This window comes from Geodermatophilus sp. SYSU D00697, assembly GCF_054050175.1.
Genome location: NZ_JBJGYV010000008.1, coordinates 1 through 57,045 on the forward strand (window position 1 = coordinate 1; position 57,045 = coordinate 57,045).

Here is a 57,045-nt window from a genome sequence, read left to right on the forward strand (position 1 = left end):
CCCCCCCCCCCCCCCCCCCCCCCCCCCCCCCCCCCCCCCCCCCCCCCGCCGCCCCGCCGCCCCCCGCCCCCCCCCCCCCCCACGGCGGCGGGTTGGCGCCGGCCGCCGGCCGGGGAGCTCAGCGCGCGGGGGCGTGCTCGGCGAAGGCGGCGTCGAGGACGTCGAGCGCCTCGGTCAGCAGCTCCTGCCCGATCACGAGCGGGGGCAGGAAGCGCAGCACGTTGCCGAAGGTGCCGGCGGTCAGCACGATGACGCCCTGCGCGTGGCAGGCCTTGGCGATCCGGCCGGTCAGCTCCGCGTCGGGCTCGGTGGTGCCGGGACGGACGATCTCGACGGCGAGCATGGCGCCGCGGCCGCGCACGTCGCCGATCGCGCCGGTGCGCTCCTGCAGGGCCCGCAGCCGCGGCAGCATGGTCGCCTCGATGGCGCGGGCGGCGCCGGCGAGGTCCTGCTCCCGCATGGTGGCGATGGTGGCCAGCGCGGCGGCGCAGGCGATCGGGTTGCCGCCGTAGGTGCCGCCCAGGCCCCCGGTGTGGACGGCGTCCATGAGCTCGGCGCGGCCGGTGACCGCCGACAGCGGCAGCCCGTCGGCGATGCCCTTGGCCGTGGTGACCAGGTCCGGGACGACGCCCTCGGCCTCGGAGGCGAACCAGTCGCCGGTGCGGCAGAACCCGGTCTGGATCTCGTCGGCGACGAACAGGGCGCCCGTCCGGCCGCACCAGTCGGCGATGGCGGGCAGGAAGCCCTCGGCCGGGACGACGAAGCCGCCCTCGCCCTGGATCGGCTCGATGAGCACCGCCGCGACGTTGGCCGCGCCGACCTGGGACTCGATGATCGAGATGGCCCGCGCCGCGGCCTGCGCCCCGGTGAGGCCCGGCTCGTCGCGGAACGGGTAGGACATCGGCACCCGGTGGATGTCGGCCGCGAACGGCCCGAACCCGTGCTTGTAGGGCATGTTCTTGGCCGTCAGCGCCATCGTGAGGTTGGTCCGGCCGTGGTAGGCGTGGTCGAAGACGACGACGGCGGAACGGCCGGTGGCGTGCCGGGCGACCTTGATCGCGTTCTCCACCGCCTCGGCGCCGGAGTTGAACAGCGCCGACTTCTTGGCGTGGTCCCCGGGGGTGATCCGGGCCAGCTCCTCGCAGACCGCGACGTAGCCCTCGTAGGGCGCCACCATGAAGCAGGTGTGGGTGAAGGCGGCGACCTGGGCCTGCACCGCCGCCACCACCGCGGGCGCGGAGTTGCCGACGTTGGTGACCGCGATGCCCGAGCTGAGGTCGATCAGCGCGTTGCCGTCGACGTCGACCACCACGCCGCCGCCCGCGCGCTCGACGTAGACCGGCAGGGTGCTGCCCACGGCGGACGAGACGGCGGCCGCCCGGCGGGCGCCCAGCTCGCGCGACCGCGGGCCGGGGATCTCGGTGACCAGGCGGCGCTCCTGGGTCACGGGCCCGGTCGCGGTGAGCTTGTCGGTCGTCGCGTGCAGGGTCATCGCGCCTCCTCCAGGCCGGCCGCCCCCGACGGGCGAGCCCCCGGCGTCCAGCGTGGGCCCCGCGACGCCCCGTCGGTACTGTCCAGTGTGGCGTCCCGGGGACGCCGTGGTGTCCAATCCGTCGGAGGTCCCCCGTGCCGGTCACCGTCGCGACGCTGCTGGGCACCCGGACCCTGGAGCTGACGCTGCACACGCGCGACGCCGCCGTCGACCGCCCCGTCTCCTGGGTGCACGTCAGCGAGCTGGTCGACCCCACCCCGTTCCTCGAGGGCGGCGAGCTGGTGCTCAGCACGGGGCTGGCCCTCCCACCCGGTGGGTCGGAGATCGCCGACTACGTGCGCCGGCTGGCCGAGGCCGGGGTGGTCGCCCTCGGCCTGGGCACCGGCCTGTCCCTCCCCCGCGTGCCCGACGAGCTCGTGACCGCGGCCGACGCGCACGGACTGGCCGTCGTGGAGGTGCCCCGGCAGACACCGTTCATCGCGCTGTCGCGGGCGGTCTCCCGCGCGCTCGCGGCGGAGGAGTACGCGGCGGTCGCGCGGGCCTCAGCGGTCCAGCAGGAGCTCACCCGCGCCGCGGTCGCCCCCGGCGCGCCGGCCACCGTGGTCGACCGGCTCGCCCGGCACCTGGGCGGGTGGGCGCTGCTCCTCGACGCCGTCGGGACGCCGCTGGAGGCGGCTCCGCCGGGAGCGCGGACCCGCGCCGGGGACCTCGCCGCACCGATCGACCGACTGCGCGGCGCCCGTCCCCCGGCCGGCGCGGCGCTCACCCGCCCCGACGAGACGGTGCTGCTCCAGTCGCTGGGCACCGGCAGCCGCACCCGCGGGTTCCTCGCGGTCGGGCGCCCGGGACCGTTCCCGGCCGCCGACCGGCACGTGGTGAACGCCGCGGCGCTGCTGCTCACCCTGCGGCTGGAGCAGTCGCGGGCACTGGACAGCGCCACCGCGGCGCTGCGGGCCGCGCTGCTCCGGCTGCTGCTCGCCGGGGAGGAGGCCGCCGCGGCCCCGGTGGTGACCGCGCTCGGCGACCGGCTGCCGACCGGGCCGGTGCGTCCCCTCACCGTCCTCGGCAGTGCCGAGCAGCGGGCCGCCGCCGTCGACGTGGCCGCCGACGCCGCGGCGCAGGCCCGGGAGCCGGTGTTCTCGGCGGAGCTGGACGACGCGCTGGTCGTCCTGGCCGCCGCCGAGGGGCCGCTGGACCGCCGGCTGCCCGTCCTCCCCGAGCGGGTGCCTGGCGCCGTCGTCGGCACGGCACCGCCGGTCCCGTGGAGCCGTCTGGCCGAGGGCGTGCGGCAGGCCCGGCAGGCCGCCGAGCACGGCCGGGTGACCGGCCGGCCGGTCACCGCCTTCGCCGACCTCGCCGGCGCCGGCCTGGCCGCCCTGCTCGACGCCGAGGCCACCGCCGCGTTCGCCGAGGCGGCGCTCGCCCCGCTGGTCGCCGCCGATCGCGCCGGCGCCGGGGACCTCGTCGAGTCGCTGCGGGTGTGGCTGGCCGCGCACGGTCAGTGGGAGCCCGCGGCCGCGCGCCTGGGCGTCCACCGGCACACGCTGCGCAAGCGCATCCACCGGGTCGCCGAGCTGCTCGGCCGCGACCTGGACTCCCCCGGCGTCCGGGCCGAGCTGTGGCTCGCGCTGCACCCGCCCACCGCGGTGGAGTGAGAGGGGCGCCCTTCTCGCGCCCTCCCACCCCACCCGGGTGGGGCTCAGCGGAAGGCGGGCATGACCTCGTCGTGGATCAGCTGCAGCTGCTCCTCGACCGTCGCCACGCCGGGCAGCTCGCGCCCGGTGAAGGTCTTGACGATCGAGGCGTCGGTGATCGCGGCGATGAGGTGGTTGACCCCGGTCGGCTCGATCTCCTTGATCTTCGCCGTCACCTCCTCGGGGGTGCCGGCGAACGACAGCTTGTCGGCGATCTCCGGGGTGGTCAGCTCGATGCCCCGGGCCAGGTCGCCCGCACCGATGGCGTCGATGATCGGCTTGAGCTGGGCCGCCTCGATGCCGTGCCGCTCCAGCTGCTCGGCGGGCATGGAGGAGGCGTAGATCCCGACCATGCTGCGCGCGGCGTCCTTCGCGGCCGCGGAGTCCCGGCCGACCGCGACGACCACCCAGGCGCCGAAGTCCAGCGTCGTCCAGTCCTTGCCGGCCCGCTCGGCGCCGATCCGCAGGTTCTCGGCGGCGTACTCGTAGGCCTCGCGGCTGTAGCTGAGCGCGTGGTGGCAGCCGTCGGAGTGCTCGGCGGCGGCCTGGAAGGACTTGGGCCCGCGCATCGCGCCCATCTTGACCGGCAGGTGGGCCTGCACCGGCCGGGCGAAGGTGAACAGCCCGTCGTAGCGGAAGAACTCGCCGTCGAAGGTGATCGCCCCGTCGTCGAGCAGGGTGCGGACGACGTGCACCGCCTCGACCACCCGCGACAGCGGCCTGGTCTTCGTCCAGTCCATCTTGTACTGCGCCAGCAGGCCGAAGTTGCCGCTGGAGAGCACCACCTCGGCCCGGCCCCCGGTCAGCTCGTCGAGCGTGGCCGCCGCCTGGGCGATCAGCGTGGGCTCGCGCAGGGTCACCGGCGAGACGCTGGGCCCCATCCGGATCCGCGTGGTCCGGGCGGCCGCGGCGGCGAAGAGCAGCCACAGGTCCTTGTGCCAGGTCTCGTCGGCCGAGTACACCGCGTGGAAGCCGAGCTCGTCGGCGAGCGTGATCGCCCGCAGCGACTCCTCCAGGGAGTAGTCGGGCAGCATCGCGTAGCTGAACCTCATCGGATCTCCTCACTCACCGGGACACCGGCGTCCCGCCGGATCTGCTGCAGCTGCCGGGCGACCTCGCGGGCGTCCCCCTCGGGGATGTGCGCAGAGTGCCGGTCCGGCCTTGCCAGGAACAGGTAGAGCAGCCCGGTGCCCGCGACGATGACCAGGCCGATCGCCACGATCCAGCGGTCGAGGAAGGTCTCGGTGCCCGGTGCCGGCTTGATCAGCAGGACGATCGCGAAGACGCCGTAGGCCAGCGCCAGCACGTTGACCACCATCCCGGCGCCGCCCAGGTTCCACAGGCCGGCCGGGCGCCAGCCCATCAGCCGCTGGCGCAGCGCGGCGAGCACGACCGCCTGGAAGGCGATGTAGATGCCGAGGACGGCGAAGGCGGTGACGCGGGCCAGGGAGTCCGGCTGCCAGAAGACGAACAGGCAGATCAGCGCCGGCACCACGCAGACGACGAGCAGCGCGTTGGTCGGCACGGCGTGCCGCTCCGAGACGTGCGAGAGCCAGCCGCTGGCCGGGAGCATCCGGTCGCGGGCGAAGGCGTAGAGCAGCCGGCTGCCGGCGGCCTGCAGCGAGAGCACGCAGGAGATGAACGCGACCACCGTGACGACGAGGAAGACCTTGGACCCGGCCGTGCCGAGCGTGCTCTCGAGGATGGTCGGGATGGGGTCGGCGTCCTCGCCGGCCATGATCGCCTGCAGCTGCGCGTCCGGGGCGGCCAGCACGTAGCCGGCGTAGGACAGGAAGCCCGAGACCCCGCCGACGAGGATGGTCAGGATCATCGCCCTGGGGATCCGCCGGGTCGGGTCGGCGACCTCCTCGGCCACGTCGCCGCACGCCTCGAAGCCGTAGAAGAGGAACAGGCCGGACAGGGCCGCGGCGAGGAAGGTGCCCACGTACCCGCTGCCCCCGCCGGCGCCGAGGGTGTCGAAGAAGATCGAGAACGGCTGCTCGCGGCGGAACAGCAGCAGGAACAGGCCCAGCGCGATGACGCCGACGAGTTCGGCGGCCAGCCCGATCTTGGCGATGCGGGCCAGCGTGCGGGTCCCGCTGTAGTTGATGACGAAGGCGAGGACCAGCAGCCCGACGGCGGTGGCCAGCGCCACGCCGGGGGTGGCGTCGATGCTGAACAGGGCCGCGACGAACCCGCCGCCGAACTCGGCCACCGAGGTGACGGTGACGATGATCGCCCAGATGTAGACCCACGAGACGATCCAGGCGTAGCGCCGGTTCCACAGCCGCCGCGTCCACGGGTAGATGCCGCCGGCCAGCGGGTACTGCGAGACCACCTCGCCGAAGACCAGTGACACCAGGAGCTGGCCGGCACCCACGATGACGATCCACCAGATCGCCGGCGGGCCGCCGATGGAGAGGCTGTAGGCGAACAGCGAGTACACGCCCACCAGCGGCGAGAGGTACGTGAACCCGAGGGCCATGTTGGCCCACAGGCCCATGCTGCGGTGGAACTCGCCGGTGTAGCCCAGCGCGGCGAGCTGGGCGTCGTCGGCGGTCTGGCCACCGGGTGGTGCGGGTGGTGTCACCGGGTCTCCTCGGCTCGGTGGCGCGGCATCCCCCGACGGCGTCGGTGTGCCGCAGGCCACAAGGTCGGCCGGAAACCTATAGAGCCAGAGTTCAGAGGACAAGACACGTACGGTTGCGTTCGCGTTCCGCGCGCGTTGCCCGGCTCAGGCGGTCAGCAGGCTCCGGCCGTCCACCGGCACCAGCCGCCACGGGACGCCGGGCAGGTCCGCCGCCGGCCCGGCGGTGAGCGCGGCCGACGGCACGAGCCCGCCGACCAGCCAGCGCGGCGACGTGGAGAGGACCACCCGGTCCTCCTCGGTGACCAGGACGAACGGTGCCGCCACCGGGCCGAGCGCGCGCAGCAGGTGGGTCTCGAACCGGCGCACCGAGACGTCGGCCCCGGCCACGCCGACGAACTCGCCGTCGACCACGACCGGCTCGGTCAGCGTGAGCACGTACCGGCCGGTGCCGTGGACGTCGACGTAGGGCCCGACCACGTGCCGCCGCCCGGTGCGCCGGGGGACGTCGAACCACTCGGTCGCCGTGTAGTCGTAGTAGCCGACGCTGGTCGGCCGCAGGTCCGGCTCGAGCGTGCGCAGCCGGCCGTCCTCGGGTTCGGACTGCCACCACTCCAGGCGCAGCGGCAGTCCGCGGTCCGGCCGCGGCGCGACGACCAGGCCCAGCCCCACGGCGAGCTGCCCGGGCCGGAGCAGCAGCTCGCGGACGTCGTCGCCGAGCACCGGCCGGCCGGCGCGCAGGCCGCTGCGCGCCGCTGGGCGCGAGGCCGCCGCGCGCACCCGCCCGACCGTGGCGAAGACCTGCTCGACGACCTCGGCCACGGCCGCCCTCACGCGGGCGACCTCGCCGGCGGGGGTCACGACACCTCCCGCCGGGGAGCCACGCCACCGCCCTGGACCGCGCGCAGGCGCAGCTCGATCGACCAGAGGGTGCGGGTCTCGATGTGCCCCTCGGTGAGGGCCCGGGCGGTGGCGGCGTCGCGGGCGGCGATGGCGTCGACGACGGCCCGGTGGCTGGCGACGATGACCCCGAGCAGCTCGGGCGCGTGCGCCGGCGGCCAGGGCAGCTGGCCGAGCTCGAGGTGCAGGTCCATCTCCTGCATCGTCAGCCGCACCGACTGGGCGCAGGCCGCCAGCTCGATGTAGAAGCGCCCCTCGGTGCGCCGCTGGCCGGTGACCGAGTCGGCGTGCGCGAGCCGGTCGACGATGTCGCGCAGCCGCGCGGTCTCGGTGCGCGACGCCCGGGTCGCCGCGAGGCGGGCGGCCGCCGCCGCGACCGCGCCGTGCACGTCCCCGAGTTCCCGCAGGTCGGTGGTGCCGAGCTCGGCCAGCCGCGCGTCGGCCAGCTCCCCGAGCACGTCGTCGCGCGCCCGCACGAAGCTGCCACCCCCGCGACCCCGCCGCGTCTCCACCAGGCCGAGCTTGCGCAGCTCGGCCAGCGCCTCCCGCAGGGTCATCGTCGAGACCTTGAGCATGGTGGCGAGGTCGGTCTCGGTCGGCAGCTGCTCGCCGTCCCCCAGCAGGCCCAGGGCGATGGCGCTGCCCACCCGCCGGACGACGGCCTCGCTGCGCAGCGCGCCGTCGTCGAGCGGGGCGAAGACGGCGCGCCGCGCGTCACCGCTGAGCAGTTGCACGCTCGCCTCCAGGGACCGGGATGCGAAGGAGTGTTACACCCCGGAAGCCGAGGCTTAACCGTTGAATCCATAGGTTTTCCTCGTTAGCGTGGCGTCCGCCCACCCCGCCCTGTGACGAGGAGCACGCAGTGACCCAGGTCCACCCCGAACGGGCGCCCGAGGAGACCCCTCGCGTCGACGCCCTCTCCGAACCGTTCACGCCGGGCGCCCCGTCCAACCCGCCGGAGCTGGCGGACTTCCCCGAGACCCTGGCCGGCCCCATCCCGCCGCCGCGGCAGGACCCCAAGACGGCCGCCTTCGTCGAGCAGTGGCGCAACACCTCGTACAACTGCTTCTCCTCGGGCCACAAGTTCTGCCGCGAGGTCTGCCCGGTCACCCAGGTCGAGCGCAACGAGTCGTGGACCCCGACGGCCTTCCACGCCAACGTCGTGGCCATGGAGCGCGGCGAGCTCGACATCGCCGACATCGCCGCCGACTACGTCAACTGCACCCAGTGCGGGGCGTGCGAGCTGCGCTGCCCGAACACCTTGTTCACCGGCGACTTCTACCGCTTCCGCACGCGCACGGTCGACGTCGTCAAGGCGGTCCGGTCGCTGGCCGTGGAGAGCGGCGTGCACCAGCCGAGCTGGCAGATCTGGAACGAGCGCACCGACCTGCGCACCCACGAGCCGGTGCTGGGCGAGACGCCCGTCAGCCAGGAGAAGGTGCGCGACTGGGCCGAGGGGCTCGACATCCCGATCGGCGGCGAGACGGTCCTGTTCGTCGACTGCGAGGCGGCCTTCTACCGGACGTCGGTGCCCCGCGCGGTCGCCCAGATGCTGCAGATGGCCGGGTACGAGTTCGGCCTCATGGGCGAGCAGTGGTGCTGCGGCGGCCCGGCCGCGGAGATGGGCTACGCCGAGCAGGCGCAGCGCTTCGCCCGCCACAACCTGGACAACTGGCGGGCGACGGGCACCAAGCGGGTGCTGGTGCTCGACCCGCACGACTACATCAGCTTCACCGAGGACTACCCGAAGTACTTCGGCGAGGAGTTCGACATCGAGGTCGTCCTGGTGATCGAGGTGCTCGCGCAGCTGCTGCGCGAGGGCCGGCTGACCCCGACCGTGCCGGTGGACCGCGCGATCACTTACCACGACCCGTGCCGGCTCAACAAGCGCAAGGGCATCTGGGCCGAGCCGCGCGAGCTGCTGCGCGCCATCCCCGGGCTCCGGTTCGAGGACGTCGACCGGGTCACCCAGTGGTCCTACTGCTCCGGCGGCGGTGGCGGCCTGCCGATCGAGAAGCCCGAGCTCACCGCCAAGATCAGCGCCGCCCGCCTGGAGCGCGCCGCGGAGCTCGACGTCGACACCCTGGTCAGCGCCTGCCCCTGGTCGGAGCGCCCGCTCTCGGAGGCAGGCGACGCCGAGGACATCGACGTCGTCGACCTGCACGAGCTGTTCGCGCAGTCGCTCGGCATCACGGTGGGCGGCTCCCGCGGGGACGTCGGCGACCGCCGGCTGGCCCAGGAGCGCACCGGCGTCCCCGGCCGGGCGCGCCGGGCCCACGGCAGCAGCCGCGGCGGCTGCGGCGGCGGCGGCTGCGGCGGCGGCGGCTGCGGCGGCGGCTGCGGCGGTGCCGCCGGTGGATCGGGCAACGGCGGCTGCGGGTGCGGAGGGCACTGACCATGACGACCACCGACCCCACCCTGGGCACCGCGCCGTTCACCACCGAGCCGCTGAGCGAGGACCGGCTCAACCAGCTGGTCGCGGCCCTGCGGCCGGTCCTGGCCGACGACCAGGTCCTGCTGGCCAAGACCGACCGCTACAACCGCGCCCGCGTCCCCGCGCCGTTCCCGGTGCACCGCTGGTCCGAGCGGGTGCCCGACGTGGTGGTCCTGCCCACCTCCACCGAGCAGGTGGCGGCCGTGGTGCGGATCGCCAACGAGCTGCGGATCCCCGTCGTGCCCCGCGACGGCGGCACCGGCCTGACCGACGGCGCGGTGCCGCACCGCCGGGGCATCGTCGTCGACGTCAAGCGGATGAACCAGATCCACGAGCTGGACCTGGTCAACCGCACCGTCACGGTGGGCACCGGCATCAACATGCTCAAGCTCAACGAGCGGCTGGCCCAGCACGGGCTGTTCTACCCGGACGACCCGGCGTCCTACCCGTGCTCGCTGGTCGGCGGGCGGATCGGCACCAGCGGGTGGTCACTGATCGGCTCCCGGTACGGGCACACGCGCGACCTGGTGCTCAGCTTCGACCACGTGCTGCCGACCGGCGAGGTGCTGCACGTCGGCGACGGCATCGGGCAGAAGATCAGCAAGAGCTCGAGCGGTTACCAGCTCAAGCACCTGTTCATGGGGCACCAGGGCACCCTGGGCATCGCCACCAAGGCCACGCTCAAGCTGTTCCCCAAGCCGGAGGCCGAGCTCTCCCCGTTCTGGGCGTTCGACAACTACGACGACGCGCACGCCTGCACCGGGGCGCTGGCCCGGGCCGGGGTGGCCACCTTCGCCGGCGCGGTGCTCTTCGACGAGCACAAGGTCGCCTACCTGCGCCGCGACGACGAGGCCTACATCCCCCAGCCCTCCGACGTCCGCGCCCTGGTCTGCGCGGTGATGTACGGCTACGAGGACGAGGTGCGGGCCGGCGGCAGGCGGCTGTTCCGGATCGCCAAGGAGCACGGTGCCCGCTACCTGGGCGACGAGATCTCCGAGGGCGACTGGGCGGCCCGGCACGACCGGTACGCCACCCCCCTGCACGGGCGAACCAAGGACGGCCAGGTCATCCCGATGTCCTGGCACTGCGAGGACGCGGCGGTGAACTTCTCCGCCGTCCCCGCGGTGAGCCGGGCGTGGCACGAGATCCTGGCCGACCTGCGCCGGAAGACCGACGTCTTCGACGACTGGGGGATGTTCGCCTACACCTCGGCCGCCACCGGGGTCGACTACCTGACCGAGATCGACGTCGGCATCTGGGAGCAGCGCCTCGACGACGCCGCCTGGGCCGCCTGGGTGCAGGCGAAGCGGGACATCGCCGCGGTCGCTCTCGCCCACGGCGGGTCGATGAGCGCCTGCCACGGCTCCTGCCGCGAGGGCGAGGTGGACCTGCTGCCCCGCGAGCTGGGCCGGGGCTTCGACGTGATGCTCGAGGTCAAGCGGGCGCTGGACCCGAACAACGTCATGAACCCGGGCAAGTACCTGCTCGACCGGGCCTACGGGAGGGACACCACCGATGAGAACCGATGACCAGCCCGCAGGCCCCGCGGCGACCGCGCCCTACCGGTTCGCCGAGCAGCACACCCCGCCGGCGCCGCAGCCGGTGAGCGAGGTGGCGCAGACGACCTTCGAGCACGTCTACGAGGTCGACCCGCGCCTCATGCAGGAGCACGTGCTCCAGCAGGTGTTCCCCAACTGGGACACCCTGCGCATCATGCGCAGCCGGCACGACCACCTCGCGTGGATGCACCGGCACTTCGCCGAGAAGGTGGTCACCGGGTCGGAGATCCTGGCCGAGGTCGAGGCGGAGATGGGGAATCCGCAGCCCACCGCGCCGGGCGCTGGACCGATCAGCAGCCCGACAGCAGAATGACGACGGGATCAGCACGCGTCTCAGACGAGAGGGACCTGCCGTGAGCGAGAAGCTCGAGCTGCGCAACTTCGTCGGCGGGGAACACGTCGACGCGACGGACGGCCGCCGGATGGACCTGGTCGACCCGGCCTCGGGCGAGGTGTTCGCCACGGCGCCGGTCTCCGGGGCCGAGGACGTCGACCGCGCCTACACCGCCGCGGCGAACGCCTTCGAGGGCTGGCGGGACGCGACCCCCTCGGAGCGGTCCCTGGCGCTGTTCCGGATCGCCGACGCCATCGAGGCGCACGCCGAGGAGCTGGTGGCGCTGGAGAGCCGCAACACCGGCAAGCCGATCGGGCTGACCGCGAGCGAGGAGATCCCGCCGATGGTCGACCAGATCCGCTTCTTCGCCGGTGCGGCGCGCAACCTCGAGGGCAAGGCGGCCGCGGAGTACATGGCCGGCCACACGTCCTGGGTCCGCCGGGAGCCGGTCGGCGTCATCGGCCAGGTCACGCCGTGGAACTACCCGATGATGATGGCGGTCTGGAAGTTCGCCCCGGCGGTCGCCGCGGGCAACGCCGTCGTCCTCAAGCCGTCCGACACCACGCCGGCGACCACGCTGCGGCTGGCCGAACTGGCCGCGGAGTTCCTCCCGCCGGGTGTGCTCAACGTGATCTGCGGGGACCGCGACACCGGCCGGGCGCTGGTCGAGCACCGCACTCCGCAGATGGTCTCGATCACCGGGTCGGTGCGCGCGGGCATGCAGGTCGCCGAGACCGCGGCGCGCGACGTCAAGAGGGTGCACCTCGAGCTCGGCGGCAAGGCGCCCGTGGTCGTCTTCGACGACGCCGACCTCGAGGCGGCCGCGGAGGCGATCGCGGTCGCCGGCTACTTCAACGCGGGGCAGGACTGCACCGCCGCCACCCGCGTGCTGGCCGGGCCGGGCATCCACGACGACTTCGTCGCCGCCCTCACCGAGCAGGCGAGGAACACGAAGACGACCTACGACAACGGCGCCGGCGACGAGGACGCGATGGTGCCGCCGGTCAACAACGCCAACCAGCTCGCCCACGTCACCGGGTTCCTCGACCGCGCCCCCGACCACGCCGAGGTCACCGCGGGCGGGCGACGGCTCGGCGACCGCGGCTTCTTCGTCGAGCCGACCGTCGTCGCCGGGCTCCGCCAGGACGACGAGATGGTGCAGAACGAGATCTTCGGCCCGGTCATCACCGTCCAGCGGTTCAGCGCCGAGGACGAGGCGCTGGCCTGGGCCAACGGCGTCGAGTACGGGCTGGCCTCCAGCGTCTGGACCAGGGACTTCGGCCGGGCCATGCGGATGAGCAGGGCGCTGGACTTCGGCTGCGTCTGGATCAACACCCACATCCCGCTGGTCGCCGAGATGCCGCACGGCGGCTTCAAGCACTCCGGCTACGGCAAGGACCTGTCGATGTACGGGTTCGAGGACTACACCCGCATCAAGCACGTCATGGCCAACATCGAGTCCTGAGCACGACGAGGCCCCGCCCCCTGGGGAGCGGGGCCTCGTCGCGTCCGGACGTGTCAGCCCGACGGCGCTCGCTAGAGGGCGATGCCGGTGAGGACGAGGACCTTCTCCTCGGTGAGGTCCTCCATCGCCGCGTGCACGCCCTCGCGGCCGGTGCCGGAGTCCTTCACCCCGCCGTAGGGCATCTGGTCGGCCCGGAAGCTGGGGACGTCGCCGACGACCACGCCGCCGACCTCGAGTTCCTGCGCCGCGCGGAAGGCGACCTGCAGGTCCCGGGTGAAGACGCCGGCCTGCAGCCCGAACCGGCTGTCGTTGACCCGCGCGAACGCCTCGTCCAGCGAGTCCACGGCATCGAGGACGACGACCGGGCCGAACACCTCCTCGCAGGAGACCCTCGCGGTCGCGGGGACGCCGGTGAGCACGGTCGGCGCGTACGCCGCGCCGTCCCGATCCCCGCCGGTGAGCAGCGTCGCGCCGGCGGCGACCGCTTCCTCCACCCAGCCCTCGACCCGGCGGGCGGCGGCCTCGTCGATCAGCGGGCCGACGTCGGTGGCGTCGTCGGTCGGGTCGCCGGTGACCAGCTCCTGCACGGCCTCGACCACCCGCCCGGTGAGGGCGTCGGCCACGTCGCGGTGGACGAACACCCGCTGCACCGAGATGCAGGACTGCCCCGCCTGGTACATGGCGAAGGTCGCGATCCGGGAGGCCGCCCACGCCAGGGACTCCTCGTCGCCCTGGTCCGGGCCGACGACGACCGCCGCGTTGCCGCCGAGCTCCAAGGTCACGTGCTTGCGCGGCGCCGACTCGCGGATCGACCAGCCGACCGGCACCGAGCCGGTGAAGGAGACCACCGGCAGCCGCGGGTCGCCGACCAGCTCCGCGGCGACGTCGTTGGTCACCGGCAGCACCGACCACGACCCGGCCGGCAGCTCGGTCTCGGCCAGGATCTCCCCGAGCAGCAGCGCGGTCAGCGGGGTCGCCGGGGCCGGCTTGAGCACGATGGGCGCGCCGACCGCGATCGCCGGGGCCACCTTGTGGGCGACCAGGTTGAGCGGGAAGTTGAACGGCGCGATGCCGAGCACCGGGCCGCGCGGCGCGCGCCGGACCAGGGCCAGCCGGCCGGTCGCGGCCGGGTCGGTGTCCAGCCGCTGCAGCGTGCCCGACCACCGGCGGGCCTCCTCCGCACCCCAGCGGAACGTCGAGACCGCGCGGGCGACCTCCAGGCGCGCCCACTTCAGCGGCTTGCCCGACTCCGCGGTGATGAGGGCGGCCACCTCCTCGCTCCGCTCGGCCAGCCGCCGGGACACGGCGTCGAGGGCGGCGGCGCGCACGTGCGCCGGGGTCGCCGCGAACGCCGCCCGCGCGGCGTGCGCCGCGGCGACCGCGGCCTCGACGTCCTCGGGCCCGGCCAGCGTGGTGCGTCCGGCCACGGTGCCGTCGTGTGGCGAGGTGACCTCGAGGACGTCGGTGCCGGTGGCGGGCCGGCCGGCGACCCAGTACGGGGTGGTCATGCGTCCTCCTCGGGACGGGTGCGGGACTCGCGCTGAATCTGCGGGACGCCACGCACCGCGAACCAGAGCCGGTCTGTCCACCGAGGACACCGTGACGCGCCGACCTGGCGCGACATCCGGGCCCGTCCCTCAGTGCGCGGCCCGGCTCCGCGTCGACGGGATGACCACCCACGCCGTGACGGCCGCGACCGCGAGCAGGACGGCGGCGGTGACCGCGGTGACCTGCATGGCCCAGCTGAACGACTCGCGGGCGAGCGCGAGCACCGGCTCGGCCCCCGCCGCGCCCAGCACCTGGTCGGCGCGGGCCAGGGACTCCCGGACCGCTCCCCCGCCGAGGCCGGCCACGTCCTCGGGCAGGGCCCTGCGGTACAGCGCGGTCTGCAGCGAGCCCAGCAGCGCGACCCCCAGCGCGGCGCCCAGTTCATAGGACGTCTCCGACAGCGCCGACGCGGTGCCCGCCCGGTGCGGCTGCACCGCACCCACGGCGGCGTCGGTGCTCAGCGTGAACGCCACCCCGAAACCGCAGCCCAGGACGACGAGCGCGGCGGCCAGCCCGGCGTACCCGGGCAGCGACTCGGCCCCGGCCAGGCCGAGCATCCCGACGGCGGTGACGGCGAGGCCGAGGCCGATCGCCCGGCCCAGCCCCAGGCAGGAGACGAGCGGCCCGACCACGACGACGACGGCCAGCGAGGCCAGCATCAGGGGCAGCTCGCGCAGCCCGGCCTCCAGCGGCGTGGCGCCGCGCACGAGCTGCAGGTACTGGGAGAAGGAGAACAGCAGCCCGGTCAGTGCGAGCAGGGCGATCAGCTGGCTGGCGAGGGCCCCGGAGAAGGCCCGGTTGGCGAACAGCCCGACGTCGACCAGCGGGGCGGGGATGCGCCGCTGCCGGCGGACGAACACCACCGCGGCGACGACCCCGGCCAGCGCCGCGCCGGCCGCGGACCCCGTGAGCCCGTGCCCGACGACCTCCTTCACCGCGTGGACCAGCCCCAGCACCGCGACGATCGACTGGACCGCGCCGAGCACGTCCAGCCGGCCCGACCGGGGGGCACGCGACTCGGGCAGCAGCAGCCAACCGGCGACGAGCAGCACGGCCACGACCGGCAGGTTGACCAGGAAGACCGAGCCCCACCAGAAGTGCTCGAGCAGTGCCCCGCCGACCAGTGGGCCGAGCACCGCCCCGCCGGACGCGCCGGCACTCCACAGCGCGATGGCGCGGGTCCGCTGGCGCGGGTCGGGGAACAGGTTGCGGATCAGCGACAGCGTCGACGGCATCAGGGTCGCCCCCGCGGCTCCCTGTGCCGCGCGGGCCAGCACCAGGGTCGCGGGATCGGTCGCCAGCGCCGCGACGGCGGAGGCCAGCCCGAACGCGGCGGTGCCCAGCAGGAGGACCCGCTTGCGGCCGTACCGGTCGGCCAGGCCGCCCATGAGCACCAGCAGGCCGGCCAGCGCGAAGCCGTAGACGTCGCCGATCCACAGCAGCTCGCCGGCGGTCGGCCGCAGGTCGGCGGTCAGGGCCGGGATCGCCAGCGCGAGCACCGTGCTGTCCACCGACAGGAGCACCACGGCCAGGATCAGGACGGCCAGCGCCGCCCACTCCCGCGGGCCGGCCCGGCGCGGGTCCTCCGGGAGGGGCAGGAGGTCCTCGACGGGCCCGGCGGCAGAGCTCACGGGGCCAGCCTACCGACCAGACGGTTTGTTGTTGTGCGACCTAGGCTGCTGGGGAGCCGGAGCGAGGTGGGCAGTGGCGGGGTCGGTACGGGACGCGGCGCGGACGCGCCGGGCGCTGCTGGACGCTGCCGCCCGGGCGGTCACCGTCCACGGGGCCGGCGTCAGCCTCGACGCGGTCGCCCGGGAGGCCGGCGTCTCCAAGGGCGGTCTGATGCACCACTTCCGGTCCAAGGACGAGCTGCTGACCGCCCTGGCCGACGACCTCTTCGAGCAGTTCGACCGGGCCGTGCAGGACCGGGTCGACCCCGACGACCTCATGCCCGGGCGGCTCCTGCGCGCCTACGTCCGGGCCACCTTCGACGAGCTCGAGGGCGGCCAGGACGCCGTCGAGCAGACGACCCTGATGGCGACGCTGAGCTCCTTCCCCGAGCTGACCCGCCTGTCCCAGGAGCGCTACCGGCGCTGGAACCAGACCCTCGCCGAGGACGGGGTGGACAGCCAGCGCGTCATCGTCGTGCTGCGCGCCTGCGACGGCGTGTCCATCGCCCCGCTGTTCGAGGGCCCCCTCGGCGCCGAGGAGCTCGCCGTCACCCGCGACCTCCTGCTCCGGCTCACCCGCGACCCGGGCCCGCTCGTCGACGGGCCGTGAGCGACGGCGGCGCCCGCGTCCCACCGCCACGACTCGCCGGCCCCTCGGGACCAAGGGCCCTGTGGGGACCGGTGGACGTCGGCCAGCATCCGCCTCATCCGGGGAGGCCGGCGAGAGCGCGTCGAGCGCCGGCGTGCGGGGCCTGGGAGGCACCATGCGACTGCTCCGAGCCGTGGTCGTCGCCGCCGTCGGCGTGGCGTCCGTGCTGTTCGCCCCGGAGACCCCAGCAGCCGACCCCCTCGGCCAGGCGCAGTGCGAGCGCATCTGGATCTGGTGGATCCCCTTCCCCTGCCAGCCGGACTGACCGCGCCGACCTGAGCCGCCGCCGACCGCGGCCGGACCGGGGTCGCCGGCGGTCGGCCGGGAGCTCCGCCCCCCACGATTAGGGGTCCTCCGACCCCATGGACGCGTCTGCCCGGTCGGAGGGCCGCGCCCCGATGCTGCTGCCAGGCGGGCCGGAGGGTCCGGACGACATCGGGGGCGATGAGCGTGCAGCACGACGACGGGAGTGCGGGCGGCTGCCCGTTCAGCGGAGCGGGCGCGACGCGCGGGGTGGCCCGGCGCGGCTTCCTCGCCGGGGCGCTGGCCACGGCAATGGCGCCCGCCGTCGGCGGGCTCGGGGGCACGGCGATGGCGGCCGAGGACCCCGTGCCGACCACCGACCCCACCGCGCCGCCGCCCGCCCCGGAGGCACCCGCGGAGACCGCGGCACACGCCGTCGGCGACCCGCGCGGCGCGGACATCGCCGTCCGCGTGAACCGGCAGGCGCAGGCCCGCTTCGGCCTCATGTTCCCCACCCTGCCGCCCTTCGCGCCCACCGACGGGCTGCTGAAGTGGCTGGCCGCGAGCATGAACGACGGCCTCGCGCCGCTGTCCGACGTCCGGGAGAGCGACCCCGCCGCCGACAACCCGGGGATCCCGGCCGGCTACATCTACTTCGGCCAGTTCGTCGACCACGACATGACGCTGGACAAGACCCCGCTGAGCACCCGGCTGCAGGACCCGCTGGCCATGCGGAACTACGACACACCGTGGTTCGACCTGGGCAGCATCTACGGCAAGGGCGTCAAGGGCAGCTCCGAGCTCTACGAGACGACGGACACGGCGTCGCCCCGCTACGGCTACCTGAGGCTCTGGCACCACGACGACCTGGTGGACCTGCCGCGCGACGACGTCGGCGCCGCCTATCTCGGCGACCCGCGCAACGACGAGAACCTGATCGTCGCCCAGCTGCACACCGTCTTCATCCGGCTGCACAACACGTTCATGGACCAGGGGCTGGGCTACGCCCAGTCCCGCAAGCTGACCCGCTGGCACTACCAGTGGCTGATCGTCAACGACTACCTGCCGCGCATCGTCGGCCAGGACGTCGTCAACACGGTGATCAAGCGCGACGGAGCCGGGCCGATCAGGTTCCACGGGACCTTCTACAAGCCCGAGCACCCGGACAACCCGTACATGCCGATCGAGTACTCGGGTGCGGCCTACCGGTTCGGGCACAGCATGATCCGCGCCGAGTACGAGATGCAGGACGGCCACACCGTGCCGATCTTCGGCGCCGACGGCTTCGAGGACCTGCGCGGCAACCGGCCCATCCCGCACGACCTCTGGGTCGACTGGAACTACTTCTTCGACATCCCGGGCCTCGAGCCGCCGGACGACCGGAACTTCGCCCGGCTCATCAACACCCAGCTCTCGTTGCCGCTGTTCACCCTGCCGCCGACGGTCGTGGCCCGCACGGACAAGGCGATCATCGCCCTCGCCGAGCGCAACCTGCTGCGCGGCAAGCGGCTCGGGCTGCCGTGCGGGCAGGACGTGGCCACGGCCATGGGGATCACCCCGCTCACCAACCAGGAGCTGGGCCTCCGGCAGCCGGGCTGGGGTGGCAAGGCGCCGCTCTGGTACTACGTGCTCAAGGAGGCCGAGCTGCTCGGCAAGGGCCTCAGGCTCGGCCCGGTCGGCGGACGGATCGTCGCCGAGGTGATCCTCGGCATCATGGCGCTGGACCCGGAGTCCTACTTCAACCTCAAGCCCGGCTTCCAGTGGAGGCAGGACAAGGAGGTGGGCGACCTGATCCTGTTGGCCGGCGCGCTGGACCCGCGCTCGCGGATCGTGCCGCCGGACGACGACGAGGTCCCCGAGACCGGCCCGCTGCCCCTGGAGCCCGGCGAGGAGATCAACCCGGAGGCCACCTCCCCGGTCGGCTCCCTGTCCCTGGTCGAGTGAGAGGACATCCCGTGTCCCGTGCTGTCGTGACCGGCGGAGCCGGCTTCCTCGGGTCGCACCTGTGCGAAGCGCTGCTCGACCGGGACATCGAGGTGCTCTGCCTCGACAACTTCCTGACCGGCACCCCGGCCAACGTGGCCCATCTGCTGGAGCGCCCGGGCTTCCGGCTGGTCCGCGCGGACGTCACCGACTACGTCCACGTGCCGGGACCGGTCGACTTCGTCCTGCACTTCGCCTCGCCCGCGTCGCCGATCGACTACGCCGAGCTGCCCATCCACACGATGAAGGTCGGCTCGATCGGGACCCTGCACACCCTGGGCCTGGCCAAGGAGAAGGGGGCGCGGTACCTGCTCGCCTCGACCTCGGAGACCTACGGGGACCCCCTGGTCCACCCGCAGCCGGAGACCTACTGGGGCAACGTGAACCCGGTCGGTCCGCGCGGCGTCTACGACGAGGCCAAGCGCTTCGCCGAGGCGATGACGTCGGCCTACCGGCGGACGCACGGCGTGGACACGGCGATCGTGCGGATCTTCAACACCTACGGTCCACGCATGCGCCCGCGGGACGGCCGGGCCATCCCGACGTTCGTCCGGCAGGCACTGGCCGGCGAGCCGCTCACCGTCGCCGGGGACGGGAGCCAGACCCGCTCGGTGTGCTACGTCAGCGACCTCGTCGAGGGGTTGATCCGCTTCCTGCTGTCATCGGAGAGCGGGCCGATGAACATCGGCAACCCGCACGAGATCCCGGTGATCGACCTGGCCCGCCGGATCCGGGAGCTGACCGGGTCGGCCTCGCCGATCGAGTTCGTCCCCCGCCCGGAGGATGATCCGACGGTGCGCCAGCCCGACATCGGCCTCGCCCGCCGGGCGCTGGGCTGGGAGCCGCAGATGTCCCTCGACGAGGGGCTCAAGCACACCATCGCGTGGTTCTCCCGGCACCCGGACGTGGTGGGCCCGGCCCGCTGAGGGAGGACCTCTCACCCCGCGGCGGCCCCGTCCAGAGCCTCGCCGCGAGCGTGCGAGCGATGAGGACGGGTCCTGGCTCAGCGGCGCCGCGGCCGGAGGGCCTGCGCCGCGGCCACCGCCGCGGCGGCGAGCACCAGCCCGCCGAGGACGCCGACGGCCAGGCTCTGGGTCATCGACCCGTTGGACCGCTCCTCGGGCCGCTCGGCCGCGCTGCTGACGCGCGCGACGGCCTGCGGGTCCTCGAGCACCCGGAGGTCGACCTCGAGGCCGGTGATCTGGCTGTTGAGCTGCCGGATCTGGGCCTCGAGCGGGTCGAGCTCCCCGGCGAGGTTGCGCTGGATGGCCAGCCGCTGGTTGAGCAGGCGGGACAGCTCGATCGGGTCGGTCTCGGTGGCCACCGCCTCGTCGAGCGCGGCGACCGGGCCCAGGATCTCCACGCGCCGGGCGTTGAGCCCGTCCCGGTCACCGACCAGCAGGTCGCGCAGCCGCTGGGTCTGGGTGCGGTCGTCCTCGTGCCGGGCCGCCACGTAGGTCTCCGCCCACGTCTGCGCCGCCTCCTGCGCCGCCTCCCGACCGCCGGCCTCGGCGGAGAAGACGAGCGCGCTCGACTCGGGCGTCGCCCGCACCTCCACCTCGACGTCGTCCCCGGCGGCCTCCTCCGCCCGGTCCCGGAAGGTGTCGCTCTGGGCGTACAGGAGTTCGGCGCCGGGGGTCCGGACCAGGGCGCCGCCGGAGGTGCGCGGGAACAGCTGCCGGCTGTCCTCGGTGCGGATCAGGACCGTGGCCTCCGAGCGGTAGACCGGGTCGATCACCGACAGCGAGCCGACCGCCGCGCCGAGGACGAGCAGGAAGACCAGGAGCGCCAGCCACCACCACCGGGCCAGGGCGGACAGGTACTCGCGCAGGCCGGGGTCGGCGTCGGCCGGCCGCGCCGCCCTGCGGACGCCGTCGCCCGTCTCGGGCGTCGGGCGCACGGTGTCCTCGGGAGTCGTGTCCAGCACGGCGACAAGGTACCGGCGACCCGCGCGGATCGTCTGCTATTGAGCGTCACCGATCCCATGCGTCGAGTGACCGGCCGAGCAGTCCGGCGAGCTCGGCGTTGGGCGCACGGAACCGCTCGCGCAGCCCCGCGGCGGTGGCCGGGGCCATCGGCGGGGCGGACGTCGGCCCCTCGTTCAGCCGGTTGACCAGGTAGCGGGCCCGGTACAGCGTGCGGCTGGGCACCCGCGCGGCCAGCCGGCGCAGGGGGCTGCCCGGCTCCTGGGCTGCGAGGACGGCGCGGGCGAGTCGGGCCGACCGCGGCGCCCGGGCCTGGTTGTGCCCGCGCGCCACGTCGGGCGTGTGGGGCCGCAGACCGGCCAGCGCGAACACCTCGGCACACACCCGCGTCGCGTCGGTCCGCAGGTCGTCGGACAGGTAGACCCGGCACCGGTCCGCGGGCACCGCCGCGAGCAGGTCCCGCACGGAGGGCGCGTACACCCCGTTGCCGACGTAGTGCATGTCGCGAGCGGCCGGCGGCGCGCTCGCCGGCCGGCCGGCCTCCCGGTCCAGCCCCTCCTCGAAGGTGGCGGCGTCCTCCCAGCCGCGCAGCCGGGCGTACTGGAAGTGGGAGTAGGCCCGCGGCACGGGGTTCCGCAGCACTGCCACCACCACGGCGTCGGTCGAGTCGGCGATCCGCCGCAGTGCGACGGGGTCGTACACCGCCATCGTGTGCTTCCCGATCAGGGGTGCGTCGCCGACGTCGGGGTCGTAGTACTTCTCGACCGCCCGCGCCCAGCCGCCGGCGAACTCCTCGTCCCGGCCGAAGAAGGGCATCTCCCGGTGCACGTGCGCCCGGACGTCCGGGTGGTCGGCGAGGTAGTGGAACAGCGCGGTCGAACCGCTCTTGGGCGCTCCGACGATCATCAACCTGGGGCCTGGACGCACCGGGCGATGTTAGGGCAGATGCGCCGGGAACCCCGGGGTCCTGCGCTACCCTCGCGCCGCCGTACCACACGGCGACCGCCCGGATCCGCGGCGGGACCCTCGTCCGGGTGGGAGGTGCGCTCGTGGTCGTCCCCCTGCTCGCGGTCGTGGCCTCGATAGTCGTGTGGGTCTGGGTCTACCACCGCCTCGTGCACCACCCGCTGGACCTGATGGCGCTCACCCTCTACTACCTGGCGCTGCAATTGCTGTGGCGCCCGCTGGTCCTGGCCACCGGGCTGGACACGCCCTTCCCCACCGAGCTCTTCGCCACCCGCCCGACCGGGACGCTGATCGTCCTCGGCCAGGGCGTCGTCGTCCTGTTCCTGCTCGGGCTCTGGGCCGGCGCTCGCTGGCTGTCCCCGCTCGTGGGCCCGGCCCGGCTGCTCTACCCGATGAGCCGGGGGTCGCTGCCGCCGCGCACGCTGATGCTGGTGGCCGGGGTGCTGACGGCGGCGGCGCTCGCGGCCACGGTCCTCCTGTGGATCCGGTACGGCGGACCGGCCGGGCTGATCCAGGCGGCCAAGGTCGACCGCGACATCGCCGAGAGCCGCGCGCTGCGGTCGATCCCGATGCTCGCCGCGCTCTTCGGCGTCGCGGCCTTCTTCTCGGTCCGGCGGGCGCCGCTGCTCCGGCTGGTCGCCCTCGGCCTGGTCGCGCTGAACGGCTACCTGAGCTGGACGTGGGGTGCCCGGGACGTGCCGGTGATCTCGGTGATCGCGCTGGTGGCGGGATCGTTGATCTTCGGCGCGGTCGGCCGTCGGGCCGCGGTGCGGACCGGGTGGGACTGGCTGCGCGACCGGCGTTGGCGCCGACGCTTCCTGCTGGTCCCGGTGCTCGCCCTCGTGCTGGCCTTCTCCCTGCGGACCGCGCGCGACACCGTGCTGTGGGGCGACCTCGCGCCCACCATCGAGGGTCAGAGCACGGCCCGGATGATGGCCGTGGCCACGAACAACACCTTCTACGACGCGCTGCTGCTGCTCCTCGACGACTGGCCGGAGGAGTTCGACTTCCGCGAGGGGCAGGACTTCGTGGACGGCACGGTGGCCGCCGTGCCCTCGGCGATCGTCGGCGAGCAGGAGCCGTTCGTCTCGCCGGCCGTCCAGCTCGCGCAGACCTACATCGACCGCAACAACGGCTTCCCGGCCACCGCCGCGGGCGACTGGTACGTGAACTTCGGCGTGCTGGGCGTCCTGCTGGGTGGCCTGGTGAGCGGGCTGATCGCCCGGGCCGGTCAGCTCGCCCTCCGCCGGTTCCTGCGCGACCCGCTGGTGTGGGGGTTCAGCCTGGTCTTCGCGGTGCGGGTCTTCCCGGGCGGGCTGTGGGTGACCTCGCTGCCCAAGTGGGTCGGGTTCGCGCTGCCGCTCATCGCCGTGGCCCTGCTGGTCAACCTGTTCGTCCGCCGGGACGGTGATCCGGGGACGACCCCGGAGTCCTCCGCTCCCTCGGCGCCCGCCCGGCTGGACCGGACCGCGGGGCCGACGGCGTCCGCCTCGTGACCGGCGTGGCACACCGCCCGGCCGCCGCCGGGGCGCGGGACGCGCTGCGGCGCGACGCGGCCCTCGTCGCCGCCGGCCAGCTCGCCGTCATCGCCAGCGCGTTCCTGTTGACGGTCGTCGGGGCCCGGCTGCTCCCCCCCGAGGACTTCGGCGCGCTGTCGTGGGGGCTGTCCTGGCTGGCGTTCCTCGCCGTGCTGGCCCAGTTCGGGTTGACCCAGGTCGCGACGATCACGCTCGCCCGCGGCGATGCCGGCACGCACACGAGCCTGCTGAGGCGGCTGCTGGTCGCCCAGGTGGTGGGCGTGGCCGTGGTCGGGGTGCTCTGGGCGGGCGGAGCCGGGCCGGTCGCCGCCGGGTCGGGCAGCCCTCCGGAGGCCTACCGCCCCCTGGTCCTCCTCGTCGCCGCCTGGCTGCCGGTCGCCGCCGTCGGCCCCGTGCTGGTGAACGCCTTCCGCGCCCGGGGGCGCTTCGGCTCGTCGCTGCTGTTCGGTGAGCACGTCCGCCGGGTCCTGCTCATCGGGCTGGTGGTCGCCCTCGCGGCCGGGGCCGGGACCCTGCCGTCACTCGAGACGGCGCTGTGGTGGGCGGTCGCGGCGGAGAGCGCGATCTACCTCGCCGGGGTCCTCCTGCTGTTCCGGGTGGTGCGTGACCGGGAGGCCGCGGATCCCGGTTCCTCGCCGTGGCAGCTGCTGCGCGCGGGCGGGCCCTTCACGCTCGCCACCCTCGCCTCGGTCACCGTGCCCCAGGCGGGCATCTGGCTGCTCGCTGCCCTCGCGCCGGTCGACGAGGTGGCCGTCTTCTCCGTCGCGGTGCGCATCGCGGTGCTCTTCGCCGTCCCCGTCTCCATCGGCATGCGGACGCTGGCACCGCGGATCGCCGCCGCCTCCGCATCCGGACGGCTCCCGGACCTGGCCGAACCCATCCGGCGGTCGGCCGTCTGGTCGACCGCCGTCACCGCGCCCGCCCTCCTCGTTCTCGCGGTGACCGGCCCCGTGCTGGTCCCCGCCGTCTTCGGGGCCGACTACGCCGCCGCCCTGGTGCCCGCCCTCGTCGTGGCCGCCGGCATCCTGGTCAACGCCTGGACCGGGCCCTGCTCGGTGCTGCTCTCCCACGCCGGGCGCCAGCGGCTGGTGGCCGTCAGCGCGCTGGTGTCCTCCACGGCGTTCTTCGGGCTCGGGGCATGGTGGGGGTCCGCGGCCGGGGCGACGGGCATGGCCGCCGCCGCGGCGGTCGCGATGAGCGCCCGGAACCTGCACCTCGCATGGGCGGCGGCCCGGACGCTGGGCATCCGCACGATCGCGCTCCCCGCGCGGAAGGGACCCTCGTCGTGAACCCCCAGTTCCTGATCATCGGTGCCGCACGGTCCGGGACGACGGCCCTGTACCAGTACCTGGTCGAGCACCCGCGGCTGTTCCTCACCGAACCCAAGGAGCCGCACTACTACGCGCTCGCCGGGACGACGCCGGCGTTCACCGGTCCCGGTGACCGGCAGACCATCAACCGGCTGGCGGTGACCGACGCCGACGCCTACCGGGCCCTCTACCGCGGGGCCGGTCCTGACCAGGTGCGCGGCGAGGCGTCGGTCTCGACGATGTACTACCCGGAGGCGGTGGAGCGCGTCCGCGCCGAGGCCCCGGACGCGCGGCTGATCTGCATGCTCCGCGACCCGGTGGACCGCGCCTTCTCCGCGTACGGCTTCATGCGCACCCGGGGGTTCGAGCCGTGCGACACCTTCGAGGAGGCGCTGGCCGACGAGGCCCGCCGGATCGAGGCCGGCTGGCACCACATCTGGCACTACACGGCGATGGGCCGGTACGGGGAGCAGCTGGCCCACGTGCTCGACGTGTTCCCCCGCGAGCAGGTGCTCGTGCTGCGGCACGAGGACATGTCGGCCGACCCCGACGCCGTCCTGGCCCACGTGCACGGGTTCCTCGGCGTGCCGGTGCTGCCGCACACCGTCGACCCCGACCCGCACCGGTCCGGGGAGCCGCGCAGCGCGCTGCTCAGCCGCCTGGTGAGCACTCCGCACCCGGCCAAGCGGTTCGTCGCGCCCCTCGTGCCGAGGGCGCTGCGCCGGCGGCTGCGGCGGGAGATCGTGCGGCGCAACATCGTGCGGAGCAGCTACCGGCCCGAGACCCGGCGGCAGCTGGTGGAGACCTTCCGTGCCGACCTGGACCTGCTCGAGCGGGTGACCGGCCTGGACGTCTCCGCCTGGCGCTCGCCGGAGCGCGCCGCGACGGGCCGGCCGTGACCCCGCCCGCCGGTCGGGTGGTCATGACCGTCCGGCTCCCCGACCGCACCGGGGCGGCCAAGATGGCGCTGGGCTACGCGCGGGCGCTGCGGGCGGCGGGTCACGACCTCACGCTCGTCCACGGCGCCGTCCCCTCCGGTGTGCCGAGCATCCTCCCCGACTTCACCGTGATCGGTGCCGACACCGTGCCTGAGCCGCGGCTCGAGCGGCCGTGGGACCCCCGGCTCGTCCCGGCCCTGGCGGCCCTGGTGCGCCGGGCCGGCGGGCGCTGCGTCATCGGCGTGAACCAGCGCGACCGGGCGCCGGCCCTGCTCGCCGCCGCCCGTGCCGGCGTCCCTGGCGTGCTCATGGTGCAGAACCAGCACCACTTCTGGGGTCCACGGCCACTGGCCGCCCTGAAACGGCGCGGATACCGGACCGTGGTGGCCCGCGCGACCACGCTGGCCGTCTGCACCTCCACCGTCGTGCAGGACGAGATGACCGCGTTCGGCGTCCCGCCCGAGCGCACCGTCGTGCTGCCCAACGGGATCTCGGTGACCCCACCGGTCGAGCCGGGCCCGGCGGAGCGGGCGCGGCTGCGCGCCGAGATGGGAGCGGCCGAGGGGGACGTGCTGCTGCTCAACGTCGGCCGGCTGGACCCGCAGAAGGGGCAGGATCTGCTCCTGGCGGCGCTGGCCGGCCTCGACGCCCCCGTGCACGTCGCACTGGTCGGCTCCGCCGGGGACTCCGTCGGCGCGCGGCGGACGGCGGAGTACGAGGCCGCCCTGCACCGCCGGGTGCGCGATCTCGGCCTGGACCGCACCGTCACGTTCCTCGGCTGGCGCGACGACGTCCCCCGGCTGCTGGCCGCCGCCGACGGGTACGTGCACACCGCCCGCTGGGAGGGGCCTGCGCTGCCGCTCGCCGTCATGGAGGCCATGGCCGCCGGGTGCCCGACCGTCTTCACCGACTGCTCGGGCCGGCCCCCGGTGTTCGAAGAGGGGCGCGACGGGCTGCTGGCCCGCAGCGGGGACCCTGCGTCGATCCGGGCGCGCCTCGCCGAGCTGCTCGCGCTGCCCCCGGCCGACCGCATGGCCCTGGGCGCTGCCGGCGCCGCGCTGATCCGCGCGCACTACCGCGTGGAGGCCCTCGGGCGCACCTTCGCCGGGCTCATCGCCGACGTGCTGCAGCGCTCCGGCGAGGTCGCGACCCCCGGCTGAGCCGCCGCCGGGCACGGGCGACCAGCTCGTCGTAGAGCTCGACGTGGGCCTCCACCATCCGCTCCGGGGTGAAGCGCTCGAGCAGGCGGCGCCGCCCGGCCGCTCCGAGGCGCGCCGCCAGCTGCGGGTCGCTGAGCACGCGGACGAGGTCCCGGGCGAGGGCGTCCTCCGCGCCGGGCGGCGACAGCAGCCCCGTCTCCCCGTGGACGACGACCTCCGGGACGCCGCCCACCGCATGGCCGACGACCGGCTTGGCCGCCGCCATCGCCTCCAGGTTGACGATGCCGAACGCCTCCCAGCGCGAGGGCAGCGCCAGGACGTCGATCGCCCGGACGACCTGGTCCAGGTCGTGCCGCCAGCCGGTGAAGTGCACGCGCCCGGCGATCCCGAGCTGGGCCGCCAGCCGCTCCATCCCCGCCCGGCGGGTGCCGTCGCCGACCACCACGACGTGGGCCCGCGGCACCTGGGCGGTCACCGGGACCGCGGCGCGGACCAGGACGTCGACGCCCTTCTGGTCCTCCACCCGGCCGATGAGGGCGACCACCAGCGCGTCGGGCGGGAGGCCGAGCTCGGACCGCAGGCGGGCGCGCTCGGCCGCCGTGCCGTCGCGGGCGGCCATGCGGCTGGCATTGGGGATGACGGTGACCCGACCGGGCCGCAGCACCCGCCACCGCAGCCCGAGGTCGCGCATGGACACCGACCCGACGACGGTGTGCGTGGTGACCCGGTCCAGCACCCGCTCGACGACCCGGAACAGGCTGCGCCTCGGCTGCGGCACGGCGTCGTGGCCGGCGAAAGCGTGCACCATGTGCAGCCGCACCGGCGTCCGGCAGCTCCAGGCCGCCACCCGGCCCATCGCGCCGGCCACCGACGTGTGCGTGTGGACGACGTCGTACCCGTGACGACGGATGTCGGCCCGCAGCCGCCCGAACTGGCGGAGCAGCTCCAGGGGGCTGTCCGGGGACGCCTGCTTGAAGTGGCCGGTCCCGTGTGCGGGTGCGTAGTCGAGGACGCGCAGGCCGGTCGCCCGGATCTCGTCGTCCAGCGGACCGCCGCCGGAGAGCGCGACGGTCACGTCGAACCGGTCGCTCGGCAGCAGGGACGCCAGCTGGAGCAGGTGCTCGGCCGCTCCCCCGACCGTGATGCCGATGACCTGCAGCACCCGCACCCGTTCGGTCACGCGCCCGCTCCCCCGGCGCGGACGCTGGGCCAGCAGGACAGGTCGCGGCCGACGATCCGCTGGAGGTCGCGCAGGTCGTCGGCGAAGGACTCGGCGAGGCGCCGACGGGTCGTGGGGTGGACGGTCTCCTGCCGCAGGTTCGCCGACCGGATGCGCTCCCGGGAGCGCTCGGGCACCAGCCGTTTGACCAGCCGGCGGGCGGCCGGTGAGCGCCGCAGCAGGTCCAGGGCGCCGGCGACCGCCTGGCTGCGCGGGGCGCCGCCCTCGTTGACCGGGCGCGCAGCGTCGATCGGCACGTCCGGGTCGACGTCCAGGAACGTCAGGACCCGCCGCAGTTGACCGGCGGGGTCGGCGGCGAACTCCTCCTGGACCACCACGAGCAGGCGGTCCCCGAACGCCGCCGCGAAGGGCGCCAGCTGCTCTCCGTAGCGGCTGAGCCGGGCGAACTGCCACATGTGGCTCCACCCCGCCCGGGTGCGCTCCTCCTCGGCGGCGAGGCACTCCTCGAACGTGCCCGCGTCGTTGCCCCGGGAGCGCAGGTACTGCCAGCTGGAGAAGGCACGGTCCACCGGGTCACGGAGCAGGACGACCAGCCGGCAGTCGGGTGCGCACAGCCGCCGGATCGCCGGGATGGACGCCTCCGGGTAGCAGAGCGTGCTCACCGAGCCCTCGCCGCGGCGCCGCTCGGGCCGGCCGGCGAACAGCCCGCGCCACGCCTGCTCGCCGCGCACCGCACTGCGGTTGATCAGGTCCGCGCCGGGCCCCACGAACCGCGGCCCGCCGTCGGGGAAGGCGAGGAAGTGCGGCTCCTTGGGATCGGTCACGAAGACGTCCGGGTGCTCCCCGAGGAAGGAGGCGAGGGCCGTCGTCCCGCTCCGGGCCGCCCCGATGACCAGGAAGTCGGGGGCGTCGGTCACCGGCGGGATGCTACCGGCGGCGCCCTCCGGCCCCGGCGGAGCGACGCCCCGAATTGGGGGGATCCGGGACCCACGCGCGGGAGTGTGGTGATCTCCCGCGGCCGACGACCCTCAACTCACGCGAGACAAGCGGGGGTGTGGGGATGATCGACGTCGGGGGACGGCAGATCCAGGGACCTCTGGATCCCGAGGCGGTCCGGCACGTGCTGGACGGCTCGGTGCGCACCGCTCCACGTCCGGACACCGCCGCGCTGCACGTGCCCGAGGCCGAGCCGCGCGAGCACCAGGGCGCCAGCCGGGCGCTGCTCGTGACCCTGGACGCGGTCGCCCTGACGCTGCCGACCGTCTGGCTGGGCACCTCCCCCATCCACGTCGCCCTCCTCGTCGTGGGCACCCTCGCCGTGCTCGCCACCTTCGGCTCCCACCGGCCGCGGATCTCGCTGTCCGCCCTGGACGAGGCGCCGCGTCACCTCACCCGGCTCGGTCTCGGTCTGCTGCTGGTCGCGCCCGTCGCCCATGCCTCCGGTGGCGACCTGGCGCTGGCCGTGCACGTGCTGTGGTCCCTGCCCTGCTGCGTGGTGGCCCGCAGCCTGGGGTACGCCCTGCTGCGCGGCGCGCGCCGGCGCCGCCTGGTCGGCTCGCCCACCCTCGTCCTCGGGGGTGGCCGACTCGGGATCGACCTGCTGACCACCCTGGACGAGCACCCCGAGTACGGCCTGCGCGGGGTCGGCTTCCTGAGCAGCGGGTCCCCGCTCGACGAGCGCGAGCCGCTCGGCCGGATGGAGGACCTCGACCTGGTCCTCGACACCTACGGGGTCCGCAAGATCGTCGTCGCCTACGGGCCGACCCGCGAGGCCGAACTCGTGGGGCTGGTGCGCACCGCCGCCGAGCGCGACATCGAGGTCTACATCGTCCCCCGCTTCTTCGACGTCGGCCTGTCCCCCAACGGCCCCGACGTCGAGGACCTGTGGGGCATCCCGCTGCACCGGGTGCGCCGGGCCGCCCTCCGCCGCGGCGTGTGGCGGGCCAAGCGGCTCATCGATGTCCTGGTGTCTGGGGTCGCCCTGACGCTGCTCGCGCCGCTCATGGGCCTGGTCGCCCTCGCGGTGCGGATCAGCAGCCCGGGACCGATCCTCTTCCGCCAGCCGCGGACCGGCCACGACGGCGCGGAGATCTCGATCCTCAAGTTCCGCACCCTGCGGCCGGCCGCTCCGGAGGCGGACGCCGACGCCACCACGGGCTCGACCCGCAGCACCATGCACGCCCGTCAGATCGACGTCGAGCGCCGGCAGACCCGGACCGGGAATCTGCTGCGCCGGACCAGCCTGGACGAGCTGCCGCAGCTGTGGAACATCCTGCGCGGCGACATGTCCCTGGTGGGGCCCCGGCCGGAGGAGCGCCGGTACGCCGCGCAGTTCGCCGACTCGGTGTATGGCTACCGCGACCGCCACCGGCTGGCCGTCGGCCTCACCGGCTGGGCGCAGATCCACGGGCTGCGCGGCGACACCTCCATCGAGGAGCGCGCCCGGTTCGACAACTCCTACATCGAGCACTGGTCCCTCTGGCGGGACGTCGTCATCCTCATCCGCACGGTGGCCGCCGTGAACCGGGAGGCCTTCACCGCCGTCCGGTCCACCACCCGCTGAGCCCCTCCGACTCCCCCCAACGGCTCCGCGCGCCGGCCCCTCCCGGTGCGCACCGACGAGAGAAGCCGTCATGGACGACCGCGAACCCGCAGACCCACCACCCGGTGGCGGCCCTGCCGAGCGGCGCCGGCCGGCTCGCGCCGTCCTGACCCGGCGCAGCGCGCTGCTCCTCGGTGCAGCCGGCCTGGCCTCGCTGCCGGTGTTGGGACTGGCACCCTCGTCCCGGCCACGGCCCACGGACGGCGGCACTCCCGTCTCCCCCGCCGCCGGCGGGCGGACCTCCCTGGACGTCCGGGACCTCGGAGCCGCCGGCGACGGCCGCACCGACGACACGGCCGCCGTGCAGGCGCTCATCGACGCGTCGGCGCGCGACGGGGTCGTGGGCGTGCTGCCCGAGGGCACGTACCGCTGCACGGCCAGCCTGCTGCTGCCCGCCGGCGCGCAGCTGGAGCTGGCCGACCGGGCGCACCTGCTCAAGGACTGGGCGGCCGGCACCGGCCTGGCCAACGCCTTCCTCCGCAACCGGGACTTCGGGGTGAAGTCCGACCAGGTGCGGATCACCGGCCGCGGCACCATCGGCGCCCGGGACCACAGCAGCACCGGTGTCGTGCTGGGCCTGTACGGCGACGACGTCGAGCTGCGCGACTTCACGATCGACACCTACGCCGGTGGCCAGGCGATCCTGTTCGCCGGCGACCGTGGGCGGTTCGACTCGCTCCAGATCCGCAACAGCGCGGTGGACACCGGCACCGGCGGCATCCGGGTGGTCGGCGGGGCGGACTTCCTCGCCACCGGGTGCCACGTGGAGTCCGGCGACGACTGCCTCCAGTTCGTCCCCATCGGCAACCCCGATGCGCTGCTCTACGACCTGAGCATCAGCGGCGGCGCCTTCGTCGGCTGCACCGGCACGAGCACGACCAGCCGGTTCATGGTCGCGCTGCTCGAGTACACCGGCGGCGAGCCCGGCTCGACGGACATGGCCGGATCGGTGACGGACTGCTCCTTCCGCGAGTGCCACGGCGCGGGGACCAACCGCGGCATCGTCGTCAAGAACACGCACAGCAGCGGGACCATCCAGCGCGTCTCGTTCGTCGACTGCAGCGTCGACATGTCCGGTGCGGCGGACGCCGAGACGCAGGAGATCCGCATCCAGACCGACCCGGCGTCCCGGGGGTCGATCCGCGACCTCTCCTTCACCCGGACGTCGGTCCTCCGGCCGGTCAACAGCACGCTGCGCATCGGCGGACCGAACGTCAGCGGCGTCCTCTTCGACGACTGCGCCTTCACTGCGCCGTCCGGTGCCTCGAACCTCGTCCTCGTCGCCGACCAGGTGGACCGGCTGCGGGTGCGGCGGTGCTCGTTCACCGGCGCCCCCGGCAAGCGGGTGCTCGTGGCCGGCCCCGTCGGCGCGGTGACCGGGCTGTCGGTGGAGGAGAGCCGGTTCACCGAGATCCCCGACGGGGTCTGGGCGGTCGACCTGCTCGGCGCGCCCGGCGCCCAGGTGAGGGGTTCGGCCTTCCGGGCGGCCCGCGGAGCGGCGAACGCGCGGGCGATCCGGGTGCAGCCGGCATCCCCGCGGGTCGTCATCGACGGCAACGACCTCACCGGGATCACCAACCCGACGCCGATCACCGACCGGGCCAGCGGCACGACGATCCGCCGCAACACCGGCGGCTGACCGACCGCCTGATCCGCGCGGCCGTGATCAGGTCACCTGATCATCGGAGGGCCGGCGGTCAGCCGGCGACCGCACCGGCCACGTCCTCGCGCACCGCTCCCTGGCCGCGGAAGCCGAGGATGGCGACGCTGCTGCCCGAGTCGCGGAGGCGGGGGAACGCACGGCTGATCGCGTCGTCCACCCGTCCGATGCGCCAGATGGTCCGGCGGCTGGGCCTGATCCCCGCCTTCATCAACGCCAGGAGCGGATAGCGCGTCAGGGCGCCGTGGTGCACGACCCGCAGCCCGTCGAACCGGCTGAAGGGCTCCTGGACGCGGTCGGCGGTCAGCACGATGCAGCGCACGCCGCGATCACGCTTGCCGAGCACCCTGGTGCCGATCCCGTAGAACGGTCCGCGCCAGGGCTCGACCGCGGCGAACCTGCCGCCGATCCGCAGCACGCGGAGGCACTCGGGGACGGCGAGCGGCACGACCCAGTGGTGGACGCTGCCCTGCGAGTAGATGGCGTCGAAACTGCCGTCGGCGAAGGGGAGCTCCTCGGCCAGGGCCGCCACGCAGTGGAGGCGGTCGGCGACCCCGCACTCGCGGGCCAGGGCGACGGCGAAGGCCAGCTCGCCGGGCATGGGACTGGCCACCCACGCCTCGTCGGCGCCGGCGAGCAGGAACCGGACCGCGTGCAGACCGTGACCACCCACCTGGAGCACCCGGGCGCCGTCGAGCGGCCGCAGGTGGCGGAAGGCGTCGTACTGCGCCGCGAGCTCGTACCGGGCGTCCAGCCACCTCCCGGGCGGGTCGGGGAAGCCCGCGCGCTCGGGAGCGGGGAGGGCCGCCAGCCGGCTCATGTCTCCGTAGGCCTGCGACGTCCGGACGTCGGCCGCGGCCGCACCCGCCCGCTGGTCGTAGTGCGCCATCTCGGCGTACGCCTCGTCGTAGGGGGCCACCGTGACGTCCACGACGCGCTCGACCCCCCGCGGCGTGAGCATCTCCGGAGAGCGCAGGACCGGGAAGCCGTCGACGACCGGATACGCTCCGCGGCCGTCCTGCCGGAGGAGCACCCGGGGCGTACGGCCGACCGGCGTGTAACCGACCGGGGTCGGCTCCTGGAGCGGCGCCCCCCCGCCCAGCTCACGCTCGGCCTCGACCAGCGACACCTCCCGGAGGGGCTGCTGGGAGGACGGGCACACGACGATGTCCGAGATCGGCACTCGACGCCTCCTTCCACGCGCGACCCGGGCACCTGCCGGCGCGCACGACGCCCACAGAGCCGTCGTGGGGTCCCGGGACGTGGTGGTGCCCAGGGGTTCCCGACGAGGTCGCCGACCCCGTTGGGCCGGCGGGGACCCTAACAGGCCATCAGCGGGCCGGGGCCGACCGCGCAGAGGACCGTGTGTCGCCGATCAGCGAGACACGGCCGCACCGTCGACCGAGCGGAGCCCTCCCGGCTCACCAGTCGGACGCAGGGACCCCGTCCCCGTCACCATTCCGGAATGGCGCGGGGGCCACACGGAGAATGGCCGGCAGGCGTTCCCGATCGCCCCGCCGGGGCGCGGGCGGACCCCTCGGTCCGCCACGCTCCGTGACGAGACGCACCGTTCCGTGCAGGGGCTCTGGACGCAGTGCCAGGCTCCGGTCGCCGCCTGTCACCCGAACCGGTTGCACACGGTCACGTCCCCCCAAGATTCGGGAACGCCCGTCCCCCCTTCGTGCGGCTGTGACACAGCGGCCATGACCAGCACTCTTCTAGACAGTCAGCCAGCGGGGATCAGCTCGAGGGAGCCATTCTGATGGAATTGCCGGACCTGAATCGACGGGACGTCCTGAAGCTGTCGGCCGCAGGCACGGCAGTGGTCGCCCTCCCCATGCAGGGGGTCCTGTCGGCGAAGTCGGCGTCCGAGCTCGCCGCGAGCAAGATGCCCAAGCCCTACACGGCGGCGTTCAAGTCGCCGCCGGTGCTGGAGCCCGTGGTGACCGACGACGTCCGCAGCAACGTCTTCGGGTACGTGCCCGACGACTACGAGCCGCCGGCCAGCGGTGGGCATGTCCCGGGCGAGCCGATCCGGGGCTCCGAGTACCTGGGCACCGACTACTACCGGATCACCCAGACCAACGTGCAGGTCCAGCTCATCCCTGGCATGTGGACCAAGATGTGGAGCTACAACCGGTCGGTCCCGGGGCCGACGATCCGGTCCTACCTGCAGCCGGACCCCGACAACCCGGGCAAGAAGATCCCCCGCCGGACCGTCATGCAGGTGCTCAACGAGCTGCCCAAGCGCCACCCCACCCTCGGCTACGTCCCCTGGACCTCGACCCATCTGCACGGGTCGCCGTCCAAGCCGCAGTTCGACGGCTACGCCGGCGACCTGACCAACCCGGGCGAGTGGAAGAACTACCAGTACCCGAACAACTGCACGCCGCGGACGCTCTGGTACCACGACCACGGCGTCCACCACACCGCCCAGAACGTCTACATGGGCCTGGCCGCCCAGTACCACCTGGTTGACGAGGAACTCGAGATCGGCCTCGGGATCCCCCGCTGGGACCGGCAGAAGGCCGCCGAGGGCAAGCCGCAGTACGAGTTCCCGCTGGTCATCAGCGACGTCATGTTCACCGCGGACGGCCAGCTGCTGTGGAACGACGACGGTGAGTCCGGGGTCTACGGCGACGTGATCCTGGTCAACGGGGTGCCGTGGCCGAACATGAAGGTCGAGCCGCGCAAATACCGCTTCCGGGTGCTCAACGGGTCACTCGCCCGCGGCTACCGGCTCCGGCTGAGCAACAACATGCCGTTCAAGGTGATCGCCACCGACGGCGGCTTCATGCAGTTCGCCCAGCAGGTCACGACCTTCACGATCGGCATGGCCGAGCGCTACGAGATCATCATCGACTTCAAGGACCTCAAGGGGACCAAGGTCCAGCTGGTCAACGACGGCGTCGAGAACGCCCGGGACTTCGACCACACCGGCAAGGTGATGCAGTTCGAGGTCGGCACGCGGGTGACGAGCACCGACGGCAACCAGTGGCCGGGCGTCCTCGGGGACCCCCACCCGGTGATGACGCTCAAGGCCACCGACCGCGCCGCGGTCCGCAGCATGCGGCTGCACCGCAGCAACAGCCTGTGGAAGATCAACGACACGACGTGGGACGACGTCGTCCGGTCCAACTACGAGCACGTCTTCGCCACCGTGGCGCGTGACTCCATCGAGGTCTGGGACGTCGAGAACTCCTCGGGCGGCTGGTTCCACCCCCTGCACGTCCACCTGGTCGACTTCCGGGTGCTCAGCCGCAACGGGCAGCCGCCGCGCCCCGAGGAGCGCGGCCCCAAGGACGTCGTCTACGTCGGCGAGAACGAGACCGTCCGCCTCATCATGCGCTTCGAGCACGAGGACGGGCGCTACATGATCCACTGCCACAACCTGTCGCACGAGGACCACGACATGATGTTCCAGTACCAGGTGGGGCATCACGACATCGACTGCGACTCGATCAACAGCGACCCGCCCAAGCCGCTGCCGGCGCCGGACCTCGTGCCCCAGCAGCCGCCGGCGCCCGAGCCGCCGGCGGCCGAGCCCCCGGCGACGCCGAGCCCGGACACGACGTCCACGACGGGCACCACGACGACCGACGGCAGCTCGACGACGGGCACCACCGCGCCGCAGGAGGCCGTCGCGCCCAGCACGGGCGCCACCGCGCCGGCGGAGCAGCCGGTCACCCCCGCCGCCTCGGACACCACGACGGGCGCCACCGGCGGGGCGTGAGCGTGCCGACCGCCCCGGTCCCTCAGCCGGCCCGCCGCGCCGGCTGAGGACCCGCACCGGAGCGGGAGCCGTGCCGGGGTGGTGGACGAGGGTGTTCCCTGACGGGCCGACGGACGCGTCCTCGGCCACGACCGACCCGACCGCACCGGCGTCGCGGCCCTCACGGGTGCGCGCGGCCGCGGACGCGCCCGACCGGCGGGCACCGCGGACGTGCCCGGCAGGCCCTCCCCGGCTTTGGGGGGTGAGCTCGCCCCCACCGGGAGGCTGCCCCGGCGCGCCCGGCTGACCAGGGTCCTCAGGTGACGGACCGTTTCCCTCGGGGAGGAACAAGGACATGACGAGCCCTCAGCACCGACCGGGAGGCCGGCGAAGGCCGGCCCTCCGGGCCTGGACACGTCGACTGGTGGCCCCGGTGGCCGCGATGGCCCTGCTCCCCCTGGCGCTGGCACCCACGTCGCAGGCGGCGACCGAGATCACGCTGCCGAACCCTGGCGGGCTGACGCAGGCGGGGCCGGTGAACCCCGCGTTCGGCTTCCCGGCCTGGTACCAGGACAGCGCCGGGCGGCGGCTGGAGGCCTGCATCGACCACCAGGACCCCATGTGCGGCATCCCGGTGGCCGAAGTCCCCAACCCCTCCGCGCCGGTCTCCTTCCCGGGCAACTTCCCGGCCGAGTTCTTCTACCAGCTCGTCGAGGCCGACGTGACGCTGCGCGGCGGTGGCACGGCCACGCTCGTCCTCGGCCTGGAGGGCGCGTGGCTGAACGAGACGGTCAACCCCGGTGACCAGACCGTCTTCGCGCGGGTCCGGGTGGACGTCGACGACGCGGCGCCCGGCACGACCTACCGCTTCAAGCACCCGTTCGGCGAGCTGACCGTCGACACCGACGGCCGCGGCCGCGGCCGGTTCGTCCAGGACGTCTCGCCGGCGCTCGGGAACTTCGACACCGCGCTCGCCGGGAACTTCGGCCCGTTCCTGCGCTGGCGGCCCGGCGTGCTGCCCAACCCTCCCGCCGGATACGTCGGTGACCCGAACGTCCTGCACCAGGTGAGCGGCAGCCCGTTCAACTTCAACCGGTTCACCGCCTGGCAGGGCACCCTGCAGGAGGGCACCACCGACCTGTTCAGCATCTCGGGGAAGATCGCGACCAACACCGGCCTGACCGTCGACACCGCCCGGATCAACGGCGGCTTCCTCGACGTGTTCGCCACCAGTGCCGGCACCACGCTCGAGGTGGCCGGTCAGGACGGGCGCTTCGCGTCCACCCCCATGCGCAACGACCCAGGCAGCCAGCGGTTCTACGCCCGCATCGCGCTGCAGGAGGGTGCGGCGCTGCCCACGGAGGTCACCGTGCGCAACATCGGTGACAACCCGGTCAGCAGCAAGTCGTACAAGATCAGCGGTGTCACGGTGAGCCAGGCCGGCTACGACGGCACGAGCCTCACCGTGGCGGCCACGGCCATCGCCCCGGCCGCCTACCCGCTCGAGGTCGTGGGCTTCAGGGACGCCACCGGCGCCGCGCTGAAGCTCACCTCGGCCGCCCCAGTGACCATCCCCGTCCTCGCACCTCCGGCGACCGTGACGGTCAAGGACGCCGCCGGGACGACCGCGAGCCTCCCGGTGACCATCCTCGGTGGCGCGGCCAGCCCGAGCGGTCCTCCGACGGGCGGCGGCACCCCCACCCCGCCCGACCCGGCCGCGGTGCCCGGCGCCCCGACCGGCGTCCAGGTCACGGCCGGGGACGCGCAGGTGAGCGTCACCTGGGTCGCACCGGCCGGCACCGGCACCTCGCCGCTGCTCCGGTACCTGGTGACCGCGACCGACGCGGCCGGCGTCGTCAACCGGGCGACGGCGACGCCGGATGCCACCCAGGCCGTGGTCGAGGGCCTGGTCAACGGGCAGCGGTACACCGTCCGGGTCCGGGCGGTGAACGACTCCGGGGCCGGCCCGTCGTCCGCGCCGGTGACCGTCACCCCGGTCGCGCCGTGACGCAGCGGGTACCGGAGGACCGCAGCTGAGACGTCGAGGGCCCGCCACCAGCCGGTGGCGGGCCCTCACGCGTCACCGCGGGGTGGGGAACGAGCGGTCGCCGAACAGCACGCGGCGGGCCGCGGCCCGCCCCAGGCGCGTGCGCAGCAGCGGGAACGCCGCGGCTGCCATGGCCGGCGTGCGCACCTGGGCCAGCCCCCGCCGCAGCAGCAGCCGTCCCCGGAAGGAGGCCCGCAGCGCGGCGCCGTCGTAGCGGGCCAGCAGGTCGGGCCGGCCGGCCCGCAGGGCGTCGTCGAGGACGTCGGCGGCGTGCTCCGACAGCCGCAGGCACGGGTCGAGACCACCGGCGGTGAGCGGGGACACCGCACCCGCCGCATCCCCGACGAGCAGGCCGTCGGGGCAGCTGATCCGGCGCAGCAGGCCGCCCACGGGGATCGGGCCGCCGCGCCGCTCCACCCGATCGGGGCGCACGACGCCGGACAGTCCGGGCGCGCGGGCGCCGAACCGCTCGACGGCCCGGCGCAGGCCCCCGGGGAAGCGGTCGGCGTACCCGGCCACGCCGACGTGGGCGTGCCGCCCGTCGTTGACCACCCACGCCAGGTAGCCGGGTGCCAGCGAGGGGTCCAGCACGCAGTGGAAGGCCGGGGGCTGCTCGGCGGGCGGGACCTCGAACACCTCCTCGCCGCCGACCAGCAGGGAGGTGTTGCGGTCCAGGCCGAGGTCCCGGGCGACCCGCGAGCGGGCTCCGTCGGCGCCGACGACGAACCGCGCCCGCACCCGCGACGGTCCCTCCGCTCCGGCCAGCAGGACGGTGCCGTCCCGGCGACCGGCACAGCGGGTGCCCAGCGCCATCCGCACGCCGGCGCCGGTGGCGGCGCGCGCCGCCGCGACGTACAGCGGCGCCATGTCGCCCACCCGGTACTCGTCGCGCGCACTGTCCAGGGTGACCGGGCGCCGGAGCCCCGGTGGGTACAGGACGACGCGCCGGATCGGCGGCCCCAGGCACCCGGGCGGCAGGGCGAAGTCGTCGAGCGTCTTCCGGACGAAGATCCCCGTGGTGCGGACGGCGCCGGTCAGCGTGGGGCGCCGTTCGACGAGCAGCACGTCGTGACCGCGCTCGGCCAGTCGCGTAGCGGTGTGCAGCCCGGCCAGCCCGGCCCCGACGACCAGCACGTCGACGCGCTCCGCGGTGCTCACCGGTTCGCGTCGTCGCGGGTCAGCCGGGTCCAGCCGAGCAGCAGCGCGCCGCCGGCCCAGGCGAGCAGGACCGTGACCGACGACGCGGCCGTCATCCCCGGCACCTCCCCGAGCAGGAGGTGGGCCGCGCCGGACCCGGGCAGCACCCTGGCGAGCGCGGCCAGCCACGCGTGACCGAACTGCGGCAGGAACAGCGGGAGGACCAGCATCAGCAGGAAGACCGTGACCAGGGCGCCCGCCGTGTTGCGGAGCAGGAAGCCCAGCCCGGCCGCCAGCGCCGTGCCGGCCGCGACGACGAACGCGACGGTGCCGAGCGCGTCGAGGCCCTCGTCGACGGGGAGGGTGAGCCCCGGGTGGGCCGCGGCGGCGGCCGCGAGGGCGGCGGCCAGCGCCAGCAGCGCAGAGAGGACCGTGGCCGCGGCCACCGCCACACCCGTGCGGGCGAGGAAGAGGACCGTGCGACGCGGCGTCCACTGCAGGGTCGGGATGATCCCGCCGGTGGCGTGGTCGGCCGTGACCGCGGTGAGCGCGAGCGCGAGGAAGGCGAACTGCGCCGGCATGGCGAAGACGGTCACCGCCGCCCACGCCGGCTCGCCCTGCGGCGGCACCGGGTCCCCGGCCGCGTCGAAGCCGGCGACCACAGCCAGGCCCACGAAGGCCACGGCCGCCGCCGCCACGGACCACCAGGTGCCCTGCACCGTCCACAGCCGCGTCCACTCGGCGGCGCAGGTGCGGGCGAGCAGGCGCCCGGCGGGGATCCCGCCCGTGCCGGAGGCCGTCGGTGACGCCGTCATCGTGCCGCCTCCGTCGTCGACCCGGCGCGCTCCGCGGAGCCGCCGGAGAACTCGACGCTCGAGCCGGTCAGCTCGAGGTATGCCTGCTCGAGGGACTGCTCGACCTCGGCGAGGTGGTGGAGCGGGATGGCGCAGGCGTTGGCGAGCTCGCCCACCGCCTCGGCGGTGCCGTCCTCGACCAGCAGCTCGGCGGCGTCGACGCGCCGGACAGAGAAGCCGTGCTCCCGCAGCCGGGCGGACAGCTCGTCCGCCCGCAGGCTGCGCACGCGCACCTGGCGGGACCCGAGCCCGCGCAGGATGTCCTCCGTCGCCGCGTCGGCGATCAGCCGGCCCCGGCCGATGACGACCAGCCGGTCGGCGGTCTGCTGCATCTCGCTGAGCAGGTGACTGGACACCAGCACGGTGCGCCCGTCGTCGGCGAGCCGGCGCAGCAGCGCGCGGATCCAGCGGACGCCGTCGAGGTCGAGTCCGTTCACCGGCTCGTCGAACAGCAGCACCCGCGGGTCGGCGAGCAGCGCCGCCGCGATCCCGAGCCGCTGGCGCATGCCCAGCGAGTAGCCCCTGATCCGGCGGCGGGCCGCGCCGCCGAGGCCGACCTGCTCGATCACCTCGTCCACGCGGCGCTCCGGCAGGCCGTTGGCCCGGGCGGCCACGCGCAGGTGGTTGCGGCCGGTGCGGCCGGGGTGCACCGCGCCCGGGTCGAGCAGCGCACCGACCTCCCGGAGCGGCTCGTCGAGCGTCGTGAACGGCCGGCCGTTCACGAGTGCCTCACCCGAGGTGGGCCGGTCCAGACCGAGCACCACCCGCATCGTCGTCGACTTGCCGGCGCCGTTCGGCCCGAGGAAGCCGGTGACCGTCCCCGGCTCGACGTCGAGACTGAGGTCGTCGACGGCCAGGACGTCGCCGTAGCGCTTGGTCAGCCCGCGGACCTCGATCACCGGTGGGCCTCCGAGACGGCCTGCGGGGCGGTCTCGTCGTCGGGGACCCACTCGAGCAGGTCGCCCGGCTGACAGTCGAGCACCCGGCACATCGCTTCCAGCGTGCTGAAGCGGACGGCCTTGGCCCGCCCGTTCTTGAGCACCGCCACGTTCGCCGGCGTGAGCCCGACCCGCTCGGCGAACTCGCCCACGCTCATCTTGCGCTTGGCCAGCTCGACGTCGATGCGCACGACGATGGGCATCAGATGACCGCTTCCATGTCGGTGCGCAGCGTCGTGGCCCGGCGCAGCAGCGCCCGCATCACGACCATGAGCAGGCCGAGCACGGCCACGCCGATCGACAGCAGGAACAGCACGAGCGGCAGGCCGGGGTCGTCGGCGTGGACGGCGACGTAGAGGTCCACGCCGAAGAGCACCACGGCCGCCGCGACGATGGCCCGCACGATGGCGTCCACCCAGCCCATGGAGGCCTCGCTGAAGATGCGGTCCTGCTCGACGAGCGTCAGCAGCTTCCAGGTGGACACGACCACCACCTGCACGCACAGCACCCAGAACACCGACACCGCCGTCAGCGGCCACCTCAGGTGGGCGAGGTCCGGCGACTCCTCGGCCATGTGCGCGAACTGCCCGGGCAGCGACACGACCTGGAAGAACACCAGGACCGCGAAGAGCACGACCAGGAAGACGCGGAGGAGGGCGACGGCCCGACGCTCGGTGACCATGCATCGACCCTCGCCCCTTACCTATCGAAAGTCAATCGATAGATGTTGACGAACGACAGGCTGCGGTCCGGTCACACCGCACAACAGCCGGCCGCCGGTCACCCCTCGCGCCCGCTCGTCTCGCCCCGCCCGCGCCCTCCGGCGAGGCTGGCCCTGCGACCAGAGGAGGAACGATGCCCGACACCGAGTCCGCGGACGGCGCCGGCGCGGCCGACCCGGCCGGCCTCCGTGCCGCCACCCGCGCGCTGTGCGCCCGGTTCCCCGACGAGTACTGGCGCGAGACCGACCGGGACCGCCGCTATCCGCAGGAGTTCGTCGACACCCTGACCGCGTCCGGACTGCTCGCCGTCCTGATCCCTCCCGAGTACGGCGGCGCCGGCCTGGGCCTGACCCAGGCCTCGGTGGTCATGGAGGAGATCAACCGGTCCGGCGGACACTCGGCCGCCTGCCACGCCCAGATGTACACGATGGGCGCCCTCCTGCGGCACGGGAGTGACGAGCTCAAGGCCAGCTACCTGCCGCTCGTCGCGACGGGCGAGCTGCGGCTGCAGGCCTTCTCGATCACGGAGGCCGACGCGGGGTCGGACACGACCAGCATCACCACCACCGCCACCCGCGACGGGGACGACTACGTCCTCACCGGCCACAAGAACTGGACCAGCCGCATCGAGCAGTCCGACCTCGCCCTCGTCCTCGCCCGCACCAGCGAGAAGGCCGCCGACCGGACCCGCGGGCTGACCCTCTTCCTCGTCGACCTGCGCCGGGTGCGCGCCGAGCAGCCCGACGCCCTCGAGGTCGTGCCGGTGCGCACGATGTTCAACTACGCCACCAACGAGGTCTCCTACAGGGGCGTGCGCGTCCCGGCCGACCACGTCGTCGGCGAGGTCGACGCCGGCTTCCGCCACGTCGTCGACGGCTGGAACGCCGAGCGCATCCTGCTCGCCGCCGAGGCCGTCGGCGACGGCTACTGGTTCGTCGAGCGGGCCGTCGCCTACGCCACCGGGCGGCAGGTGTTCGGCCGTCCGATCGGCGCCAACCAGGGGGTCGCCTTCCCCCTCGCCGACGCCTACATGAAGGTGCGCGCCGCGGACCTCATGCGGTACGAGGCGGCCCGGCTGTTCGACGCGGGCGAGCCGTGCGGCGCCGAGGCCAACATGGCCAAGCACCTGGCCTCCGAGGCCAGCTGGGCCGCCGGCAACGCGGCACTGGACACCCACGGCGGCAACGGGTTCGTCGACCGGTACGACGTCGAGCGCAAGTTCCGCGAGACCCGCATCTACCAGGTCGCCCCCGTCAACAACAACCTCGTCAAGGCCTTCGTCGCCACCAAGGTGCTCGGGCTCCCCCGGTCCTACTGAGCGCGTCCGCTCTGCGGCCGGCGCCGCCTCCCGCGACCGCCGGCGTCCGGGCAGCGCCGCTGCCGCCGCCCCGGCGGCCGCGAGCGCCGTGCCGATCACGTCGGTCGCCGCCTGTGGCCGGGAGACCATGACCACGTGCGAGGCCTCGAGTGACCCGGCGCAGGTGCGCCCGGACGGCGTGGCCCATGAGCGGCGCGCTGTCGGCGTTCGTCGGCGCACTCGTCCTGTCGTCCCTGCCGTTCTGGCTGCTGCTCGGCTCGGTGCGACTGACCGGGCTGGGGCTGCTCCTGCCGGCCAGCGCGCTGGCGTTCGTCTGCCCCGCGCTCGTCGCCACGGCGCTCGCGGCCGCCGAGGGGGGCCGGCCGGAGGTCGCGGTGCTGTGGCGCCGATCGGTCGACGTCGCCGCCGCCCGGCACGCCGGCCGGTCCGCCGCCGCCGTGCCCGTCGTCCCGGCGCTCGTCCTGCTCGCGTCGCTGCTCACCCACGGGTGGCCGCTCCCGCCGTCGCCGGTGGCACCGGCCGCCGTGCCCGTCCTCGCCCTGGTCTACCTGGCCGCGGCGCTGGCCGAGGAGGTCGGCTGGACCGCCTACCTGACCGACCGGCTGCTCCCCCGCCTCGGCGCTCCCGGCACCGGACTGGTCCTCGGTGCACTCTGGGCCGCGTGGCACCTGGTGCCCTACCTGCAGGCCGGACGGACCGCCGGGTGGATCGCCTGGCAGTGCCTGACGACGGTGGCCGCCCGGGTCCTCATCGTCGAGGTCCACGCCCGCTCCGACCGCTGGGTGCCCCTCGCGGTCGCCCTGCACGCCGCCCTCAACCTCGCCACCGCGGCACTGCCCGGAGGCGGCCCGGCCCTCGACCCCGCACCCGTCGCCGTCGTCCTCACCGGCGCCGCCGTGCTCGCCGGACGTCACCGCACCGCGCGCGTCCGGGGGTGATGAGACGGTTGGCAGGCCAACCCTTGGTCCGCGAGCGGTCCTAGGCTGGACCGGTGACGACCCGCCAGACACCCCCGACCCCGCTCGAGTCCGGGGACGTGCTCGCCCTGGACCGGCAGGTGTGCTTCGCCCTGTCGGTGGCCGCCCGCAACGTGGTCGCCGTCTACCGGCCGGTGCTGGAGCCGCTGGGCCTGACCCACCCGCAGTACCTGGTGATGCTGGCGCTGTGGCAGCACGGGACGCTGTCGGTCAAGGCGCTCTCCGGCCTGCTGCAACTGGACCCCGGCACGCTCTCGCCGCTGCTCAAGCGGCTGGAGGCGGCCGGCCTGCTGCGCCGCGAGCGGGATCCCAGGGACCAGCGCAACCTGGCCCTCGCGCTGACCGAGGAGGGAAGGGCGCTGCGCGAGCAGGCCGAGCAGGTCCCCGCAGGCATCGTCGAGCGCCTGGGCATGCCGGTCGAGCAGCTGATGAGCCTGCACGCGGCGCTCACCCAGGTGATCGCCGCGTCCCAGCAGGCCCTGGCCTCACGCGCCAGCACCGACGGCGCCGGGCCGGAGGCCACGGTCGCCTGATCGGTGGCCCGACTGTTAGCCTGCTGACAGTTGGTACCCCAACCCTTGGCGTCCCTGCCATCCGGCGGGACGATGGACGCGTGACCGTTGCCGGGCAGGAGCACACGAGCGTCATGGCAGAGCACGACTCGACCGAGCCGGTCGTCCGGCCCGCTCCGCACCGCTGGCTGTGGTACGCGTTCGGCGGCGGACTGCCCGCACGCCACCGCGCCTGGGTCCTCTACGACACCACCACCGGCACCTGGGGCCTGCGGCACGTGGCCCGCATGCTCGTCCAGATGTCGATCCCGATCGCACTGATCATGGTCTTCCTGCCCGCCCCCCTGGGGCTGCGGGCGGCGGTCGCCGGCGGCGGGGTGTTCCTCGGGCTCATCTACTCGCTGGCCTACATGCCCGAGACCACGGAGAACCGGGTCGTGAAGGCCGGCTACCCGGCCGGCACGGCCACCGCCCACCGCGAGCGCGCCGCCCACCAGCGCGACCTGCGGGACAGCGAGCGGCGCCGGGCCGCCAACGCCAGGCGCGCGGCCCGCTACCGCGACCGCACGGGTCGCTGACCCGCCGGTCCGGTGGCCCCGATCGGCACCGGCCCGGCCGGACCGGCGCCGATCACGGACGCAGCCGCCTGCCGCGGCCTCAGCGGCGCTTCTCGACGAGCCACAGCATGAGGCCCAGCAGGACCACCAGGCCCACGACGACGATCACGGCCAACTCCAGCAGACCCATGGTCCCTCCGGCTCCTCGATGGCAGCGACGGCCGACCGACGCGCCGCATCGGTCGCTCCTGTCGTGACGACGGCGCTGCACGCGCCGGTCGAGCGGCGGTCAGCGGATCGGGCGTCGGCCCGCCGTCCGCGCCCGGTGGACCTCCCCACCCCGGCACCGGACCGGGGGGGAAGGCCACGGGCGGGGACGCTAGGCAGCTCCGGAGAGGACCGGAACGGACGCCGGGACACTTTGCTGAACGATTACCTCGCTTCTGCGGCCACGGGGTGCCGGCGCCGCGGCGGCACGGACACGGTGACCGGCCGCGAGGGCTTGCACCCCGCACCGGGGTACCGGCCACCCGTCCCGGGATGGCCCCACCGTCGTCCTGCCCTCGCCGGCTGGGTGCCGGTCGAGGCGTGCCCGCCGCCGACCGCGGAGCAGCCGCCGCGCGCGCCCGCGTCGCACCCGGGGGGCCGGCGACGTGCCGGGGCGCGTCGTGCGCCGGCCAGGCAGGCCGCTCCCCCACCGCGCCGCCCCCGGCCGGGTTGGCAGCATCGCGGCCATGACCCTCGCCCGCTCCCTGCTGCTGTTCGCCCTCGCCGCCCTGGCTGAGATCGGCGGCGCGTGGCTGGTCTGGCAGGGAGTGCGCGAGCAGCGGGGCTGGGTGTGGGCGGGCCTGGGCGTCGTCGCGCTCGGCCTCTACGGGTTCGTCGCGACCCTGCAGCCCGACGCGCACTTCGGTCGCATCCTCGCTGCCTACGGCGGGGTGTTCGTCGCGGGGTCGCTGGCCTGGGGCGTGGTCGTGGACAGCTTCCGCCCGGACCGGTGGGACCTCACCGGCGCCGTGATCTGCCTGCTCGGCGTCGCCGTGATCATGTACGTGCCCCGGTCGTAGGTCCGGCGGCACCGTCGTCGGAGCGCGCAGCCGCCCTCAGGGGCGCGGGGGGAAGGTGGTGAGGCGGACGGTCTCCGGCAGCGCCCGGAGCGCGGCGAGCAGGGCCGGGGACAGGTCGCCGTTGACGTCGGTCACCACGTAGCCGAGCTCGCCGCGGGTGGCCAGCACCTGGCCGTCCACGTTGAGCCCGTGCTCGCCGACCAGCGCGTCGACGCGGGCCATGACGCCGGGCACGTTGCGGTGCAGCAGCGCGAACCGGGCCGCGGACGACCCGTGCAGGGCCACCGCGGGGAGGTTGACGCTCAGCGTCGTCGTCCCGGTGCGGCTGTAGTCGGCCAGCTTGCCGGCGACGAACCGCCCGATGTCGTACTGCGCCTCCTGGGTCGACCCGCCGACGTGCGGGGTGAGGATCACGTTGGGCAGCCCGCGCAGCACGGAGTCGAAGGGGTCACCCTGCTCGCGGGGCTCGTCGGGGAACACGTCGACGGCCGCGCCGGCGATGTGGCCGCTCTCGATGTGGTCGCGCAGCGCCTCGTGGTCGACGACGAACCCGCGGGAGAGGTTGAGGAACAGGCTGCGCCGGCGCATCCGGGCGAACTGCTCGGCGCCGAACAGCCCCGCGTTGCCGGCCCGCCCGTCGACGTGCAGCGTCACGGTCTCGGCGCGCTCGAGGAGCTCCTCCAGGCTGCCGCAGGCCTGCGCGTTGCCCAGCGCGAGCTTGTCCTCCAGGTCGTAGAACAGCACCCGCATGCCCAGCGCCTCGGCCAGCACCGACAACTGGCTGCCGATGTTGCCGTAGCCGACGATGCCCAGCGTCCGCCCGCGGATCTCGTGGCTGCCCTTGGCCGACTTGTCCCAGATCCCGGCGTGCAGCGCGCGGTCCCGGTCGCTCAGCCGCCGGGCCAGGCTGATGATCTCCGCGATCGCCAGCTCCACCACGCTGCGGGTGTTGGAGTACGGCGCGTTGAACACCGCCACCCCGGCACCGGCCGCCGCGGCCAGGTCGATCTGGTTGGTGCCGATGCAGAACGCGCCCACCGCCGCCAACCCCGGGTGATCCGCCACGACCGCCTTGGTCACCTGCGTCTTCGACCGGATGCCCAGCAGGTCGACGCCGTCGAGCGCGGCGACCAGGTCGGCCTCGTCCAGCGCTCCCCGCAGCGACTCCACCTCGTAGCCGGCCGAGGACAGCAGCTCCACGGCCACCGGGTCGATGTTCTCCAGCAGCAGAGCTCTGGGCATGTCGGGCAGTCCCCCTCGAGAAGCGTGGTGCCGCCGATCCTCCCAGCACCGGCGGGAGCGCCTGTCGGGGGCGGCAGGGCCGGGTGCCGCCGGTGACGGGGACGACGCCTCGTCGACGCCGCTCCCGTCAGGGGAGTCGTGGATCGACGTGGATCTTGGGGCCGGGCCCGGCCCTCTCCGGCCGCTCGCCGGCGAGGACGGCCCCGACCCGGTCCAGGCCCACGGTGGCCGCCACCAGCGGGCGCGGGTCGACCTCCCCGGCGGCGTAGGCGGCGATGGTGGCGTCGAGGCCCGGTGAGGCGGAGAGGATCCCGACGGCCGTGACGTCCGAGAGGACGAGGCGCCGCGTGTCCACGGTGCTGGGGCTGCTGGCGAGGCCGATGTAGACGACGCGGCCGGCCGGTTCGACGCGGTCGAGGGCCAGGGCCGGGAGGCCGACGGCGGTGGAGGCGTCGACGACGGCGTCGAAGGGCAGGTGCGGCAGGGTCTCCTGGGTCCAGGTGTGCGCGAAGCCCAGGGTGCGGGCGAAGGCCAGCGACGCCGGATCGACCCCCATCAGGTGCACCTCGGCCCCGGCGGCGCGCAGGAACATGGCGACCAGCAGGCCGATCGACCCCGGCCCCAGGACCAGCGCGCGGTCGCCGGGTCCCGCACCGGCCGCCCGGGCCGCGCGCAGGGCGTTGCCCCCGGGCTCCACGAGCGCCCCCAGCACCGGGTCCACGGGGTCGGGCAGGGCGTGCAGCGACCAGGCCGGCACGGCGATCTGCTCGGCCAGCGCGCCGGGCCGTCCGCCGCGGATCCCCACCTCCTGCCGGTGCTCGCAGACGTGCTGGTGCCCCCGACGGCAGCGACGGCAGGTGCCGTCACCGAGCATCGTGTCGCCCATGACCCGCCGGCCCACCCAGGCCGCGTCCACGCCGTCCCCGACGGCCGTGACGCGGCCACACCACTCGTGGCCCAGGCGCATCGGGTAGGCGGCGTGTCCCGAGTGCAGGTAGGTCATCTCCCCCGTCCAGAACTCCGCGTCGGTGCCGCACAGGCCCACCCGCTCGACCTCGACCACCACCTCCCCCGGCACGGCCACCGGGACCGGCACCTCCTGCACCGCGCTCTCCCCGGGCCCGGTCAGGACGGAGGCGCGCATCGTCGCCGCGCTCATCGCGGAACTCGGACGTGCTGTCGTGGGGAGCCGCTGCCGACGGGGCCGCCACCCGGCCCGGACGGGAGGACCTGGGACGGGCGGTGCACACCGGGTGGCGGGTCGACGCTCATGGCCCGGAATGGTGCCGGGTCGCCGTCCCGACGCCACGACGACGCTGCGCGCACGCGTGCGGGTGCATCCTGAGCCCGGCCCGGACCCCGCAGAGCCGGCTCGCCCCCGCTGCCGGTCCGTCCTCGGAGTGGACCGGGCGGCGGGAGCCTGGAGGGAGATGTCGATGAGCGCTTCGGCTGAGGGACGCACCCGGAGGGCCGGGCGCCGGCTCCCCCGGCTGGCGGTCGCCTGCGTGACCGCACTCGCGGTGGCCGCGTGCGGCTCCGATGACGACGCGGGCGGCGCCGCGAGCGGGGCTGGCGGCGGGGACTCCCCGACCGCTGTGACGGTCGGCTACTTCCCGCTGGTGCACACGGCGACGGCGGTCCAGGCGGAGGAGACCGGCGCCTTCGACGACGCCGGCCTCGACGTCACGCTGGAGCAGACCTCCGGCGGCGCCCAGGCGATCCCGTCCCTGGTCGCCGGTGAGTACGACATCACCTACGGCAACTACACCTCGGCGCTGCTGGCGGCCCAGCAGGGCCTGCCGATCCGGGTCATCGCCGGCAACGACGTGGGCGCCGACGACCACGCGATCATGGTGGCGCCGGACTCGCCGTACCAGTCCCCCGCGGACCTCGCCGGCGCCCGCATCGCCGTCAACAACCTGCAGAACGTCGGCACCGTCGCCATCAACGCCGTGCTGGAGGACGCGGGGGTGGACATCTCGACCATCCAGTTCGTCGAGCTCCCCCTGCCGGACATGGCGCCGGCCCTCGACGCCGGGGACGTCGACGCCATCTGGCAGGTCGAGCCGTTCCAGGCCTCGGCCAGGGCCAGCGGCGCGCGCGTGCTGTTCCCGCTGTTCAGCGGGCCGGTGGAGGGCATGCCGGTCGCCGGGTGGCTGACCACCGAGCAGTACGCGCAGGAGAACCCCGAGGTCGTCGAGGCCTTCCGCCAGGCGATGACGGCGTCGATGGCGGAGCTCACCGACAACCGGGAGCGGCTGGTGGAGCTCGTGCCCACCTACACCCAGGTGCCGGCCGAGACCGTGCAGCAGGTCGCGCTGCCGGCCTGGGACGCCGAGGTGGACGTCGCGCAGCTGCAGGAGATGGCCGACCTCATGCTGGAGTACGGCATCATCAGCGAGGAGTTCGACGTCCGGACCATGATCGTGGACTGACGGTGTGGGCGGGCCCCGACACCTCGCCGTGGGCCCGCCCCACCGTCGGTCAGGCGGGGAACGACGACCGCGCGTGGTACCCGTGGTCGGCGAGCAGTGAGACGCCGTTGACCGCCACGGACCGCGGCGAGGCGAGGCTCAGCACCAGCCAGGCGATGTCCTCGGGGGCGCTCACCGGGTAGCCGACGTCCGCGAAGGACTCCATGCCCATGCCGTCGCGCGCCATGGGCGTGTCGACGATGGACGGGCAGACGCTGTTGACCCGGATGCCGAACGGTTCGTGCAGCTCGACCGACAGTGCCCGGGTCAGCTGCGCGACGGCCCCCTTCGACGCGTTGTAGGCGAGCATCCCCGGGACGGCGACGAACCCGGAGTCGCTCCCGATCAGCGTGCAGGTCGGGTGGGCGCCGGACTTCAGGTGCGGCAACGCCGTCTTCGCGAGCAGGAACGGGCCGACGACGTTGACCTTCTGGACCTCGAGGAACTCCTCGGCCGGCACCTGGTCGACGGCGTCCCCGAGCGTGCCTGCGATGCCGGCGCTGCTGACCACGTGGTCCAGGCCGCCGAGGTGCGCGGCGACCTCCTCGACGGCCGCGCGGAGCGAGTCCTCGTCCCCCACGTCCCCCGCCGCGCCGACGACCGTGGCATCCGGGTGCGCCGACCGCAGCCGCTCGAGGGCGGCGGTCAGCCGGTCGGCGCTGCGACCGACGATGCCCACCTTCGCGCCCTCCTCGAGGAACGCCTCGGCGACGGCGAGCCCGATGCCCGACGTCCCGCCGGTGACGAGGACCCTGCTGCCCTCGAACCCGAGACTGACCATGCTGTTCTCCTCCCGATCGCGGTGGGTGGCGGTGGGGCCGGCTGCCGTCCGGCCCTGCTCGGAGCCGGACGGCAGGGGCGCCCGGGTCTACTGCTGGGCCGACGAGGTCTCCGCCCGGGCCGGCGCCGGAGCGGGTTGGAACCGCTCGAGGTCGGTCTCGAGCAACTCGTAGACCTCCGGACGGCGTCGGCGCAGGGACGCCGCGTAGCCCACGCCGCCGACCAGGGCGACGACCAGCAGCCACGGCAGGAGCCGCACGTAGAGCGCGTCGGAGCCGGCCAGCAGGGGGAAGTTGTCGACCGCCATGACGCAGATCGCCAGCAGGCCCAGGAAGCCGAGCCCCGGTGCCACGAACGTCGTCAGCCAGCGCCGGTCACGCTGACGGCGGAAGTGCACGACGATGGAGAAGGACGCCAACAGCTGCAGCACGAGGACGCACAGCGTGCCGAACCCGATCATGACCGGCACCAGGGTCGTGATCGGGTCCAGTCCCAGGACCGCGAAGAGTCCGGCCACCACGAACGCGAAGACGGCGTTGGCCACCAGCGCGTTCTGCGGGACACCGTTGGCCCGGGTGGTGGAGAGCCCGGCCGGGAGGATCCGCACCCGGCCGAGCGAGTACAGGTAGCGGGCGGCCATGTTGTGGAAGGCCAGGAGAGCGGCGAACAGGCTCACCACGAGCAGCACCTCCGCCACGACCAGCAGCGGCGAGCCCAGGTACTCCTCGAACAGCACGAAGACGAGGTCACCGGTGGCCAGGTGGTCGAGGGCGACCTGCTGCGCGTCCCCCACCCCGGCGGCACTGACCAGCGCCCAGACCGTGAGCGCGTGGACGAGGCCGATGATCACGATCGCGGCGTAGGTCGCCCGCGGGATGGTGCGCAGCGGGTCGCGGGACTCCTCGCTGAACAACGAGGTCGCCTCGAAGCCCAGGAACGCCGTGGCGGCCAGCAGGAGGGCGACACCGACGGATCCGCCGAACATCACGTCCGGGGTGAAGACGTCGACGCTGAAGCCGGTCCGCACCAGCACCGAGACGCAGAAGACCAGGAGCGTGAGCGTCTCGAGCACCAGCGCCACACCGAGCACCTTGGCGCTGATGTCGATGCCGCCGCGGGCGAGCAGGAACGCGGCGACGAACAGGACGAGGCCGGCGACGTACCAGGGGACGTCGAACCCGGTCAGGTCCGCGACGACCACCGAGGTGAAGAAGCCGCCCGTGCCCACGGCGCCGGCGACGAAGAAGTTGTAGCCCATCGTGGCGATGAAGCCCGCGACCAGTCCGATCGGCCGGCCGAGGCCCTTGACGACGAAGGCGTAGAAGCCGCCGGCGTTGACCACCACGCGGGACATCTGCGCGTACCCGACGGCGAACAGCAGCAGGATCACGGCGACGGCGAGGACGGCGACGACGACGCCACTCCCGTTGCCGAGGGCGATGGCCAGCGACATCACGACGATGGCGCCGGTCAGGGGGGCGACGGCGGCGAGCACGAGGAAGACCACCCCGGGCACGCCGAGCTGGTCACGGGCGAGCCGAGACGCGGGTCCACCGTTGGACGTGGCCATTCCGCTTCCTTTCCGTTACGGGACGACGGCGCCCCGGAGGGTGTGACGGACCAGTGCTGGCGGATCGGTGCTGTGCGGGTGGAGCCAGGCGCGGGAGCGGACCGGGGTCATCCGGGCCGGCCCGCGCCGTCCAGGACGGACGCCAGGCGGTCGAGCAGGAGTGCGGCGTGCTCGTCGTCGAAGACCAGGGGCGGCCGGATCTTGAGCACGTTGTCGGACCGGCCGGTGCGGCTGATGAGCACGTCCCTGGCGACCATGCCCTCGACGGCGGTCCGTGCCGCGGCCGCGCTCGGGCGGGTGGGGTCGTCGGGCTCGACGAAGGACAGCCCCACGTACAGGCCGCGCCCCTTGACCGCTCCCGCCACCGCGCTGGTCCGGGCCAGCCGGACCAGCTCGTCCCGCAGCAGGGCGCCGACCCGCTTGGCCGAACCCACCAGGCCCTCGTCGCGCATGACGTGCAGGACGGCGAGCCCGACCGCCGAGCTCACCGGGTTGCCGGCGAAGGTGTTGAAGTAGGTGTTCCGGCGCCCGAACTCGTCGAGCAGCTTCTCGCGGGTGACGACCCCGCCCACCGGGTGTCCGTTGCCCATCGGCTTGCCCAGGGTCACGAGGTCGGGCGCGATGTCGAACAGCTCGTGGCCCCACATGGCGTCGCCGGACCGGCCGAACCCCGACTGCACCTCGTCGCAGACGACCAGGCCGCCTGCCGCCTGGACCCTCCGGCAGAGGCCCTCGACGTAGCCCGCCGGGACCCGGGGCATGCCCTCCGTGGTGAACAGCGGGTCGAACAGCAGCGCCGAGACACCGTGCCCGGCCTCCTGCAGGGACGCGATGGCGTCCTCGACCGCCGCCAGGCCCTCGCGCAGGGCCTGCTCCTCGTCCGTCCCCGGGTCGTCGAGGTCGGGGATCCGCAGCGCCCGGACGTGCTCGCCCAGGGGTTCGGCGACCTCCAGGCCGGTGGTCAGCTCGGCCAGGGACGTCGTGTTGCCGTGGTAGCTGTAGTCGGTCACGAGGACGCCGGTGGCACCGGTGTGCTGCCGGGCGAGGCGCAGGGCCAGCTCGTTGGCCTCGGAGCCGCTGTTGACGAAGAAGACGCGGTCCAGCCCCGCGCCGAACGTCGCGAGGAGCTCCTCGGCGTACTGCAGGACCCGCTCGTCGAGGTACCTCGTGTGCACGTTGAGCTCGGCGGCCTGCCGGGACAGGGCCTCCACCACGCGGGGGTGGCAGTGGCCGACGTGCGGCACGTTGTTGTACCCGTCGAGGAACCGGCGCCCCGATGCGTCGACGAGCCAGACGCCCTCGCCCCGGACGAACTCCAGCGGGGTGTCGTAGAACAGCGGGGTCCGCCTGCCGATGGTCGCGGCCCGGCGGGCCAGGAGTGCCTCCCGTCGGTCGGGGTCCGGGGGTGCAACGGGCTGGGACATGGTGTTCCGTTCTGTGGTCACTGCACGGGGGTCGCGGGTGCAGGGCTCAGACGAGCTCGGCGCGCTGGGACAGGAAGTCCTGCGCGAGGGCCAGGACGACGGGGGCCACGTGCTCGGCGATGAAGGCGGCGGTCTCCTCGCCCCGGCGTCGTGCCGCCCAGCCGAGGTAGGTGAGCCCCCGGGCCAGCAGCACCCCGGGCCAGAAGTGCAGGTGCCGTTCGTCCAGGGGGCGCTGCGTGCGGTAGCCGGCGAACACGGCGTCCACGAACTCGTCGAAGCGCGGGTGTGGCCGGTAGAAGAAGAGGATCGTGGCCAGCTCGTACAGGTGCCAGCCCTCACCGAAGTCGTCGAAGTCGATGAGGACGAGCTCCTCGCCCCGCACGAGGATGTTCTCCGGCGTGAAGTCGGCGTGGATGACGCCGTAGACGGCGGGGCCCGTCCCCAGCTCGGCGAGGTCGCTGGTCAGCCGGGCGACGGCGGCGGCCAGGAGGGTCCGGTCCGCCGTCGACAGGACGTGCAGCTCCAGCGGGTCGCCCCAGAGCGCCCGCTTCCCCACCAGGCCCTCGACGTCCCACGCCGCGCGGCTGAACCCGGGGAGCCGGCCGAGGTGCTCGGTGTGGTCGTGCAGCCTGGCGGCCATGGCGCCGAGCCGGTGGAAGTCCGCCGGCGTGAGCGTGCTCGTCCCCTCGAACGCCTCGCCGATGTCCCCGAGCGGAGCCGCCCCGGGGACCCACCGCTGGAGGTCCACCTGGACCTCGCCGCCCGTGCCGTCGTCGACCAGGCAGATGAGCTCGCCGTCGGTCGTCTGCAGCGGCTCGGGGACCGCGAACCCCCGCTGCCGGAGGGCCTCGAGGTAGGCCAGCTCCGTCCTGACCTCGGCCACCGAGTGCAGGCCCGGGCGGTGCAGGCGGACGGCGAAGGCCTCGTCGCCGCACTCCGCCCGGAAGACGTAGTTCTCGCGGTACTTGACGAAGTGGAGCGCCACCTCGTCGAGGCCGTACCGCGTCAGAGCCCGGTGCGCGATGCGCCGGGCTGCCTGCTCGTCGAGGGCGACCACGTGCGACCTCCTGGTCGAGCTGCCCCGCGCCCGGCCGGGAGGACCCGGCGGGCGGTGACAGCGGGAGTGCAGCGCCCGGGATGTGTCCGGGCTCACAGGAGCGTCGCAGTACCTGAACGGGCCGTCAAGACCCTTTACGCATCGTTCACAAACCGTGGCGTCCGGTGCCGACCGCGGCGAGCCGGTGGAACTGAGGCGACAGGGTGCCGAGGGGCCGCACCGACGTCAACGGCCCGGTGAGCGGGACGGGCCGGGACGCGCCACGGGGACGCCGTTCCACGGGCGGTCCCGCGACCGGTGGCCGGGCGAGACGTCAGGCGCCGTCGCGCCGCTGGAGGCCGCGCGCCAGGTCGGTGATGCCGGCGAGCAGCTGCTCGGACCTGGTGGGGTCGGCCGCGACCTCGACCAGGGCGGCCCGCAGCGCACCGACGAGCAGCACGGCCAGCGTGTGCGGGTCGGCCCCGGAGGCGATGGCGCCCTCGGCGCGAGCCGCCGCGACGTCCTCGGCGATGAGCGTGGCGCTGACCCCCGAGGCGTGTCCCCGGACCGGGGCCAGGGCAGGCTCGATCGTCGGGTCGCTGTTGGAGTAGAAGGTCCCGACGAGCGGCCGGCTGCCGATCTCGAGGAGGGGCGCGGCCAGGGCGACCACCCGGTCGACGAGTCCGGTCGCCGCCGCGTGCCGGGCCGTCGCCAGCTCCACGTACTCGGTGTTGATCTCCTCGTACAGCTCGCGGAAGAGGTCGTCCCTCCCGGCCGGGAAGTAGGCGTACAGGGTCACCTTGGAGGTCCCCGCCTCCGCGGCGATCGCCTCCACCGCGGCGCCGGCGAACCCCTTCTCGGCGAACACCCGCAGAGCTGCGTCGAGCAGTTCCCGACGGGTCCGCAACCTGTTGCGCTCGCGCAGCGAGAGCGGGGCCTCCCCCGGCGGCGTCGGCTGCGCGTCCGTCATGCCGGCCGACTCCCTCCAACGCGGTGGGCCCGAGGTACAGGGGCCCGGGAGCACCGCGACGTGGGTCGATGCCGGACCGACCGGGGCGACCCGGACGACCTCATCGTACGAGACGCCCCCTCCGGGGCCGGAGACGCCGAGGAGCCGCGCGGAGGTGGGCGCCGGCGGTCCCCGCCGTCCGGCTCCGGGCGGCGGGGGCCGCACGGACCCCACGGCAGCTCGCGGTCCAGGGCCAGGTCCAGCTCGAGCACGTTCACCCAGGGAGCGCCGAGGACGCCGAGGTCCCGCCCGACCGTGGCCCCGGCGACCAGCCGCTCGACCTCCGAGGCCGGCACCCCGCGCTCGCGTGCCACGCGCTCGACCTGGGATGGACCGCCGCACCTTCCTGCGCGGCGGCGTGGTGCTCGGCACGGGGGTCGCGCCGGCTGCAGCCGGACTTCTTCCTGCACTCGGGCGACACCGTGTACGCCGACGGCCCCCTCCCGGAGACGCGGACCGACCGGGACGGCTCGCTCTGGCGCAACCTCGTCACGCCGGCCAAGTCGAAGGTCGCCGAGACCCTCGACGAGTTCCGCGGCCAGTACCGCGACAACCTGATGGACGCCAACCTGCTCACCTTCAACCGCGAGGTCCCCACCATCCCGCAGTGGGACGACCACGAGACGACCGACAACTGGTACCCCGGCGAGGTCCTCGACCGGTCCGAGTACCGAGATGCGGGTGGACGTGCTGGCCGCCCGCGGGCGGCAGGCGTTCGTCGAGTACCAGCCGATCACGGTGCAGCCCGATGACGCCGGGCGGGTGTACCGGCGGATCGCCTACGGCCCGCTGCTCGACGTGTTCGTGGTGGACATGCGCCCCCACGAGGGCCCCAACTCGCCGGGCCGCCAGCCCGGGTCCGCTCCCGACGCCGCCCTCCTCGGCCAGCAGCAGCTCGACTGGCTGCTGCACGCCCTGCGGACCTCCCGGGCCACCTGGAAGGTCGTCGCGGCCGACCTGCCGATCGGCCTGGTCGTCGCCGACGGCCCGACCGACCTGGAGGCCGCCGCGCAGGGGGACCCCGGCGCGCCCCTCGGGCGCGAGCTGGAGATCGCGCAGGTGCTGTCGGGGATCAGACGCGCCGGCGTGCGGAACGTGGTGTGGCTCACCGCCGACGTCCACTACACGGCGGCCCACCACCACTCGCCGGAGCGGGCGTCGTTCCCCGACTTCTCCCCGTTCTGGGAGTTCGTCTCCGGTCTCCTCAACGCCGGGACGTTCCCGGCCCTCCCGCTGGACGCCACCTTCGGCCCCCGGGCGGTCTTCGTGGCCGCGCCGCCCCACGCCGACGCCTCCCCCGCCTCCGGGCACCAGTACTTCGGCGAGGTCGTCATCGCCGGCGACGCCGGGACCTTCTCGGTGCGGCTGCGCGACGCCTCCGGCGCCGTGCTGCACACGCAGGTGCTCACGGCCGAGGGCTGAGCGGCCCCCGTCGGCGCCCGGGACATACGCTGCCCGGCGTCCCGCCCCACTGCCGCAGCGGAGAGTGACCATGCCCCCAGCCGGGATCGCGCCCGACGACGCCGTCGTCCTCGTCGTCGACGTGCAGAACGACTACTGCCACGCCGAGGGGACCCTCGGCCGGCGCGGGGTCGACTGCACCGAGGCGCTCACCGCGATCGACCGGATCGGCGCCCTCCTGCCCGTCGCCCGGGAGGCCGGGGTCCCGGTCCTGCACGTGCACACCCAGCACTCGCGGTGGACCGACACCCCGGGGTGGCGCCGCCGGGGACAGGGCGGCGCGACCATCGAGCCCGAGACCGACCCGATCGTGGCCGCCGGCAGCTGGGGCGCCGAGCCGTACGGGGACCTGGTCGCCGACGGGGACTTCA

At 74.3% G+C, this 57,045-nt stretch carries 49 protein-coding genes and 1 pseudogene (1 of these 50 only partly in view); 25 read left to right on the plus strand and 25 right to left on the minus strand.

The genetic code is table 11. The features are described from left to right. Nucleotides 1-118: 118 nt before the first annotated feature. A complete protein-coding gene (gabT, locus tag ACI79C_RS09070) occupies nt 119-1,492 on the minus strand; it encodes a 4-aminobutyrate--2-oxoglutarate transaminase (RefSeq protein ID WP_456945311.1) in 1,374 nt (457 codons plus the stop codon). A 134-nt stretch (nt 1,493-1,626) separates the two neighbouring features. Here gabT and ACI79C_RS09075 point away from each other — a divergent pair, with 134 nt between their 5' ends. Continuing rightward, on the plus strand, nt 1,627-3,147 hold the full coding sequence (locus ACI79C_RS09075) for a PucR family transcriptional regulator (RefSeq protein ID WP_456945312.1): 1,521 nt from the start codon (nt 1,627-1,629) through the stop codon (nt 3,145-3,147). A 44-nt stretch (nt 3,148-3,191) separates the two neighbouring features. Here ACI79C_RS09075 and ACI79C_RS09080 read toward each other — a convergent pair whose 3' ends face one another. The 4 genes from ACI79C_RS09080 to ACI79C_RS09095 all read right to left on the minus strand — a co-directional run bounded on the left by ACI79C_RS09080 (nt 3,192) and on the right by ACI79C_RS09095 (nt 7,407). Continuing rightward, a complete protein-coding gene (locus ACI79C_RS09080; protein ID WP_456945313.1) occupies nt 3,192-4,238 on the minus strand; it encodes an LLM class flavin-dependent oxidoreductase in 1,047 nt (348 codons plus the stop codon). Further along, nucleotides 4,235-5,776, minus strand: a complete 1,542-nt coding sequence (locus ACI79C_RS09085; RefSeq protein WP_456945314.1) for an APC family permease — start codon at nt 5,774-5,776, stop codon at nt 4,235-4,237. The genes ACI79C_RS09080 and ACI79C_RS09085 overlap by 4 nt, the downstream gene beginning before the upstream one ends. A gap of 144 nt (nt 5,777-5,920) precedes the next feature. After that, the gene (locus tag ACI79C_RS09090) at nt 5,921-6,634 is read right to left on the minus strand and encodes a PDC sensor domain-containing protein (RefSeq protein ID WP_456945315.1); all 714 of its coding nucleotides are present in this window, start codon (nt 6,632-6,634) and stop codon (nt 5,921-5,923) included. Then, nucleotides 6,631-7,407 carry a FadR/GntR family transcriptional regulator gene (locus ACI79C_RS09095; protein ID WP_456945316.1) on the minus strand — a complete coding sequence of 259 codons (777 nt, stop codon included), beginning with the start codon at nt 7,405-7,407 and terminating at the stop codon, nt 6,631-6,633. Before ACI79C_RS09095 ends, ACI79C_RS09090 begins: the two co-directional genes overlap by 4 nt. A gap of 128 nt (nt 7,408-7,535) precedes the next feature. Here ACI79C_RS09095 and ACI79C_RS09100 point away from each other — a divergent pair, with 128 nt between their 5' ends. From ACI79C_RS09100 to ACI79C_RS09115, 4 genes are read left to right on the plus strand one after another with little or no spacing between them, the layout of a single operon-like run. Beyond that, nucleotides 7,536-9,068: a (Fe-S)-binding protein gene (locus ACI79C_RS09100; protein WP_456945317.1), complete on the plus strand. Its 1,533-nt coding sequence runs from the start codon at nt 7,536-7,538 to the stop codon at nt 9,066-9,068. A 2-nt stretch (nt 9,069-9,070) separates the two neighbouring features. Further along, nucleotides 9,071-10,636: an FAD-binding oxidoreductase gene (locus tag ACI79C_RS09105; RefSeq protein WP_456945318.1), complete on the plus strand. Its 1,566-nt coding sequence runs from the start codon at nt 9,071-9,073 to the stop codon at nt 10,634-10,636. Then, a complete protein-coding gene (locus ACI79C_RS09110; protein WP_456945319.1) occupies nt 10,623-10,979 on the plus strand; it encodes a hypothetical protein in 357 nt (118 codons plus the stop codon). The genes ACI79C_RS09105 and ACI79C_RS09110 overlap by 14 nt, the downstream gene beginning before the upstream one ends. Before the next feature lie 40 nt (nt 10,980-11,019). Further along, the gene (locus ACI79C_RS09115; protein ID WP_456945320.1) at nt 11,020-12,465 is read left to right on the plus strand and encodes a gamma-aminobutyraldehyde dehydrogenase; all 1,446 of its coding nucleotides are present in this window, start codon (nt 11,020-11,022) and stop codon (nt 12,463-12,465) included. A gap of 71 nt (nt 12,466-12,536) precedes the next feature. Here the strand turns inward: ACI79C_RS09115 and ACI79C_RS09120 are convergent, their stop codons facing one another. Next, a complete protein-coding gene (locus tag ACI79C_RS09120; protein ID WP_456945321.1) occupies nt 12,537-13,973 on the minus strand; it encodes an aldehyde dehydrogenase family protein in 1,437 nt (478 codons plus the stop codon). Nucleotides 13,974-14,102: 129 nt separating this feature from the next. Further along, the gene (locus tag ACI79C_RS09125; protein ID WP_456945322.1) at nt 14,103-15,644 is read right to left on the minus strand and encodes an MFS transporter; all 1,542 of its coding nucleotides are present in this window, start codon (nt 15,642-15,644) and stop codon (nt 14,103-14,105) included. 73 nt (nt 15,645-15,717) lie between these two features. Here ACI79C_RS09125 and ACI79C_RS09130 point away from each other — a divergent pair, with 73 nt between their 5' ends. The 4 genes from ACI79C_RS09130 to ACI79C_RS09145 all read left to right on the plus strand — a co-directional run bounded on the left by ACI79C_RS09130 (nt 15,718) and on the right by ACI79C_RS09145 (nt 19,484). Continuing rightward, nucleotides 15,718-16,293 carry a TetR/AcrR family transcriptional regulator gene (locus tag ACI79C_RS09130; protein WP_456945323.1) on the plus strand — a complete coding sequence of 192 codons (576 nt, stop codon included), beginning with the start codon at nt 15,718-15,720 and terminating at the stop codon, nt 16,291-16,293. A 154-nt stretch (nt 16,294-16,447) separates the two neighbouring features. Beyond that, entirely contained in the window at nt 16,448-16,597 is a 150-nt protein-coding gene (locus ACI79C_RS09135) for a hypothetical protein (protein ID WP_456945324.1), read from the plus strand. Nucleotides 16,598-16,776: 179 nt separating this feature from the next. Then, nucleotides 16,777-18,519 (plus strand): peroxidase family protein, encoded by a 1,743-nt coding sequence (locus ACI79C_RS09140; protein WP_456945325.1) that lies wholly within the window; start codon nt 16,777-16,779, stop codon nt 18,517-18,519. An 11-nt stretch (nt 18,520-18,530) separates the two neighbouring features. After that, nucleotides 18,531-19,484 (plus strand): UDP-glucuronic acid decarboxylase family protein, encoded by a 954-nt coding sequence (locus ACI79C_RS09145; RefSeq protein WP_456945326.1) that lies wholly within the window; start codon nt 18,531-18,533, stop codon nt 19,482-19,484. A gap of 77 nt (nt 19,485-19,561) precedes the next feature. On the opposite strand, the gene ACI79C_RS09150 is transcribed toward ACI79C_RS09145, so the two are convergent. Both ACI79C_RS09150 and ACI79C_RS09155 read right to left on the minus strand, forming a co-directional pair. Beyond that, on the minus strand, nt 19,562-20,485 hold the full coding sequence (locus tag ACI79C_RS09150) for a hypothetical protein (RefSeq protein ID WP_456945327.1): 924 nt from the start codon (nt 20,483-20,485) through the stop codon (nt 19,562-19,564). Nucleotides 20,486-20,531: 46 nt separating this feature from the next. Next, complete coding sequence (locus ACI79C_RS09155; protein WP_456945328.1) at nt 20,532-21,410, minus strand: hypothetical protein; 879 nt, start codon at nt 21,408-21,410, stop codon at nt 20,532-20,534. Between the two features lie 107 nt (nt 21,411-21,517). Here ACI79C_RS09155 and ACI79C_RS09160 point away from each other — a divergent pair, with 107 nt between their 5' ends. The 4 genes from ACI79C_RS09160 to ACI79C_RS09175 are packed head-to-tail and all read left to right on the plus strand — an operon-like array spanning nt 21,518 to nt 26,395. Then, nucleotides 21,518-22,945 (plus strand): hypothetical protein, encoded by a 1,428-nt coding sequence (locus ACI79C_RS09160; RefSeq protein ID WP_456945329.1) that lies wholly within the window; start codon nt 21,518-21,520, stop codon nt 22,943-22,945. 5 nt (nt 22,946-22,950) lie between these two features. Beyond that, entirely contained in the window at nt 22,951-24,276 is a 1,326-nt protein-coding gene (locus ACI79C_RS09165; RefSeq protein ID WP_456945330.1) for a lipopolysaccharide biosynthesis protein, read from the plus strand. Continuing rightward, complete coding sequence (locus tag ACI79C_RS09170) at nt 24,273-25,196, plus strand: sulfotransferase family protein (protein WP_456945331.1); 924 nt, start codon at nt 24,273-24,275, stop codon at nt 25,194-25,196. The genes ACI79C_RS09165 and ACI79C_RS09170 overlap by 4 nt, the downstream gene beginning before the upstream one ends. Beyond that, a complete protein-coding gene (locus ACI79C_RS09175) occupies nt 25,193-26,395 on the plus strand; it encodes a glycosyltransferase family 4 protein (protein ID WP_456945332.1) in 1,203 nt (400 codons plus the stop codon). The genes ACI79C_RS09170 and ACI79C_RS09175 overlap by 4 nt, the downstream gene beginning before the upstream one ends. On the opposite strand, the gene ACI79C_RS09180 is transcribed toward ACI79C_RS09175, so the two are convergent. Together ACI79C_RS09180 and ACI79C_RS09185 are read right to left on the minus strand one after the other, a co-directional pair. After that, nucleotides 26,346-27,575: a glycosyltransferase family 4 protein gene (locus ACI79C_RS09180; RefSeq protein WP_456945333.1), complete on the minus strand. Its 1,230-nt coding sequence runs from the start codon at nt 27,573-27,575 to the stop codon at nt 26,346-26,348. The two genes, ACI79C_RS09175 and ACI79C_RS09180, sit on opposite strands and share 50 nt — an antisense overlap. After that, nucleotides 27,572-28,492 carry a sulfotransferase family protein gene (locus ACI79C_RS09185; protein ID WP_456945334.1) on the minus strand — a complete coding sequence of 307 codons (921 nt, stop codon included), beginning with the start codon at nt 28,490-28,492 and terminating at the stop codon, nt 27,572-27,574. The genes ACI79C_RS09180 and ACI79C_RS09185 overlap by 4 nt, the downstream gene beginning before the upstream one ends. Before the next feature lie 143 nt (nt 28,493-28,635). Between ACI79C_RS09185 and ACI79C_RS09190 the strand changes: the two genes are divergently transcribed. Together ACI79C_RS09190 and ACI79C_RS09195 are read left to right on the plus strand one after the other, a co-directional pair. Then, the gene (locus ACI79C_RS09190; protein ID WP_456945335.1) at nt 28,636-30,138 is read left to right on the plus strand and encodes an exopolysaccharide biosynthesis polyprenyl glycosylphosphotransferase; all 1,503 of its coding nucleotides are present in this window, start codon (nt 28,636-28,638) and stop codon (nt 30,136-30,138) included. Between the two features lie 70 nt (nt 30,139-30,208). Further along, complete coding sequence (locus tag ACI79C_RS09195) at nt 30,209-31,816, plus strand: glycosyl hydrolase family 28-related protein (RefSeq protein ID WP_456945336.1); 1,608 nt, start codon at nt 30,209-30,211, stop codon at nt 31,814-31,816. A 58-nt stretch (nt 31,817-31,874) separates the two neighbouring features. Here the strand turns inward: ACI79C_RS09195 and ACI79C_RS09200 are convergent, their stop codons facing one another. After that, nucleotides 31,875-33,020 (minus strand): class I SAM-dependent methyltransferase, encoded by a 1,146-nt coding sequence (locus ACI79C_RS09200; RefSeq protein ID WP_456945337.1) that lies wholly within the window; start codon nt 33,018-33,020, stop codon nt 31,875-31,877. A gap of 579 nt (nt 33,021-33,599) precedes the next feature. Between ACI79C_RS09200 and ACI79C_RS09205 the strand changes: the two genes are divergently transcribed. Further along, nucleotides 33,600-35,570: a multicopper oxidase domain-containing protein gene (locus ACI79C_RS09205; protein ID WP_456945338.1), complete on the plus strand. Its 1,971-nt coding sequence runs from the start codon at nt 33,600-33,602 to the stop codon at nt 35,568-35,570. Between the two features lie 421 nt (nt 35,571-35,991). Beyond that, on the plus strand, nt 35,992-37,557 hold the full coding sequence (locus ACI79C_RS09210; RefSeq protein ID WP_456945339.1) for a fibronectin type III domain-containing protein: 1,566 nt from the start codon (nt 35,992-35,994) through the stop codon (nt 37,555-37,557). A gap of 72 nt (nt 37,558-37,629) precedes the next feature. Here ACI79C_RS09210 and ACI79C_RS09215 read toward each other — a convergent pair whose 3' ends face one another. Genes ACI79C_RS09215 through ACI79C_RS09235 form a run of 5 tightly spaced genes read right to left on the minus strand, consistent with a single transcriptional unit; the run spans nt 37,630 to nt 41,207 of the window. Beyond that, nucleotides 37,630-38,754: an NAD(P)/FAD-dependent oxidoreductase gene (locus ACI79C_RS09215; RefSeq protein WP_456945340.1), complete on the minus strand. Its 1,125-nt coding sequence runs from the start codon at nt 38,752-38,754 to the stop codon at nt 37,630-37,632. After that, entirely contained in the window at nt 38,751-39,548 is a 798-nt protein-coding gene (locus tag ACI79C_RS09220; RefSeq protein WP_456945341.1) for a hypothetical protein, read from the minus strand. The genes ACI79C_RS09215 and ACI79C_RS09220 overlap by 4 nt, the downstream gene beginning before the upstream one ends. Beyond that, complete coding sequence (locus ACI79C_RS09225; RefSeq protein ID WP_456945342.1) at nt 39,545-40,486, minus strand: ABC transporter ATP-binding protein; 942 nt, start codon at nt 40,484-40,486, stop codon at nt 39,545-39,547. Before ACI79C_RS09225 ends, ACI79C_RS09220 begins: the two co-directional genes overlap by 4 nt. Then, nucleotides 40,483-40,728, minus strand: a complete 246-nt coding sequence (locus tag ACI79C_RS09230) for a helix-turn-helix domain-containing protein (RefSeq protein ID WP_456945343.1) — start codon at nt 40,726-40,728, stop codon at nt 40,483-40,485. The genes ACI79C_RS09225 and ACI79C_RS09230 overlap by 4 nt, the downstream gene beginning before the upstream one ends. Continuing rightward, nucleotides 40,728-41,207, minus strand: coding sequence for a DUF2975 domain-containing protein (locus tag ACI79C_RS09235; RefSeq protein ID WP_456945344.1), 480 nt, complete (start codon nt 41,205-41,207; stop codon nt 40,728-40,730). The genes ACI79C_RS09230 and ACI79C_RS09235 overlap by 1 nt, the downstream gene beginning before the upstream one ends. 173 nt (nt 41,208-41,380) lie before the next feature. Between ACI79C_RS09235 and ACI79C_RS09240 the strand changes: the two genes are divergently transcribed. The 5 genes from ACI79C_RS09240 to ACI79C_RS09260 all read left to right on the plus strand — a co-directional run bounded on the left by ACI79C_RS09240 (nt 41,381) and on the right by ACI79C_RS09260 (nt 45,678). Then, nucleotides 41,381-42,565, plus strand: a complete 1,185-nt coding sequence (locus ACI79C_RS09240) for an acyl-CoA dehydrogenase family protein (protein WP_456945345.1) — start codon at nt 41,381-41,383, stop codon at nt 42,563-42,565. A 185-nt stretch (nt 42,566-42,750) separates the two neighbouring features. Beyond that, on the plus strand, nt 42,751-43,503 hold the full coding sequence (locus tag ACI79C_RS09245; RefSeq protein WP_456945346.1) for a CPBP family glutamic-type intramembrane protease: 753 nt from the start codon (nt 42,751-42,753) through the stop codon (nt 43,501-43,503). Nucleotides 43,504-43,556: 53 nt separating this feature from the next. Next, nucleotides 43,557-44,075, plus strand: a complete 519-nt coding sequence (locus ACI79C_RS09250) for a MarR family winged helix-turn-helix transcriptional regulator (RefSeq protein WP_456945347.1) — start codon at nt 43,557-43,559, stop codon at nt 44,073-44,075. Between the two features lie 80 nt (nt 44,076-44,155). Then, entirely contained in the window at nt 44,156-44,632 is a 477-nt protein-coding gene (locus tag ACI79C_RS09255) for a DUF5313 family protein (RefSeq protein WP_456945348.1), read from the plus strand. A gap of 713 nt (nt 44,633-45,345) precedes the next feature. Next, nucleotides 45,346-45,678, plus strand: coding sequence for a YnfA family protein (locus ACI79C_RS09260; RefSeq protein WP_456945349.1), 333 nt, complete (start codon nt 45,346-45,348; stop codon nt 45,676-45,678). Nucleotides 45,679-45,714: 36 nt separating this feature from the next. Here the strand turns inward: ACI79C_RS09260 and serA are convergent, their stop codons facing one another. After that, on the minus strand, nt 45,715-46,920 hold the full coding sequence (serA, locus tag ACI79C_RS09265) for a phosphoglycerate dehydrogenase (RefSeq protein WP_456945350.1): 1,206 nt from the start codon (nt 46,918-46,920) through the stop codon (nt 45,715-45,717). Nucleotides 46,921-47,047: 127 nt separating this feature from the next. Further along, entirely contained in the window at nt 47,048-48,079 is a 1,032-nt protein-coding gene (locus ACI79C_RS09270; protein WP_456945351.1) for a zinc-dependent alcohol dehydrogenase, read from the minus strand. Nucleotides 48,080-48,356: 277 nt separating this feature from the next. Here ACI79C_RS09270 and ACI79C_RS09275 point away from each other — a divergent pair, with 277 nt between their 5' ends. Then, nucleotides 48,357-49,355: an ABC transporter substrate-binding protein gene (locus tag ACI79C_RS09275; RefSeq protein ID WP_456945352.1), complete on the plus strand. Its 999-nt coding sequence runs from the start codon at nt 48,357-48,359 to the stop codon at nt 49,353-49,355. 49 nt (nt 49,356-49,404) lie between these two features. Here the strand turns inward: ACI79C_RS09275 and ACI79C_RS09280 are convergent, their stop codons facing one another. The 6 genes from ACI79C_RS09280 to ACI79C_RS09305 form a co-directional block, all read right to left on the minus strand. Then, nucleotides 49,405-50,175, minus strand: coding sequence for an SDR family NAD(P)-dependent oxidoreductase (locus ACI79C_RS09280; protein WP_456945353.1), 771 nt, complete (start codon nt 50,173-50,175; stop codon nt 49,405-49,407). A gap of 87 nt (nt 50,176-50,262) precedes the next feature. Beyond that, a complete protein-coding gene (locus ACI79C_RS09285; protein WP_456945354.1) occupies nt 50,263-51,744 on the minus strand; it encodes an APC family permease in 1,482 nt (493 codons plus the stop codon). 107 nt (nt 51,745-51,851) lie between these two features. Next, entirely contained in the window at nt 51,852-53,168 is a 1,317-nt protein-coding gene (locus tag ACI79C_RS09290; protein ID WP_456945355.1) for an aspartate aminotransferase family protein, read from the minus strand. A 46-nt stretch (nt 53,169-53,214) separates the two neighbouring features. Beyond that, nucleotides 53,215-54,225 (minus strand): phosphotransferase enzyme family protein, encoded by a 1,011-nt coding sequence (locus ACI79C_RS09295; protein ID WP_456945356.1) that lies wholly within the window; start codon nt 54,223-54,225, stop codon nt 53,215-53,217. A 313-nt stretch (nt 54,226-54,538) separates the two neighbouring features. Next, nucleotides 54,539-55,174, minus strand: coding sequence for a TetR/AcrR family transcriptional regulator (locus ACI79C_RS09300; RefSeq protein WP_456945357.1), 636 nt, complete (start codon nt 55,172-55,174; stop codon nt 54,539-54,541). Beyond that, entirely contained in the window at nt 55,171-55,623 is a 453-nt protein-coding gene (locus ACI79C_RS09305) for a potassium-transporting ATPase subunit C (protein WP_456945358.1), read from the minus strand. The genes ACI79C_RS09300 and ACI79C_RS09305 overlap by 4 nt, the downstream gene beginning before the upstream one ends. A gap of 12 nt (nt 55,624-55,635) precedes the next feature. Between ACI79C_RS09305 and ACI79C_RS09310 the strand changes: the two are divergent. Further along, nucleotides 55,636-56,635 (plus strand): annotated as a pseudogene (locus ACI79C_RS09310) (alkaline phosphatase D family protein). 70 nt (nt 56,636-56,705) lie between these two features. After that, a protein-coding gene (locus ACI79C_RS09315; RefSeq protein ID WP_456945359.1) for a cysteine hydrolase family protein crosses the window boundary here: on the plus strand, nt 56,706-57,045 show its 5' portion. The gene runs 290 nt beyond the window's last position; only the first 340 of its 630 coding nucleotides appear in the window; the start codon lies at nt 56,706-56,708; its stop codon lies off the right edge, out of view.

Bases quoted from the DNA above. Each gene is read 5' to 3' on its own strand.
- ACI79C_RS09140 (WP_456945325.1), top strand. From the start codon at position 16,777: ATGAGCGTGCAGCACGACGACGGGAGTGCGGGCGGCTGCCCGTTCAGC.
- ACI79C_RS09285 (WP_456945354.1), bottom strand. From the start codon at position 51,744: ATGGCCACGTCCAACGGTGGACCCGCGTCTCGGCTCGCCCGTGACCAG.
- ACI79C_RS09205 (WP_456945338.1), top strand. From the start codon at position 33,600: ATGGAATTGCCGGACCTGAATCGACGGGACGTCCTGAAGCTGTCGGCC.
- ACI79C_RS09220 (WP_456945341.1), bottom strand. From the start codon at position 39,548: ATGACGGCGTCACCGACGGCCTCCGGCACGGGCGGGATCCCCGCCGGG.
- ACI79C_RS09235 (WP_456945344.1), bottom strand. From the start codon at position 41,207: ATGGTCACCGAGCGTCGGGCCGTCGCCCTCCTCCGCGTCTTCCTGGTC.
- ACI79C_RS09195 (WP_456945336.1), top strand. From the start codon at position 30,209: ATGGACGACCGCGAACCCGCAGACCCACCACCCGGTGGCGGCCCTGCC.
- serA (WP_456945350.1), bottom strand. From the start codon at position 46,920: ATGCCCAGAGCTCTGCTGCTGGAGAACATCGACCCGGTGGCCGTGGAG.
- ACI79C_RS09210 (WP_456945339.1), top strand. From the start codon at position 35,992: ATGGCCCTGCTCCCCCTGGCGCTGGCACCCACGTCGCAGGCGGCGACC.
- ACI79C_RS09290 (WP_456945355.1), bottom strand. From the start codon at position 53,168: ATGTCCCAGCCCGTTGCACCCCCGGACCCCGACCGACGGGAGGCACTC.
- ACI79C_RS09135 (WP_456945324.1), top strand. From the start codon at position 16,448: ATGCGACTGCTCCGAGCCGTGGTCGTCGCCGCCGTCGGCGTGGCGTCC.
- ACI79C_RS09280 (WP_456945353.1), bottom strand. From the start codon at position 50,175: ATGGTCAGTCTCGGGTTCGAGGGCAGCAGGGTCCTCGTCACCGGCGGG.
- ACI79C_RS09245 (WP_456945346.1), top strand. From the start codon at position 42,751: ATGAGCGGCGCGCTGTCGGCGTTCGTCGGCGCACTCGTCCTGTCGTCC.
- ACI79C_RS09110 (WP_456945319.1), top strand. From the start codon at position 10,623: ATGAGAACCGATGACCAGCCCGCAGGCCCCGCGGCGACCGCGCCCTAC.
- ACI79C_RS09260 (WP_456945349.1), top strand. From the start codon at position 45,346: ATGACCCTCGCCCGCTCCCTGCTGCTGTTCGCCCTCGCCGCCCTGGCT.
- ACI79C_RS09105 (WP_456945318.1), top strand. From the start codon at position 9,071: ATGACGACCACCGACCCCACCCTGGGCACCGCGCCGTTCACCACCGAG.
- ACI79C_RS09240 (WP_456945345.1), top strand. From the start codon at position 41,381: ATGCCCGACACCGAGTCCGCGGACGGCGCCGGCGCGGCCGACCCGGCC.
- ACI79C_RS09190 (WP_456945335.1), top strand. From the start codon at position 28,636: ATGATCGACGTCGGGGGACGGCAGATCCAGGGACCTCTGGATCCCGAG.
- ACI79C_RS09080 (WP_456945313.1), bottom strand. From the start codon at position 4,238: ATGAGGTTCAGCTACGCGATGCTGCCCGACTACTCCCTGGAGGAGTCG.
- ACI79C_RS09230 (WP_456945343.1), bottom strand. From the start codon at position 40,728: ATGCCCATCGTCGTGCGCATCGACGTCGAGCTGGCCAAGCGCAAGATG.
- ACI79C_RS09275 (WP_456945352.1), top strand. From the start codon at position 48,357: ATGAGCGCTTCGGCTGAGGGACGCACCCGGAGGGCCGGGCGCCGGCTC.
- ACI79C_RS09120 (WP_456945321.1), bottom strand. From the start codon at position 13,973: ATGACCACCCCGTACTGGGTCGCCGGCCGGCCCGCCACCGGCACCGAC.
- ACI79C_RS09300 (WP_456945357.1), bottom strand. From the start codon at position 55,174: ATGACGGACGCGCAGCCGACGCCGCCGGGGGAGGCCCCGCTCTCGCTG.
- gabT (WP_456945311.1), bottom strand. From the start codon at position 1,492: ATGACCCTGCACGCGACGACCGACAAGCTCACCGCGACCGGGCCCGTG.
- ACI79C_RS09270 (WP_456945351.1), bottom strand. From the start codon at position 48,079: ATGAGCGCGGCGACGATGCGCGCCTCCGTCCTGACCGGGCCCGGGGAG.